The 57,671-nt window shown below is 59.5% G+C and carries 45 protein-coding genes, 2 rRNA genes, 1 other RNA gene and 1 pseudogene (2 of these 49 only partly in view); 19 read left to right on the top strand and 30 right to left on the bottom strand.

Features of this window, described 5'->3' with window-relative positions:
• The 3 genes from ACZ899_RS22535 to ACZ899_RS22545 form a co-directional block, all read left to right on the top strand.
• Positions 1–451, top strand: a 23S ribosomal RNA gene (locus ACZ899_RS22535) (it extends 2,443 nt beyond the left edge of the window).
• Between the two features lie 136 nt (positions 452–587).
• Positions 588–703, top strand: a 5S ribosomal RNA gene (gene rrf, locus ACZ899_RS22540).
• Positions 704–993: 290 nt separating this feature from the next.
• Positions 994–1,743: a class I SAM-dependent methyltransferase gene (locus ACZ899_RS22545; protein ID WP_234562654.1), complete on the top strand. Its 750-nt coding sequence runs from the start codon at positions 994–996 to the stop codon at positions 1,741–1,743.
• Between the two features lie 29 nt (positions 1,744–1,772).
• Here ACZ899_RS22545 and ACZ899_RS22550 read toward each other — a convergent pair whose 3' ends face one another.
• Positions 1,773–2,369, bottom strand: a complete 597-nt coding sequence (locus ACZ899_RS22550; protein ID WP_234562655.1) for an NADPH-dependent FMN reductase — start codon at positions 2,367–2,369, stop codon at positions 1,773–1,775.
• Positions 2,366–3,217 carry a sterol desaturase family protein gene (locus ACZ899_RS22555; protein WP_234562656.1) on the bottom strand — a complete coding sequence of 284 codons (852 nt, stop codon included), beginning with the start codon at positions 3,215–3,217 and terminating at the stop codon, positions 2,366–2,368. Before ACZ899_RS22555 ends, ACZ899_RS22550 begins: the two co-directional genes overlap by 4 nt.
• A 68-nt stretch (positions 3,218–3,285) precedes the next feature.
• Between ACZ899_RS22555 and ACZ899_RS22560 the strand changes: the two genes are divergently transcribed.
• On the top strand, positions 3,286–4,245 hold the full coding sequence (locus ACZ899_RS22560) for an AraC family transcriptional regulator ligand-binding domain-containing protein (RefSeq protein ID WP_234562657.1): 960 nt from the start codon (positions 3,286–3,288) through the stop codon (positions 4,243–4,245).
• Between the two features lie 247 nt (positions 4,246–4,492).
• Here the strand turns inward: ACZ899_RS22560 and ACZ899_RS22565 are convergent, their stop codons facing one another.
• Positions 4,493–5,974, bottom strand: coding sequence for a DUF726 domain-containing protein (locus ACZ899_RS22565; RefSeq protein WP_234562658.1), 1,482 nt, complete (start codon positions 5,972–5,974; stop codon positions 4,493–4,495).
• A gap of 152 nt (positions 5,975–6,126) precedes the next feature.
• On the opposite strand from ACZ899_RS22565, the gene ACZ899_RS22570 reads away from it, so the two are divergent.
• Together ACZ899_RS22570 and ACZ899_RS22575 are read left to right on the top strand one after the other, a co-directional pair.
• Positions 6,127–6,519, top strand: coding sequence for a winged helix-turn-helix domain-containing protein (locus ACZ899_RS22570; RefSeq protein WP_485627785.1), 393 nt, complete (start codon positions 6,127–6,129; stop codon positions 6,517–6,519).
• Positions 6,520–6,538: 19 nt separating this feature from the next.
• Positions 6,539–7,039, top strand: a complete 501-nt coding sequence (locus ACZ899_RS22575; RefSeq protein ID WP_485627787.1) for a restriction endonuclease — start codon at positions 6,539–6,541, stop codon at positions 7,037–7,039.
• Positions 7,040–7,618: 579 nt separating this feature from the next.
• Here the strand turns inward: ACZ899_RS22575 and ACZ899_RS22580 are convergent.
• From ACZ899_RS22580 to ACZ899_RS22590, 3 genes are read right to left on the bottom strand one after another with little or no spacing between them, the layout of a single operon-like run.
• Positions 7,619–8,422, bottom strand: a complete 804-nt coding sequence (locus ACZ899_RS22580; protein WP_234562660.1) for a restriction endonuclease — start codon at positions 8,420–8,422, stop codon at positions 7,619–7,621.
• The gene (locus tag ACZ899_RS22585) at positions 8,419–9,483 is read right to left on the bottom strand and encodes an O-methyltransferase (protein WP_326491860.1); all 1,065 of its coding nucleotides are present in this window, start codon (positions 9,481–9,483) and stop codon (positions 8,419–8,421) included. The genes ACZ899_RS22580 and ACZ899_RS22585 overlap by 4 nt, the downstream gene beginning before the upstream one ends.
• Positions 9,377–10,666: an ATP-binding protein gene (locus tag ACZ899_RS22590; protein WP_234562662.1), complete on the bottom strand. Its 1,290-nt coding sequence runs from the start codon at positions 10,664–10,666 to the stop codon at positions 9,377–9,379. Before ACZ899_RS22590 ends, ACZ899_RS22585 begins: the two co-directional genes overlap by 107 nt.
• Positions 10,667–11,700: 1,034 nt before the next feature.
• On the opposite strand from ACZ899_RS22590, the gene ACZ899_RS22595 reads away from it, so the two are divergent.
• Genes ACZ899_RS22595 through ACZ899_RS22605 form a run of 3 tightly spaced genes read left to right on the top strand, consistent with a single transcriptional unit; the run spans position 11,701 to position 14,425 of the window.
• Positions 11,701–13,464: a ParB N-terminal domain-containing protein gene (locus ACZ899_RS22595; protein ID WP_234562663.1), complete on the top strand. Its 1,764-nt coding sequence runs from the start codon at positions 11,701–11,703 to the stop codon at positions 13,462–13,464.
• A 3-nt stretch (positions 13,465–13,467) separates the two neighbouring features.
• On the top strand, positions 13,468–14,028 hold the full coding sequence (locus ACZ899_RS22600; RefSeq protein ID WP_485627788.1) for a hypothetical protein: 561 nt from the start codon (positions 13,468–13,470) through the stop codon (positions 14,026–14,028).
• A 4-nt stretch (positions 14,029–14,032) separates the two neighbouring features.
• The gene (locus tag ACZ899_RS22605) at positions 14,033–14,425 is read left to right on the top strand and encodes a hypothetical protein (RefSeq protein ID WP_485627789.1); all 393 of its coding nucleotides are present in this window, start codon (positions 14,033–14,035) and stop codon (positions 14,423–14,425) included.
• Here the strand turns inward: ACZ899_RS22605 and dndE are convergent.
• The 17 genes from dndE to ACZ899_RS22690 form a co-directional block, all read right to left on the bottom strand.
• Positions 14,414–14,770 carry a DNA sulfur modification protein DndE gene (dndE, locus tag ACZ899_RS22610; protein WP_234562665.1) on the bottom strand — a complete coding sequence of 119 codons (357 nt, stop codon included), beginning with the start codon at positions 14,768–14,770 and terminating at the stop codon, positions 14,414–14,416. The two genes, ACZ899_RS22605 and dndE, sit on opposite strands and share 12 nt — an antisense overlap.
• Positions 14,771–16,753: a DNA sulfur modification protein DndD gene (dndD, locus tag ACZ899_RS22615; protein ID WP_234562666.1), complete on the bottom strand. Its 1,983-nt coding sequence runs from the start codon at positions 16,751–16,753 to the stop codon at positions 14,771–14,773.
• Between the two features lies 1 nt (position 16,754).
• Positions 16,755–18,242 (bottom strand): DNA phosphorothioation system sulfurtransferase DndC, encoded by a 1,488-nt coding sequence (gene dndC / locus ACZ899_RS22620; protein ID WP_234562667.1) that lies wholly within the window; start codon positions 18,240–18,242, stop codon positions 16,755–16,757.
• 27 nt (positions 18,243–18,269) lie between these two features.
• Complete coding sequence (gene dndB, locus ACZ899_RS22625) at positions 18,270–19,370, bottom strand: DNA sulfur modification protein DndB (protein ID WP_234562668.1); 1,101 nt, start codon at positions 19,368–19,370, stop codon at positions 18,270–18,272.
• Between the two features lie 333 nt (positions 19,371–19,703).
• Entirely contained in the window at positions 19,704–19,973 is a 270-nt protein-coding gene (locus ACZ899_RS22630) for a hypothetical protein (RefSeq protein WP_234562669.1), read from the bottom strand.
• The gene (locus tag ACZ899_RS22635; protein ID WP_234562670.1) at positions 19,970–20,950 is read right to left on the bottom strand and encodes an integrase domain-containing protein; all 981 of its coding nucleotides are present in this window, start codon (positions 20,948–20,950) and stop codon (positions 19,970–19,972) included. The genes ACZ899_RS22630 and ACZ899_RS22635 overlap by 4 nt, the downstream gene beginning before the upstream one ends.
• Positions 20,928–21,287 carry a hypothetical protein gene (locus tag ACZ899_RS22640; protein ID WP_234562671.1) on the bottom strand — a complete coding sequence of 120 codons (360 nt, stop codon included), beginning with the start codon at positions 21,285–21,287 and terminating at the stop codon, positions 20,928–20,930. The genes ACZ899_RS22635 and ACZ899_RS22640 overlap by 23 nt, the downstream gene beginning before the upstream one ends.
• Positions 21,271–22,668: a YfjI family protein gene (locus ACZ899_RS22645; RefSeq protein WP_234562672.1), complete on the bottom strand. Its 1,398-nt coding sequence runs from the start codon at positions 22,666–22,668 to the stop codon at positions 21,271–21,273. Before ACZ899_RS22645 ends, ACZ899_RS22640 begins: the two co-directional genes overlap by 17 nt.
• Positions 22,669–23,659: 991 nt before the next feature.
• Complete coding sequence (locus ACZ899_RS22650; RefSeq protein ID WP_234562673.1) at positions 23,660–24,916, bottom strand: integrase domain-containing protein; 1,257 nt, start codon at positions 24,914–24,916, stop codon at positions 23,660–23,662.
• 187 nt (positions 24,917–25,103) lie between these two features.
• Positions 25,104–25,498, bottom strand: a transfer-messenger RNA (tmRNA) gene (gene ssrA / locus ACZ899_RS22655).
• A 105-nt stretch (positions 25,499–25,603) separates the two neighbouring features.
• Complete coding sequence (locus ACZ899_RS22660) at positions 25,604–25,897, bottom strand: hypothetical protein (RefSeq protein WP_023631557.1); 294 nt, start codon at positions 25,895–25,897, stop codon at positions 25,604–25,606.
• A gap of 379 nt (positions 25,898–26,276) precedes the next feature.
• Entirely contained in the window at positions 26,277–27,632 is a 1,356-nt protein-coding gene (gene accC / locus ACZ899_RS22665) for an acetyl-CoA carboxylase biotin carboxylase subunit (RefSeq protein ID WP_046854114.1), read from the bottom strand.
• Between the two features lie 17 nt (positions 27,633–27,649).
• Positions 27,650–28,117, bottom strand: a complete 468-nt coding sequence (gene accB, locus ACZ899_RS22670) for an acetyl-CoA carboxylase biotin carboxyl carrier protein (RefSeq protein ID WP_203650309.1) — start codon at positions 28,115–28,117, stop codon at positions 27,650–27,652.
• Between the two features lie 101 nt (positions 28,118–28,218).
• Entirely contained in the window at positions 28,219–28,671 is a 453-nt protein-coding gene (aroQ, locus tag ACZ899_RS22675; RefSeq protein ID WP_011535870.1) for a type II 3-dehydroquinate dehydratase, read from the bottom strand.
• 177 nt (positions 28,672–28,848) lie between these two features.
• Entirely contained in the window at positions 28,849–30,606 is a 1,758-nt protein-coding gene (locus tag ACZ899_RS22680) for a protein-disulfide reductase DsbD (RefSeq protein WP_234562674.1), read from the bottom strand.
• A 337-nt stretch (positions 30,607–30,943) separates the two neighbouring features.
• Positions 30,944–32,905, bottom strand: a complete 1,962-nt coding sequence (locus tag ACZ899_RS22685) for a methyl-accepting chemotaxis protein (protein ID WP_234562273.1) — start codon at positions 32,903–32,905, stop codon at positions 30,944–30,946.
• Positions 32,906–33,216: 311 nt separating this feature from the next.
• Positions 33,217–34,833 (bottom strand): diguanylate cyclase, encoded by a 1,617-nt coding sequence (locus tag ACZ899_RS22690; protein ID WP_203650321.1) that lies wholly within the window; start codon positions 34,831–34,833, stop codon positions 33,217–33,219.
• Between the two features lie 249 nt (positions 34,834–35,082).
• On the opposite strand from ACZ899_RS22690, the gene ACZ899_RS22695 reads away from it, so the two are divergent.
• Together ACZ899_RS22695 and ACZ899_RS22700 are read left to right on the top strand one after the other, a co-directional pair.
• Positions 35,083–36,150 (top strand): DUF2333 family protein, encoded by a 1,068-nt coding sequence (locus ACZ899_RS22695; RefSeq protein WP_203650323.1) that lies wholly within the window; start codon positions 35,083–35,085, stop codon positions 36,148–36,150.
• Position 36,151: 1 nt separating this feature from the next.
• Entirely contained in the window at positions 36,152–36,688 is a 537-nt protein-coding gene (locus tag ACZ899_RS22700) for an NUDIX hydrolase (protein ID WP_203650325.1), read from the top strand.
• Between the two features lie 125 nt (positions 36,689–36,813).
• Here the strand turns inward: ACZ899_RS22700 and ACZ899_RS22705 are convergent, their stop codons facing one another.
• Positions 36,814–37,425, bottom strand: a complete 612-nt coding sequence (locus tag ACZ899_RS22705) for a DapH/DapD/GlmU-related protein (RefSeq protein WP_234562274.1) — start codon at positions 37,423–37,425, stop codon at positions 36,814–36,816.
• A 342-nt stretch (positions 37,426–37,767) separates the two neighbouring features.
• Here ACZ899_RS22705 and ACZ899_RS22710 point away from each other — a divergent pair, with 342 nt between their 5' ends.
• Entirely contained in the window at positions 37,768–38,139 is a 372-nt protein-coding gene (locus ACZ899_RS22710) for a translation initiation factor Sui1 (protein WP_203650329.1), read from the top strand.
• A gap of 152 nt (positions 38,140–38,291) precedes the next feature.
• Positions 38,292–40,205, top strand: coding sequence for an arginine decarboxylase (speA, locus tag ACZ899_RS22715; RefSeq protein WP_186714976.1), 1,914 nt, complete (start codon positions 38,292–38,294; stop codon positions 40,203–40,205).
• 145 nt (positions 40,206–40,350) lie between these two features.
• On the opposite strand, the gene ACZ899_RS22720 is transcribed toward speA, so the two are convergent.
• On the bottom strand, positions 40,351–41,688 hold the full coding sequence (locus tag ACZ899_RS22720; RefSeq protein ID WP_234562275.1) for an MATE family efflux transporter: 1,338 nt from the start codon (positions 41,686–41,688) through the stop codon (positions 40,351–40,353).
• A 232-nt stretch (positions 41,689–41,920) separates the two neighbouring features.
• Between ACZ899_RS22720 and ACZ899_RS22725 the strand changes: the two are divergent.
• Positions 41,921–46,826, top strand: a pseudogene (locus ACZ899_RS22725) (alpha-2-macroglobulin family protein).
• Between the two features lie 149 nt (positions 46,827–46,975).
• Here the strand turns inward: ACZ899_RS22725 and ACZ899_RS22730 are convergent.
• Positions 46,976–47,269 (bottom strand): hypothetical protein, encoded by a 294-nt coding sequence (locus tag ACZ899_RS22730; RefSeq protein ID WP_110735938.1) that lies wholly within the window; start codon positions 47,267–47,269, stop codon positions 46,976–46,978.
• Positions 47,270–47,337: 68 nt separating this feature from the next.
• Between ACZ899_RS22730 and pbpC the strand changes: the two genes are divergently transcribed.
• Complete coding sequence (pbpC, locus tag ACZ899_RS22735; RefSeq protein WP_234562277.1) at positions 47,338–49,686, top strand: peptidoglycan glycosyltransferase PbpC; 2,349 nt, start codon at positions 47,338–47,340, stop codon at positions 49,684–49,686.
• A gap of 111 nt (positions 49,687–49,797) precedes the next feature.
• On the opposite strand, the gene ACZ899_RS22740 is transcribed toward pbpC, so the two are convergent.
• On the bottom strand, positions 49,798–50,796 hold the full coding sequence (locus ACZ899_RS22740) for an RHS repeat-associated core domain-containing protein (RefSeq protein ID WP_234562278.1): 999 nt from the start codon (positions 50,794–50,796) through the stop codon (positions 49,798–49,800).
• Between the two features lie 405 nt (positions 50,797–51,201).
• The gene (locus ACZ899_RS22745) at positions 51,202–51,444 is read right to left on the bottom strand and encodes a hypothetical protein (protein ID WP_234562279.1); all 243 of its coding nucleotides are present in this window, start codon (positions 51,442–51,444) and stop codon (positions 51,202–51,204) included.
• A gap of 643 nt (positions 51,445–52,087) precedes the next feature.
• On the opposite strand from ACZ899_RS22745, the gene ACZ899_RS22750 reads away from it, so the two are divergent.
• Both ACZ899_RS22750 and ACZ899_RS22755 read left to right on the top strand, forming a co-directional pair.
• A complete protein-coding gene (locus tag ACZ899_RS22750) occupies positions 52,088–53,635 on the top strand; it encodes a collagen-like triple helix repeat-containing protein (RefSeq protein WP_234562280.1) in 1,548 nt (515 codons plus the stop codon).
• Between the two features lie 91 nt (positions 53,636–53,726).
• Positions 53,727–55,397 carry a ShlB/FhaC/HecB family hemolysin secretion/activation protein gene (locus ACZ899_RS22755; protein ID WP_234562281.1) on the top strand — a complete coding sequence of 557 codons (1,671 nt, stop codon included), beginning with the start codon at positions 53,727–53,729 and terminating at the stop codon, positions 55,395–55,397.
• Positions 55,398–55,563: 166 nt separating this feature from the next.
• On the opposite strand, the gene ACZ899_RS22760 is transcribed toward ACZ899_RS22755, so the two are convergent.
• Both ACZ899_RS22760 and ACZ899_RS22765 read right to left on the bottom strand, forming a co-directional pair.
• Complete coding sequence (locus ACZ899_RS22760; protein ID WP_050703614.1) at positions 55,564–55,971, bottom strand: response regulator; 408 nt, start codon at positions 55,969–55,971, stop codon at positions 55,564–55,566.
• A gap of 47 nt (positions 55,972–56,018) precedes the next feature.
• Positions 56,019–56,201 (bottom strand): Flp family type IVb pilin, encoded by a 183-nt coding sequence (locus ACZ899_RS22765; RefSeq protein WP_203650353.1) that lies wholly within the window; start codon positions 56,199–56,201, stop codon positions 56,019–56,021.
• A 289-nt stretch (positions 56,202–56,490) separates the two neighbouring features.
• Here ACZ899_RS22765 and cpaB point away from each other — a divergent pair, with 289 nt between their 5' ends.
• Positions 56,491–57,438 (top strand): Flp pilus assembly protein CpaB, encoded by a 948-nt coding sequence (gene cpaB, locus ACZ899_RS22770; protein ID WP_234562282.1) that lies wholly within the window; start codon positions 56,491–56,493, stop codon positions 57,436–57,438.
• Between the two features lie 19 nt (positions 57,439–57,457).
• Positions 57,458–57,671: the beginning of a type II and III secretion system protein family protein gene (locus ACZ899_RS22775; RefSeq protein ID WP_234562283.1), read on the top strand. It continues 1,076 nt past the right edge of the window; the window shows 214 of its 1,290 coding nt (coding positions 1–214); it begins with the start codon at positions 57,458–57,460; the stop codon falls past the right edge of the window.

Here is a 57,671-nt window from a genome sequence, read left to right on the forward strand (position 1 = left end):
GGCTGATACCGCCCAAGAGTTCATATCGACGGCGGTGTTTGGCACCTCGATGTCGGCTCATCACATCCTGGGGCTGAAGCCGGTCCCAAGGGTATGGCTGTTCGCCATTTAAAGTGGTACGCGAGCTGGGTTTAGAACGTCGTGAGACAGTTCGGTCCCTATCTGCCGTGGACGTTTGAGATTTGAGAGGGGCTGCTCCTAGTACGAGAGGACCGGAGTGGACGAACCTCTGGTGTTCCGGTTGTCACGCCAGTGGCATTGCCGGGTAGCTATGTTCGGAAGAGATAACCGCTGAAAGCATCTAAGCGGGAAACTTGCCTCAAGATGAGATCTCACTGGAGCCTTGAGCTCCCTGAAGGGCCGTCGAAGACTACGACGTTGATAGGTTGGGTGTGTAAGTGCTGTGAGGCGTTGAGCTAACCAATACTAATTGCCCGTGAGGCTTGACCATATAACACCCAAGCAATTTGCGCCGAGGCCAAATTGTGGTGGTGAAGACGAAAGAACCGAAAGTTCGCGACGAACCACAAAGATCACATATCCGAATTGGCTAGAGTATCCATCTGGATGTTCTGGCAACAGAATTTCTTGACGACCATAGAGCATTGGAACCACCTGATCCCATCCCGAACTCAGCAGTGAAACGATGCATCGCCGATGGTAGTGTGGGGTTTCCCCATGTGAGAGTAGGTCATCGTCAAGATTCATTTCGCAAAACCCCTATCTGCACGAGCAGGTAGGGGTTTTGTCTTTTCTGTCCTGGCAAAGAAATCTGGCGTGGGAGCGGGCTTGCCCCGCGATTAGGCCAGCCCAGGCAACATCACGGTCTGATCCGGCCAAATCGCGGGGCAAGCCCGCTCCCACGGTGGTCCTCTACAGAGACCGCGCACCAACACTGAAACCCCGGGGCCGCTACGCGCCCCTTTCGCGGCACAAGGCCGCTCCTACCCGACTTATACTGGCCCGACCACAAGCATTAACCTGGACCACCGAATGAAACCCTTCGACGACCTGATAGCCGAAGCCAACGCAGCCGATGTGACCGGCTGGGGCTTCGACTGGCTGGCAGGACGCGCCTCCGAGCAGCGCCCACCGTGGGCCTATGCCCAGCTCCTTGCGCAGCGCCTGGATGCCGTCAGCGCAGCGCTGGACCTCGACACCGGCGGCGGAGAGGTACTGGATGAGGCACCGCACTTTCCACCCCTCATGTGCGCAACTGAAGCCTGGCCCCCCAACGCCCGCAAGGCGCACGAGCGCCTGAAACCGCGCGGCGTTGAAGTCGTGCAGGTCGCACCCGGTGCCGCGCTCCCATTCGCCGACGCCTCATTCGAGCTAGTTACCTCACGCCACCCTGTGCAACCGGACTGGCCCGAGATTCATCGCGTCCTCCGACCTGGTGGACACTACTTCGCCCAACACGTAGGGCCAGCCTCGGCCTTCGAGTTGATCGAGCATTTCCTGGGGCCATTGCCACGTGAGCGGCAACTGCGCGATCCGCAGGACGAAGTGGCAGCAGCGCAGGCAGCCGGGCTGACGGTGACTGACCTGCGCACAGCCCGTTGCCGCATGCTGTTCCATGACGTAGGCGCAGTCGTGTGGATTCTTCGCAAATGCGTATGGTGGGTGCCGGACTTCTCTGTGGATAAGTACCGCGCTGAACTGCTGGCCCTGGATAGCCAGATGCGCCAGGGCCAGCCTTTTGTCGCGCATTCGACCCGTCATCTCATTGAAGCGAGGCGTTAAGCGGGCGCAGGCCGAGGCAGCCGCTACCCTCACATCCCGTTGGCGAATTCCGGTTCCTCCATTTCGACGCGCGCATTCATCCCCCTGAGCGCCCTGGCATATTCGCCCAGTACCTGAAGCGCCCAGTCGGCCCGGCGACGAATGCGCAGGTCTTGCGAACTGGCACTTTCCGGCCCATTCATCACGTCCTCCACCTGGCGCACGATCAACTGTTCGGGCAGGTAGCAGATGCGGCAATTCTTGTAGCTGGACGCACGCAATTCAGACAGCGGGTAGGCGCCGCCCTGGCCAGAAGAGACCCCGACCAGCAGTGCCGGCTTGTGCCCCAACTCGCGGTAGCCGGCGTAAACGAACAGGTTCTTCAGCGCCGGGCAGGCCATGCCGTGCCATTCCGGGGTCAGCACCACCAGGGCATCGGCTTCACGCAGCAGGGCTGCATACTCGGCCCAGAGTCCGTGTTCATCCTTGGCTGGCCATAACGGCAGCGGCGCACGTCCCAGATCGATCACCCTTGGCAGCTTGCTTAGTTGCAAAGCCTGCAGGCGTTGGGCGAGAAAGCCGGCCACCTTCGCCGACTGGCTGTCCGGCTGGCTGGAGCCGGCCACGAGTACGATATTCAGGCTCATTTGGCTAGCTCCTGGTCCGATTCCGTCGGCAGGCTGGTCGACTTGCCGCGTACCAGCGGCCAGAACAGCTCCTCCTGCCAGCTGACCGGGCGCATGCCTTCGATACCGTAATGCGTCGGGCGGCGGCGGGTGATCTTTGCCGTGCCGAACAGCACGTCCCAGAAGAACAGCAGGTTGCCGAAGTTGCCCTTGTAATGCGTCACCCCGTCATCGGCGCTCAGGCCGTGATGCGCCGAGTGGGTCGCGGGGGTGGAAATCGTCCGTTCTAGCAGCCACATCACGGGCCGCAGTGCGCGTATGCGGTAAAGCTTGTCATCCCAGGGCACGCTGCTGTGGGCGCCGAAGATGACCAGCATTTTGACGATCAGGTAGCCGAAGTACACAGGCGCCAACCCCAGGTAGATTAAGGCCCCGCTGAACCACAGCCCGGGCATCAGCAGGTAATAGAAGCTGTTGTTGCGATAAACGATACGGATGCTCATGTAGGGCGCTGAATGGTGTGCGCGGTGCAGCGAGTAGAGCAGGGGCACCTTGTGGCTGAGGCGATGCCACCAGTACTGGGTCATGTCGTCCAGCACCAGGAACAGGACGAGCCCAAGCACCCAGTGCAGGCCGGCGAGGCTGCCCTTCAGTTGCGGCGCGAAGTGTTCCAGCAGGCTGTTGCTGAGGAACGTGACCAACGGCAGGGTGACCACCATCAGCAAGGCGCTGCCGACGATCTCGATGATCGCGTCCCGGCGTTTGCCGCGGGGCTGACGGAAGCAGGCGCAGGTGATTTCAAGGAGGATGAAGCCGATCAGGATGGCGAGAATAATCGGTATCGGGCTGTTTGTTATTGTTGTGCTCATGGCATTCTCCGGTGGGTGCCGATCAAGGCGGTGCCCACCCATAAGAATTCACGAAGCCGTCAGACGATATGCGCGAAACGGACAGAATCACCCGAGAACCGGCCAACCCATCGCCCGAGCGATTCCACCGCGGCCCGCTCGGCCGGGTGCTGGAGCGCTACCTTCAGACGCATTCGCTGAAGGCGCGCAGCAACTACAGCATGCTTGCGCTGGAGCAGCTTTGGGCCAAGGCGGCCAGCCATGATCCGGCGATCGGCTTGCACCTGTTCTCGCACTTCAGCCGCCAGGACTGGCATGTGCTGGCCCAGGGCTGCCTGTACAGCGCCACGCTGGCCGAGGCCATCCGCTTCTGGGCGCGCTATGCACGGCTGGCATCGGACATGGATACCCTGGCGCTGGTCGAAGAGGGTGATTGCCTCGGGGTGGAGTTGCGTATCGATGCGCCAGCCAGCCTGGTGCGCTATATGGTCGAGCACTACAGCGTGATGTCCCTCAGCGTGATGGGCGTGGGGATGGGCGCGGCGGTCGTGCCGCAGCGGGCTTGCTTCGCTCACCGTCGGCCAGCGTACTACCCGGAGTACCGCGAGTGGTTTGGTGAGGATATCCAGTTCGACTGCGGGTACAACCGCTTGTACTTCAATCGAGCCCAGCTGGAGATGCCATTGCTGACCCAGCATGCCGGGATGATGGAGGTGGTGAGTCAGGAGCTGGAGCGCCGGTTGGCGCAGCAGTCCCAGCTCAGTGGCTGGTCGGCCCGGGTAGCCCAGGGTATTCGCCAGGGCCTGATCACGGGTCGATCGCTTACCCTGGAGGCTCAGGCGCAGGAGCTTCACCAGAGTGCACGTACCTTGCGTCGGCGGCTGGAGGATGAGGGAACCAGTTTTCGTGTGTTGCTCGATCGGGTGCGTGCGGAGCTTGAGCAGTACCTGGAAATGCAGGGGGATAGCCGAGCGCAGATTGCTGCACAGCTTGGCTACAGTGACCTGGCGGCTTATGTCCATGCGCGCAAGCGCTGGCGGTCGCTCTAGCCACCTTCATGGAACAAACCGTAACTTATTGGTTTATCTAGGCCCTGTGGGAGCGGCCTTGCGTCGCGAAAGGGGCGCGTAGCGGCCCCAGATTCCGAGCCACCATCGAAACTTCTGGGGGCTGCTGTGCAGCCCTTTCGCGCCGCAAGTCCGCTCCCACAGAGATAACAGTTCCCTGCGCGACAGCGCAGCCCGACGGGCTGGGCGATCTCCTACAGAGATATTTGGACCAGGCTGTCCAGTGGTATCAGAGCAGACCTTCGTTGTTCAGCTTCAGACGTGCGTAGAACAGGATCGCGACGGCGGGGATCAGCGCCGAATAGCCCGGTTTGATCGCGCTCTTCAGATTGGTCACCGCAGCCTTGATACGTTCGGTCGGGACCAGGCCGCTCAGCGATGACAGCGCGGAGGTCGAGGCGAGCGCGATTTCCGTGCTGCCGCTCGGCAAGGTCGAATCGCTTTTGCGATACGCCGGTGCGGGTGCCTTGGGTGTCGAGAAGTAGGAAGTTACGGTAAGGCTCGCGGCCAGCGCGTCGACCTGTTCGAAATAGCCTTGCTCGGTCATCGCGTCCAGGTGCTGGACGATATCCTGCCGCGAGGCAAGCACATGCTTTTCGCCAAATGCAGAGTGGAAGCATTTGCTGATCAGCAGCGCCTCCATTTCCACCACCTGGGCACAGTCGTGCAGCTCGTTCACCAGGCCATAGTGCTGTGCCAGCATGAGCAGGATCTGCACGTACTTGAGGCCCCGGCCTCGTGCCAGGTTGACCAGGCAGTGCCCGCCCAGCAGTTGGAGTTCCTGGGTCAACGGGTATTGATCAGGTTTAGCTTCCAGCGTCGTCCAACTGCTACTGCGCAGGTGCTTGGCGACTTGACCGCGTATGGCGGGACTGGTCAGTTCGAGGAGATCGTGGAGCAGGTAGTCGGTCTGGACGGGGTCTGGGGCCTCGTCGACCGGCTCAGGTTGATTCGAACGTGGCAGGCCGCCTGTGTAGCCATGGAAGCGTGACGCACGCAGTACCTCTTCCAGGCGTGGCCAATAGTCGGTATGACCGAACTGAGCCATGGACACATCGTGAATATGTTCATGCTTGCACGGAGTTATTGGCCGGCGGCCAATGCTGCTTTCCCCAAAGTTGAAACGCAGGACGAGATCATCCTCGGAGTAGGCGTTGTACAGCTTGCACTTGGTGCGTTGCTGGATGGCTTGCGCCTGTTCTGCAGACAGCTCGGCCGCCGCCGCCATCAACAGCACCTCGCCCACTTCGAGGCCTTCATGAGCGGGTTTATCCAGCAAGTCGAGCAAGGCACTGACCACGACCCTACCGCCAAGCGAATGCCCGACCAGATTGACCTTCGACACGTACGGGTGATGCTTGAGCAGGTAACGCTCCAGTTGCCCGAGTAGCTGTTTGCCCATCTCGGTAGCGCGGTTGCGGCTCGAGTTGAAGTGCATGGCGCGATCGACCGCCGCGGCCCCCGCGCCGGCCAGCGCGTTGATCCGGGCGAGCGCTGCCACGCCACCGCTGGAGGCACTGTCGAACTGCGCCCAGTGGCCAGAGGGCCAGAAGGCGAAGATATTGATGCAGTTGTGCAGGGACGTTGGAATGTACTTGCGCAGTTTGCAGCGGTCTTCCATGTCATGGCCGGCCGAGTAGCCGTGGATGAAGACGTTCGCAACCTCGCCGGAGCGGTGGGGGAGGGTGAGGAATTTGAAGTTGTGGTCCACGCGGTTGGCTTGCCTGAGGTGGAGGGGGGAGGGATGATGGCATTTGGCCCTATTGCTGTAAACGGCTGTACTTAGCGTGTTTTTGATAGGTCCGTTTGCCTTGGTGGAAATTGAGGTTCACCCTGCACGGTGAACGCGAACAAGGAGTCAATGTGTCGATCCCGGATTTTCAAAGTGTGATGCGCCCAGTGCTGTCTGCCGTCGAGGACGGTACGCCGCTGGCGCTCAGTGAGCTGCGCGAGTGCATTGCAGAGCAGTTCCAGCTGACAGAGGAAGAGCGCAAGGAGCGCCTGCCATCAGGCAACCAAACGGTGATCAACAACCGGGTGGGTTGGGCGCGCACCTACTTGAACAAGGCAGGGCTGTTGACCATCCCGGCCAAGGGCATGGTTCAGATCACCGCTCGTGGCCGTGAGGCCTTGATCAGTGGCCCGGCGCGCATCACTGTGCGCTGGCTGAAACAGTTTCCCGAATTTGCCGATTTCCACACCGCCAGACCGCAAGTGGCGAGTGCCCCCGCCAATCCCGAACCTGGACGAGGGTGACACGACACCGGACGAGCAATTGAACATTGCCCATCAGGCGCTGCTGCAATCGCTCGAGGAAGAGTTGTTGACGCAGGTGAGGGCGGCAAGCCCAGGCTTTTTCGAGCAACTGGTGGTCGACCTGATGTTGGCCATGGGATATGGCGGCTCGCGCAAGGAGGCTGGCAAAGCCACCCAGGCCACCAATGATGATGGGATCGACGGCATCATTAAGGAGGACAAGCTCGGCCTGGATGTGATCTACCTGCAAGCCAAGCGTTGGACTAATACGGTGCACCGGCCGGAGATCGACAAGTTCATCGGTGCCTTGACCCGGCAGCGGGCGCGCAAGGGGGTGTTCATCACCACTTCGGAGTTTTCGGCGGGGGCGCGGGAGGCGGCGTTGGGGCTGGATATCAAGGTGGTGCTGATCGATGGGGGCGAGCTGGCCAGGTTGATGGTTGAGAATAATCTGGGGGTGAGTGTTAAGCAGGTTTATGAGGTGAAGCAGGTGGATAGTGATTATTTTGCGGGAGAGTGAGCCGGGGTAGTATGAATTGAATGGCTATTTCTTTGATATATATATGAAAAATTTGTTTTAAGTTTGTTATGGGATACCACCTGGAATACCTGATTTTTAACTCTGGATGTCGCAGGGCCAAGATACTCTACAGCTTGGCTTGAGCGAATTGATCAGCTTGTTCTTGGGCTCAGCACTTAATGCTTTGTTCCGAATGGATGGCCGGATGATATCAATATCCGCACAAGCATAATTGATCGACCACACAAACGATACAATGGTTGCTGACCGGAAAAGGCTACGATGCAAGGTATTCATCAGTGCTGCGACCAGCCTCCCACAACGCGCGATGAGTGCAAACTCAAGCCCGGCTTACCGAGGCAGTTTGATCTGCTCGGGCATCGATAATGCAATGGCATTGAGTGCATTTTTGGCTGGCCCAAATAGAACCGTCGCATTTTTCACGTGCTTCGAAAGGCTTGTAAAAAGCTACGGCCCGATTTTCTCGCGGGCCTGAGCAAAATTATTGGCAGCTTTGTATAAAATAGGGCTTATCCGGACTGTGAGGACTTTGGTTTTCAATGAATGTCGGCGGGTAATTTAAAGCTCGTAAAAGTAGTCTGGATCAAGTTTGTACGTAGAGTACTGTTTTGTTTCGATGATCCCGAGCCCATGTTCGATCATAAGTTGTGCAAGTTTGTCGCCATCTATTAGCGCCAAGTTCTTTTGCTGTTGCTCCTTGTCTGCAAAGTTCATTGCTGGCTTTGAAAACTTTGATGTAGTTATAAATGCCCCCTTTACGCCATTTTTCATGGCGCCGATGAAATCCCTTATTTGAGACGCCTCGACCGTGCGATTTAGCGCATATCGCTTGACTTGGACATAAATTCGATCAAATCCTAGTCTATCTAAATGTATTTCACCATCGATCCCTCCATCCGCGCCTGGAAGGCTATGTTTAATAGACCCGTTAATGCCATATCCCATTTTAAGCAGTAGGTCTAATACAAGAGCCTCAAAAAATCTTGGTGGTAAAGTTATAAGTCTGTCTAGGAGCTCTTGCTTAGTTTCGGAAATGTGTTTTTCATGGGCCTGCTGAATATACTCCTCAGGAATTTTGTCTTTGCTTACAGGAACTGGTGTTGCTGATGCGTTGGACTTTTTAATTAGTCCGTATTTCCCGCTGGCAGTTTGAAAGAAATATTTTCTAGGCATGGCCGAAGGGAACGACAAACCTTCACAATGCCTTCGCACTTGTTGGCGCACGACCCCTACAGGCGACTTGGTGTTAAAGGTATAAAACTTATTGCTTTCGATTATTTCATAAATTTCATGAGCTGAAAGGCACTCGGCACTTTGAGTAAGCGCTTCGGTTATAGCCTCAACTATTGTCCTTTGATTCATGTAGACTCTATCTCAGTAAAGTTTGGGAAATACCTGTAGTTGTCCCATAGCGCATCAATATCTTTATCGGTAAATATTTTTTTCGAAAGTTTTTCCCTATTCGGCATTGTCTCCATTATATGCCTTATTTCCTTAATGGTTAAGTTTGGAGTTTTAATCTCAAAGGCAGAGTCTTCGTTTCTGTGGAAGTAAAGATCATTGAATCTGCACGAATTATGAATGTGCCTATCTTTTTCTGTGAAAAAAGCGAAAGCTACAGTCGCCATTTCACACCCATCGGCATATCGAAAAAATAATATTTGCTCAATATTAATTTTTTCGGGCTCAGGAAGCGCTGTGTTTCTAATGGAAATTATCTTCTGTATCTCTTTTTTTAAGCATTCTTTCAAAAATATTGCTAGTTTTTTACTTTGCTTCCAGCCCCTTGCATCAATTCCAGGTTGTACATAAGCTTTCCCAACCAAGTTTATAAGCCTAGCCTCCACATCGTCAGATAAGTCTGTGTGGGACGTACCGCCTAATAAAGGTGAACAATTGAAACTTGCAGTGTAAATGCTTCCGCTCTCAATTGTGCCCGCGATTATTGCGGCATCGTCAAGCATGTATGGAGAGAAGACTCCATCATAATCTAGCCAGTAAATTTTCTTTCCAGGCTGAGAGGCCAGTTGTGGTAAAACCTCTGTGGACTTACCAAACTTCATTTGGATTGATGAGTACGGTTTGTTGAATTCGTATCTCTCAGTATTAGTAGAGTCAGATTCTATGCTGAGTAACTTTTCTATTCCCAGGTGGCGATGAAATAGGGAGAAGTCGACAAAGTATTTTGAACCAAAACCTATGTATTGGTAGTCTTTAAGCGGAGCATGATGGCGGAGGCAGCTGAAGATATCTCTCATCATCTTCCGCTCAATGCTTTTCGCTGGTCTAATAGAATAGTTTATTTTCCTCCCGCTATTACTCATCTTCGCACTCGTACTGATAATAGTAATCAAAAGTAAGCTTGCCGACTTGGGTCGCAGTTTTAACGTCAAGCGATTCTTTGGCTCTCTCGAGTTTTTCATTCGAGATTGTGTAGGTAATTGAAGTGTGATTTTTATCTGGTTTCGGAGGGACTATTTTCTCAGGACGTATAAATTTTTCAGACAACGGGGCTTCGAGTATTTTAATGGCATCAGCCGCGGCTATACTATTTGCGAGGGGAGTTGAGGTTATCAAGCCTTGATCACAATGACTGTTCTCCTCTGTGCGCTCTCGTAGGAATTTCAATATGGGTTCCATGCACTGCCCCATATGAAGTAAGGCATATTTATAGACTTTACTGTCTACATCTACACCAGTCTTTGTAGTAGTCCAAGGTAGTTTTGCGGCGTCTTCACAAGAGAACTCAACTAACCCCCTAAAGTACGCGAAGTCAGTATGAAATTTAACTGAACCATTTTTTCCCCATCCTGTCTTTTCTGTTTGGTCAGCTTCGGCTACTAGTCGCCCATTACATACGATGTACCATCCACTATCTTCTTTGTCTCGATCTGAAAGTCCGCATGTTATGGTTATTTCGACATTTTCATATTTGAATTTCTTCTTAGCAAAGCCTAACTCTTTTGAGCTCTTTATTGTGATGTTTTTGCTTTTTATTGGTGTCTTATTAAATGTGATTTTAAATCCGTTGTTTATTTGTTTGAAATAAGCAGAGGAGATTTCCCTCATTAAGTTGTTGACATAAGGATCCTCTGAGAAGCTCTCAACTGTTTCATCTTTCAGTTTAGTGACCGTTATTTTTGTTTCTCCATTTTTTAAGCTGGATATTTTTAATGGCTTGAAATAAAAGTGCCACTCATCTAGGTTTACCCACTTATCAACATCAACGCTTACGCGATAAGCTGTGTTATTGTGATTGGATTCAACATCAAATTTCGTACCTAACTTAAATAATGTCCGCTTCATACCTACTCCGAATTGACCTACAGAGTTTGGAGTGGGCGGTGCATCCTTAGGGCGACCAAAGCGAAATGCATAGTTTTTTGCCTTTTCTAAATCGAGGCCGCCGCAATTATCTTTGATCTCAAAAAGATCTCTGGTGGCAGTAATTATGATTTCAGGATTTTGCAGATTGTTTTGAATTGCTGCATCAATGCTGTTGTCGATTAAATCTAAAATCGCACGATCCGTTGCGATGTCTCGCGTGAGCATGTTTATAAAAAATTCTTTTGTAGGGTTGGCTCTTATGATATTTTTACTTGTCATGATTGAAGTGCTTTGGGTTGTTGGTTAATGGGGAGATTATTGTACGTAAAGGGAATTAAAGCTACCAGCATTTGCCAAATGCCATTTCTGGCTTTAGTCGTGTAAGTAATATTTTTGAGGCTCTTATCAAACTTTCGGAGATTTTGTCTACACGGGAAATAAGGCTTGTATGGAGCTCCCGCCAACGTATCCTAACTCTTACGGCGATGCAGTGAACGGTTCGGATTATCGATGTCTGGTGCATAGCAGTCCATTGATTTGTTAAGGGACCAAGCTCTCGAGTACGGCACCCAGCGTAAGACGCTTTAACAATCCGATTGCAGTTGTGGGGATGTTCTTTGATGTTTTGAGTAAAGTCCATTTTTGTCATCCATGAATCGTTAGCCTACAGAATATCATCGAAAACCTAATGATGGCACAAAAGCTATCATTCAGGTGTTGCACCGTGCGTGTATCGCCTATGCAGGTTCCTCTCGTGCCGTAGCGGAAGATCGCAACAGCTCTGCGATAGGGCTATTGTACCGGTCCTGCTAGCGGCTTGTTGGCTGGATGCCTTTCTCAGCGCAGTCTTGTGGCCATCCCTGCATACCTCTGAACTAGGTCTTATCATTATTTTAAGTAAATTTGGTTGATTGCCGAAAAGTCGCATAAAGTTAACCCTGCTGCTTCATGAGCATCGGATGCGATGGGGGCTGTCACTTAAATTAGGGTATAAACAAGTTTGCTGAATGATTAAAAATTTGATTCCAGTAAGCTAAGTGAAAATCATCTATTGACATGTTCGTGTGTTTTTTATTCTGTTGGTGCGGGTAAATAGTTTGTATACTTATTAATACGTAATTTATGAAAATTTTCTTGTGGTGATATTCGCTAGATTGGGGCGTTTTGTTGCGAGGAGCGCCTGAGTTTATTGCAGTGAATGTGAATGAGAGTGTAAATATAAAGCTCAACATATTGGAGTATACTAAATGACGATTGAAACCTGCTGAAAATAACTCTATTATACCGGGTCACTTTGCAGCAAGGAGCTGAGGATGCCTCAAAATAACAGTAAGCTTGAGTACAATGCGGTTTGCGAATTTGATGGGAAGTCGAGTGAGCGTCGCGCAATGTTTTTCGCTTCGGCCATCGATATCTCATTGTGGAGCGGAATCCCACAAAAGATGATGTTGGATGGTGGTGACAGTGCTGAAACTATAGGTTTTCAGCGCATAGAAAATACTAATCGAATCGAGCAGATAAAAAGTTTTTATAGTGAACCAAAAAACATAAGTTACAATCCGATACTTTGTGCTGTCAGATCACCGGCGGATAACCTCGTAAAGTTTGAATCTGATGGTGCGGGTGAGGTTAAAAACTCTAGTTTGGGTAAAATAGAGGTTACAATCAGTCCACTGCATGATAAAAGTTTCGCTGAACTTTTTGGGATGCTGCGTTCATCACTTGATGAGCGACTCGGTAGCGATTTGGATAATGCTCAGCCAAGCGAGCAGTATATTGCGAATTTAAAGCGTTCGCTTTTTGACGATGAAAACGGAGATGAAGAAGTCATAAGCGATATTGGTGATGAGCTTGAGTCTGGCTCCGATACCGATGGCGTTCCTGCTGTAGAATCACATCTCATTGAGTTCCGCCGGGCTATCGCTGCTCGGGAAAGACTTTGTATCGAAGGAGCCGCTGGTTCAAGGTCCGAGTTTGCAGGATTTACTAAAGACCGTTTAATTTCATTTTTGCTTCCAGTGGTTTTAGTTGATGGTCAACATAGGCTTCGCGGTGCAATTGCCGCAGCTAATGACGCTCTCGCTTCAGATGCTATGCAACAAAGGCAGTTGGAAACTTATGAAGAACTAAAAAAAGACTATGCAGGGGCTGAGCTTCAGAAAAAAATAGACGAAGCTAAACTCCAGCTTTTGAGAGAAGTATCCCCTGTTCTTGCAGTGTCACTTCTGCTAGATGCGGAACCTGCAGAGCAAGTATTTCAGTTTGTTGTGGTTAATCAGAAGTCCGTTCCTGTCGGTAAAGCCCTCTTGGGAACTATTGTTTCTACTACTTTGACCGAGGCTGAGCTTGAGAAAGTTAGGGCTAGGCTTGTTAATGCTGGTATTCCCTTAGAAAATTCAAGAGCGATGACAAAGCTTGTAATAGATCCTGAAAGTCCTTTCCACAATAAAGTTGATCGCGGATTAAAAAAAGAATCTTCGGCTGAGCTATTACAGTGGACGGTTTTCTCAGGTCTTGTACAAATCGTTCGAACTTTACAAGGTGCTAAGCTGTATCATGAGGATAGAGGTTTAGATTACGCGAGCTTTTGGCGTGAGGCATTTTTAGTGCAAAGTCCTGTAGTCGCAGACTATCTCGACCAAGGTTATTCGACGGCAATTGAATTTTGGGCTAGTGAAAATGGGCCTTGGGAGGATTTTTTCATTAAGTTTTTCAGCTCCGTTAGAGATAATCTCGCTAACATTAACTCTGAGGAGGCGCATAACTATTGGGGCAAACCCAAAAGCTCAAACATTTTTAATAAAGTATACTTGAATATCTTGCTCGCAGATTTCTTTGAATACTTATATTCTAAAGAAGTAATATTGCCTAGCACTGACGAAGTTCCTAATCTCGTCAATTTGTGGTTGGCGGGTGCTACAGATGATTTCTTCTCCAGGAGTTGGAATCTTCGAAATATTAAGAAGGATGCCACAGCTACTAAGAAGACGTGGTCTTCTCTGTGGTATAACTATCGTCGCGCACCGAGTGCGCTGAAAAAACTTCCGATGGTTAAAGCTTTCTCGGACGGGAGATAAGGATTGTTACCTCAATTCTATCTGTCGGCATACGCATTCGATCAAAGCGTGTGGGATCTTGATGCTAGCCAGGAGTTGGCCGGTTTGCAGATAGATCCCAAAATACACCGATATAGGGATTATTACCTCGAGTCGGATATTAGAAGATTGTGGGCGCAATGGTTCATTGAAGGCGTAGTAGATCCTCATGTTTTGATTGAGAAGTACAAGACTCCATTGATTATTGATATTATCCATGAGGTGAGTAACGCTTTAGAGTCTACCTTTAATATCCCTAAAAATATTCATTGGCCTGATATTCGAAAGCGCATTAGCGAGGCGCTATTGAAGCGTGTTGAACAGATCTCTCTGATGGAGAAGCGGAAAAACTTTACCAAACGAGATCGTCAGCTTTTACTGGCTCAAGCAGGCGGTAAGCCTAGGTGCTGGATATGTGGTGACGAGTTTGAAAAAGAGGCAGTTGAGCTTTTTGAAGGTAATTCTGCCGTAATTAAGATGCCGAAGTACGTTGATATTTTCAGACCCAAAGGTTCTCGTCGAGCGCCATCTGAAGATAGAAATTGATCATATGTTTCCTCTTGCAAGGGGAGGGGAGCATGATATTACTAACTTTAGGCTATGCTGTGGCTGGTGTAATATCCACAAGAAGGATAGAACATCCTTATATGATGTTGATGGCTCACCAATTAGATTGAAGCTAGGAGGCATTACAAAGAATACGCCGATACGTACAATTCCAGTTTATTTTTGGACTGTACGTGCTATGGGGCTGCTAAAGCGCTGTGAACATGAAGATTGCAATGCAACCTCTTTGAATTCATCGCTGCGTATTGCTCTGATTGATTCGACAGGAGCGGCAACCCCTAGCAACTTAAAAGTCATCTGCAAAGATCACGATGACTTTAATTTGTCTAGACTTCAGCTGGTTAGTGATGTTAGACATGCCTTATCAGGCCGGTAGAGCCTCAGAAAGCTCGTTGTCCGGTCTGCTGAAGATAAAAGACAGTCCGCGATGGATATGGCTGGTTATTATATCTTTGAGTTGATCGTCATTGATGACTGTCTCTGGCAAAGATGAGCGAACTATATTTATATATAGTTCGCCATAACCGCTAGTCAAAATGCTCCAGTCAATTTCTAAGCCGTCTGAAAAGTTTAGCTTTTCAATAACGAGCTCTGAAGTGGCGGCCAGAGATATGCATAACGCATGTCGGCATATGGAGTTGTAATGATTGATTCCTGTCCTGCGCTTTATTGTAATTAGTTGATTTTTCGCTGCCGCTGTCAGCTTAATTCGATCAATCACTTAAAGAACTCCCAAGCTCATCTGTGCTGGATTGGCTTTCACTATGCTCCTGCGTTCTTCATCGTTGAACAGAAGTGCATACTCGCGACTCAAGTGTGGCTCAAGGGCTTTATATACTGGGCCTTCAACTTCTTCGTCCGTGGACAAAACCATAACTTGATGTGAAATTTGAGCAAAGAAATTGTGAATTAAAGTTTCACGATGCGTGCGGTCCAGGCGGGCCAGTGGGGTGTCCACCACTACAGGGAAACGTCCTTTACGTTCCTTGATTAGCGCACTCAGTACAGCGATAGCAAGAATTTGCCGCTCTCCAGCGGAAAGGCGCTCCATAGGCAAGACATGGCCATTTATATCGACAATGGAAACCTCATAGCTTTGAGGCTCAATAACAACATTGGAAATAAAATTCTTTTTTCTTAAAAGATTTCTAAATTCTGACGTAATCATTTCTGAAAGCCACTTGGCTTTAGATGCTAAGAGCCGGTCACGGAAGATGTCCAAGGTTGATCTAGCTCGATCGCCTGCTTCAAGCGACTTTACCTGGAAAGCATGCTCTTTGAGTTCGTTCCTAGATCTAGCTAAGGCCGAGTTGTAACGAGACTCAAAGTGCGCAAATTTGCTACGAGCATCTTCAATTTCTTTCTCTAATTCTTTTGTTTTTAGTTGCTTTGATGCTACATTCTGAGTGTGCTTCTGCATCTTAACAAAAACATCATTGAGCTGCTCCATGGCCGGAATTTGGTCAATAGAGTGTTGAGAGATTTCTAAGAGTTCTCTATTCTCCTTGAGCTCCTCACGAGCGTCCCTCAGTTTCAGTTTAGCCTCTGAAAGTTGGCGCTCAATCTTAGATGGGTCTCCCCCCTGCAAGAATCCCTTGTTGCCTTTTTCGTTGTGCTTAAGAGTATTCAGATCTTCTTTAAGTATCTGATCAAGCTCATTTCTAAAGTCGATGCCTTTACCATTGAGTGCCTTTAAAATTCGCTCATCGCGCTTAGCGAATTCCTTAGTCAGCAACTCGTAGTGCTTTGAGTCTTGCTCATCTTGCCACTGAGTTTTGTAATTACCCCACAGTGGTCCTAACCACGCGATAGGTAGTAACGGATCTTCCAAGGCAGAAACAAGAGAGTTTTCAGCCTGGCGGTATTTTTCATGACACATTTCAGCGCGTGCTTTCAAGTCGGCAGCCTGTTGATAGGCGTTCAAACCGTTTTTCTGGGCATCAAGCGTAAAAATATCCAACGCTTGCTGGGCATTGTCCAAATCAATCTGAGACTGGGCCATGCGCTGAACTAGAATTTCAATTTTCTGTTGTAGTCCGCTGAGTTGAACCTCATATTCTTCAGCAAGTTTTTGATCTTCATTCGCTGCTTCTGATATCGGCCGTTTCACCGCCCGGCGTTCCACCGCCTTCAAGTCACTTACAAGAGCATCGATTCCCCCTAGGCCGAGGAAGACCTCTGTAGCACGACGCAAAAGAGCAGGTAACCGTTCAGGGTTCGCTAGAGCTTCAATTTTCTCGCCGTCAAATAGAAATAGATTGACTAGCTCGACAGGAAGGATTCCATTTATGAAGTCATCCCAGTTATCGGCAAGTACTAGATCCTCAGCTCCCTCTGCAAACACTCGGAATGTTTCTCGAAAGCCCTTATCTTTTTTGAACCATTCACGACGAATAGTTAGATGTTGTCTAAAATCCCCGACCTGAATAGTCAAATGCATTTCGATGCGAGAGTGCCCATTCGCATCTTTTCTTTGTAGGCCGGCAATTAGCTGCTCATACTCACTGCGGCGCAAAGCATTGACAGCTTTGTAACCATATAGGCCGACTTGCAGGGCCGTCAGAAGTGTAGTCTTACCACTTCCATTTAAAGCCTTAACTAAAATCACGGGGCGTGACGGTTGTACGCTTAAATCAAAAGTTTGATACTCTCGTATCGGGCCGAGATTCTCAATTGAAATTTGTTCGATCGTAAGTTTGGCCATATTAGTTATCACCTGCTTCAATGGCTGTTGCAGGAATTAAATCTGGCTCTTCACCGCTTGATTCATCCTGAGTTTCGTCTATATTGTTTCTGGCGAAGATGAGTGCTTCTTGCTCAGTTCTGAACGCATTTGCTCTAAGTACTTCTTCTAAGCTGTTAAGGTGCTGAGAGCGTTTTTGTGTTTGCATGGATTGGAATTGAACAGCTAGCAAATTTCTAGTTAACTGATAAAGTTGACTGCTAGCATCGGGATCCAGTTCATTCGCAACTTCCTTTAGAAGCTCCAAATCTGCAGAGTCTAAAGGATGCGACTCCACGGCTTTCCCTGGGTAAGGCGTACCGTAAACGTTTTTGTAGATATGTGGTACCAGATCCTCGATCTCGCCCTTCTCTTCAATCCAAATTCTACGGATTGAATCGAGTTCTTCTAGAGTTATCAGTTCAATGCTATTGTGGCCTGGAATGTTAGCATTTTGTATTGTGAGCTGGGTCTTTAGTAGCTCTTCAAGTAGCTTTGCTCTGTAAGTTTGGAGATACGGCCCATGAATTAGTTCAGAGGTTTCGCCTTTGCCCATAAGCTTTACGCGGCCATTCATTCGTTTGAAGTCGCGGAAATCCCAGTCGTTTGTGCTCAGATAGTTGTTTCGGAAGTTTAATATTGGTTGCATCCAGGATTTTTGATCATCGTTCTGGATCATGGCATGCATTGATTTATCTTGGGAAACCATAGTGCAAACGTAGCAACCGAAACGGCTGTCACCGCAGCTCGGTGTAGATTTATCGACCACTACAGGGCATTCAGCATCGGGAGTTGCCCCTTTGTAAATGCTAAAGAGCTCTTGGTTATCAAGGTTCCAAGGGTTGTCGTGCGTTAGAACATACATCCAAACGTCATCGCTAGTCCAAGTCTCAATCGGCAGGTATACCCAAACCCGAGAAAGCTTGGGGTCGCGATTTCGGCTTAGACGCTCTCTTGTACTACCGCTATAATGATCCATGACCTTGTCCCGCGCTTGACTTTCGCCTCGACGCTGGCCCAAAACCAAAATGGCTTCATTATTAGCTTCTGATAATTCTTGAATGAATTGAGTGGACGCACTAATCTTTAAGCGATCAGTGCACCAGCGAAACCTATTTCGCGGAGCTGGATATCCTTTGCCAATCAAGTTAACCCAGAATCTATTTTCGATACTCGGTGTGAGACGATGAGGATGTATTGGCAAATTCTGGATTTCGGCTTCAATCTTCATACGCTGCAGCGATGAATCTACCCAGGCTGCGATGACCGGGTTTTCAACTAATGTATCTGTGCTTATTACATGAATATCTTTCGATCGTTTCTCAACTGGTAAGCCTGCGATTGCAGTCCAAATCAACTGTAGAGACGCGGTAGAATCTTTGCCGCCGCTGTAGCCGACAATCCATGGCAATTCATCAGAGCAGTAGAGCTTCTGAATCTCTTCAACTATTGCCTCGGGAGAAGTGCTCATAATTATTTCCGATTTGTTTCTTTAAGGTTACTGCCGGGCAGCGGTAAAAGCACTTTCTATAGCTTGCTCTTCAGGCGTCAAGGCAAGGCCAATTGAGCGCTTAATTTCGTTGCAAGTTAAAGTGATATTTTGGCTGTTCTTAGCCATTCGACCACCGATCATCGCGCGCCCCTCCCATGTAGCCGCATTGGCGCGAGACCAGTCTATGTCTCTGATCTTTTTTAGAGCTAATCTTAAATCTAAACTTCCAGAGCTGGTTTGATATAATGATTTTCCAACTCGGCCTAATGCTTGTAGGACAATGGCGTGCGAGTGGATAAAGTCTTGTCTGACCTCGCCGGCGGTCATGCGTCCTTCTCGAACGTATATCCATTCAGGAATCTGATCGCCCACTGCTTCCCAGAACTCACTGCACTTTTTTGCTGCAGCCGAGAAATCTTCAAGCTCTTCCTCATTCAACATCTCAAGTATTGCAAAATGAAGGGCGCTCAATGTAAATAATTTTCGCGACCGCTTTGATAGGGAAGATCGTTCGGACTCTATAAGGTTTCTAAACACCGGAGATGTTAGTCCTAGGTGTTTAGTAAGGCTGGCGGCAGCGTTTCGGTGATTGTATAAGATATTCAGTGAAGGAGAAGGCTTGATTGCATGACGATTCAAATCAGCGAACATTTGCTGGCAACGCTCAAGCCCTCGGTCGTGAAAAAACACAACGGCGATTGTTTCATCTCCAAGCTCTGGTCGCTCTTCGATTGCCATTTGAATAGCGGCTCTTCGATGTTGTCCATCATTAACGATGAACTTCGCATCCATATCGACCTGCAATGTTCCCATCCGATAATGATTGGTATCATCTTCACCTACTGCATCGAAGCTGACTTTCCCATCAATCGAGGCTGTAATTGCTGAAAAGGTATAGCTCCCGGAATTTGAGACAATATAGCGCGCAATTTCAGGGATTCGTGAGCGATTTATTGAGCGTTGAGCTCGTAGCTCGGGCATCAGCTCCTCGTTGTCAAACACGAAAAGCTTAGCTAGTAGTCGGAGCGGACACATGGAGACGTAATATTCACGCCCCGCTTGGACGCCGCGAATCGCTGGGAAGGTATAGGAAAATGGACTGGTCATAGGAGCGCAACACTAGCATGTTTGTGTTGAAATAAACAGACAAATGCTAGCCAGAAGGCGTACGCCAGCGGATGGGCGATAGACGGTTCACCCACCGCAGTGCTTGGCTTCTAGCGCTCTCGGCAAATGATTGATGGGGGGCAGAGCGCGGTTAGCTACGGCGCTGTAGCATAGCTAAGAATTTCTGCCGGCAAGCGGGCCTACGCGGCGGGCTAGGCATAGCAGATGCCTGTCCCGTGAGCAGGCAGTGTAGGGAAGCTAGAGGGCTTGGGAATGAAGAACTCTCCTACAAATACGCTGTTCTGGACATCATCAGACTTGGCAGAGTGGCAGTCAGCAGGACACATCACGCCCCATTCGTTTGCTGATCAATAAAACTGTGAGTCGGTAATGATATTTACTCGCATCGGAGTGATATTTAAGGTGTTGCGTAAGGAACCAGCGGAAATGCTTGAGCTTCCATGTCCAGGGATTGGCACGTTGCCAGCGCTGCTGGATAGCGACTTGCATGATTCGGGCTTGGCGCAAATGCCGTTGCTGCGTTGCCCTTGATCCAGTAAGTACGCCACTCAAAAACAGCGCAATGTCGTATGGCTTGGTCATATCCAACCCCCGATATAAGCTGACACTACATCGATTCGGTTATGACCCAGTTCAAGGCTGATCTGTCTGCGCGCTCGTTGATCGAGGCTGCGGCCAGTCCGATCACATTGACCACCATTGACTGGCGCCTTCTGACCAGTGAGTTGCTGATAACGTTCGCAGGCGAAAGCTGCTCGCAGTTCATGGAAACCCTTTATTCCGTGTGCGTGCAGCGTTTCGCGGGCGAGGAGTACGGTCTTTTGTAGGAATGCAGCGTAGCTTTCGTCGGAGGCAAGCAAGTTTCGGCTGCCGGCCGGCGATGCTTCACGCGCCAGCTGTACCGCTGCTTGCACCTGATCATTTGCGATGATCCAGCGCGCCGCTGAAGCTCCTGAGCGGCCCCCTTTAGTGCCGTCCTGGATATTGATGCGACCTAGGTGCTCGGCTTCGCGGTGCAGTCGAGGCAAGTCAGCCAGGATCGCCTCACGGAGGCGCATACCCGTAGTTCGGGCCAATATGACAATCGCTGCCACCCGATTGTGTTGCTTTTCAGCCAGCGCCCGCAAAACTCGCTGCACCTGTTGATGGTCTTGGCCATCCGGTGCACGCGTGCGTAATGTGGAACGCTGCCGCCCCAACGCCTGACTCGGACTGATGATTCTCACGTTCTGATCACCGCGCAGCGCTGCGAGGGTGCGGTTAACGCTGCTCAGGCGGTTTTGCGCGGTGGCGATGCACAGTTCACCTTGCTGGATCTGCTGACCCAGGTATGCGACGTAGTCCTGCAACGTCTGTCGATCAATCTGGCGTGCATCGTTGTAACCGGGGCCTTCCTCCGATCGGCACCATCGTACGAAGGCTTGCCAGCGATCGCTGTGTGCTTTGACGGTGGCGAAGTGGCCGCCGGCAAACAGATCGTCCAATGCCTGCCGACCGGCGTAGCTCAGTTGGCGACCGTAGCCAAAGTTGCGACCGTCACGCCGACCTACCAGCGCCATTGTCTCCACCTTGATCGTTGGTTTGTAGGAGCAGCAGCAGGGCTTTCCAGTGGGGCTCGATGGTGTCCAACTGTCCCCAATTTGCTGGGCGGATGAGAAGGGCGTTTTCGCTGTGTTGCAGCAACGCCCCTTCTTTTTGCAACTGCTCGATGAGCCGAGCGAGGTCGATTGACTCGGATGTTGGAGTGGCGACAGTGGCGACACTGGCGACAACCCCCGCCGTATCTGGATTGGCACGTGGCGACAAAGTGGTGACGGTGGCGGCGACACACCGTAACTCGGTCAGCAAGTTATGTTGCGCCCGATAGCGGCGTACGGCCTCAGTGAGGCGAAACATGGCGCACCTCGAATGTCTTTCCGTCGGTGTTCAGCCACCGATGATCAATCAATACCACCAGCAACGCGGCAGTGTGTGGGGTGCTTTTACGGGCAAAGCGAGGGCCTTTGCGCGTGAGGTCACGGATGTTGAAAGGAGGCCAATTCTTCTGCACCAACCAGCGCAGCAGGCAATCGGCCTCTGCGCGAAGCTTATTTAGTGGTTCCTGTTCAGTCAGTCGTTGGTTCTCGGCCAGGTAGTAATCCATCAGAGTAGAGGCGCGCTGAATGTGCACTTCTTCCAATACAGTCGATTCTTCAACCACCGCCATCACACCAGCCATACGCAAAACGTTCGCGGCAGCTTTGCCCGCAGCCGCTTGTACATTGACCAGTTCGCCGAACTCCCCGGATTCGCATTCAATGGTGTCGTGAATGGCAATCCAGGCCTCACGGGCGCGGGGACTCAACTCTAGGGTGAAAGGGTTGAGTCCACCGTCTTTATGGCGTGACCAAGGCTTCTGCATCAGCGCGGCAATGCGCTGCTGGTACAGGTGCACCTTTGCATCTCGGGTCAGGTCGATGGCTTTGTACAGCCGTTGTCCAACCAGACGCTCCGGCCAACTGATCAGACAGCGTCCCAGGATGCCCTGGTCTTTGATATCAGCGTCCTGCAGCAAGCGGTCTGCCAGGCGGGGTTGAAGCATCAAGTGCATGCTGAGGCGGCGATCATAGGCACGCAGACTTTCTCCAGTCATCGCGCGCGACCGATCAATCGGGCTACCGTCCCATAGCGTCGACAAGTGAGTGACCGCCTTGATCATGTTGTCCTTGCTCATGGTGCTGCCGCCCAAAAACTGCCCGCCCTCATCGCTGAACAGCCCCATGCTGGGCAAGCCGTGGCACAGGCTTTTGACCAGGCCCTCAATGGTCGGCTCAGCAGTTAGCAGTCTCGGTTGGACGGGTTCAGGTTGGGCGTCCAGCGCTAGCTGTGCTGACTTTTTCGAGGTCGGTGACTTCGCGGTGAGGCTCATTGCAGCTCGGTGCGCTTTGAGCTGTTCGCCATAGGCGATCCACTGCTGTCTTTCCCAGTCGCGTACGGTCTGAAGTGCAATATGGTCCACCGCGCTTTTGCGATCACCCGAGCAAGCCACCGTCAGCAAGTACAGCGACAACGGATAAATTCGGCCGTCGAGGTGAACATTGGCGTGCGCCTGGCTCGCCAACGCTGCCGTGGCTAGAACAGATTGCGCGGCCATGGCGCAGGGCACGCCGATCACATCGGCCATGCGCTCCACGGCAGGACCCAATAAATCGCCCAGCGCCTCGACCGGGTAGGGTAGGGGCCTAATCTGCTGTTCCAACAAGGGGCGTGGTGGCCCTTGTACTTCGCGCAGTTGCATAGCCGTCCTCCATTAATTACCGATCTCTCCCTCACGTCATCCCGCCAAGAATGCTGAGTGTTATCAGGGATCAAGGCCCCTGCGACCTGTGAGGATGTCCACTGACGCGGGACTGGCGGCTCCTTACGACCGGGAGCAAGGGCATCTCATGATCTGGCCTCCTGAACACCGTTACCGGTGGGCGGGTGGAGGCAGCACTGGCTGACGAGACCAGTACCTGAAGATCCTGAGCCATGTGCAAGCAGCAATGCGATGACCGGGGCATGCCTGACTGTCAGTCAGGTGCAGTCCATTCCTTGGTCTGCGGCACCATCATCTACAGCGCTGTTGCTGGTGACATCGGCGTTTGTCACGCCGATTGTCACGAGGGGGATTGCCGCAAAGCCTTGTGCGATCAGGGCTGCAGCAGTGTCAGGAGCGCCCGTCTCTTTTCTGGAAAAAGAGACGGGCGCAAGTTGGCGCAAGAATCGGCCAAGCGATTAGATTGCTGCAGGACAGCGCAGTACGGTGTAGCTGGCGCACGAGGGCCATGAGGTTAAAGAGCACCCATCACCGGGAAGGTGACCGGGCGAGCTGCCGGATGCTAATCGCCCTTGGGAGAACCACCGCATGAAGCGGCGTGACCTTGAAGGTTCGGGCCACCTGGGTGCTGCCAACGGCAGCGCTTCGAGGCTTCTTTCTAGCGCCGGTGGTATGGCTGGGTCAATCAAGTTAGGCACCGCTCATTGCGCCAAAATTCGATAGCGGAAAGTGGTAGCCGTGAGTGGTGGTGAGTGGACGACGGGCCGTTTGTCGCCTTGTTGATGCGAGCCCCTGAGCATGGGAATGCGGAGCCTTCCCATGCTCAGGGGCTTTGCCTGAAAAGCGCAGAGCAAACGGAGAATTGGCGACGGTCGCTATACCAGTCGCCATTCTGTACCCCACGTGTTTCAACGTGTAGCGCCGTTGTCGCCGCTGTCGCCAAAACAGTCAGCTTGCGCTTGTAGCCGGGTCAGCGGATCGGCACTACGTTCTTGTCTCTGACTTGGCCATATGCTGAGGCGAGCAGGTTGCCGGTCGCGGCTTTCAGGATGTACTCACTCCACCAAGCCATCATCGGACGCCGGCGCTCGATGTAGTCGGCTCGGTTGTAAGCACTGCGCACCTCATCCTTGTCTACGTGAGCTAGTGCGACTTCGATGAGCTCCGGATCCCACCCATGCTCATTCAAAATGGTGCTGGCCATCGAGCGCAGGCCGTGGCTGACCAAGCGATCCTGGAACCCCATGCGTTTCAACGCCATGTTGGCAGTCTGGCTGTTGGCGTGGGTACGCGGATTTCTGTCTGACGGGAAGACGTATTCGCGATGGCCGCTGTGAGTTTTTAGTGATTGCAGCAGCGCGACTGCTTGATCACTCAACGGGATGCTGTGTGGGCGGCGCTTTTTCATTCGCTCCGGAGGGATGGTCCAGACACGCCTTTCAAAATCAATATCTGCCCAGCGAGTAGTCGCCGCCTCGGCGGGGCGAGTCATCGTGTGCAACTGCCATTCGATCAGGCATCGGGTGGTGCGTTTGATACTGGCGTTCGCGATTTCCAGCATGAGCTCGGGGAGCTCATCTGGTGGAAGAGCAGCCATGTTTTCTTTCTTCGGCTTCCTAAATACAGCACGAATTCCATTGAGCGGATTCGCGTGTATCAGGCCGGCGTTCACCCCATAGGTCATGATCTCGTTGAGTCGTTGGCTCAACCGCTTCACAGTCTCCAGGCTTCCTTTCGCCTCGATTGGGCGGAGGATTTTGATGACCATCGGGGCGCTGATTTCGGAAAGCGGCGTTGTCTTCAAATCGGGGAGCACGTGCAGCGTGAGCGATCGCCAAATGTCCTCAGCGTAGGCGGGGGTTACCGAGTCTTTCTTCAGCTCGAACCAGGCGGTGGCCACCTTCTCGAAGGTGTGCTCGGTCTCAGCAAGCTTGGCTTGCCTTACCTCATCACGTTGGACCTTGGGATCAATACCCAGGGCAAGCAGCTCGCGCGCCTCGACAGCTTTTTTCCGAGCATTGGCTAGTGAGAGGTCGGGGTAAGGACCGAGTGCCATATTGATACGGCTTCTGGTCAATGGCTCGCGGTAATTGAAGTTCCACATCATCGAGCCGCTGGCTCTGACGCGAAGCTGTAGGCCGTCACCATCGCTGAGGACGAAATCTTTACCAGTTGCCTTGACCGCCTTCAGCTGGCGGTCGGAGAGACGGGTTGCTTGAGTAGGCATGAGAGCTACCTCCGGCACCGTTTTGGTATCCTAAAAATAGCACCGGGTAGCCCGGGATACCACCTGGGATACCAAACCGTCTGGAACTCAAAAAACCACTATGGCCCTCAAAAGCGTTGTAAGTCATTGATTTTGGTGAGTTACAGGCACAAAAAAAGACGTCCGTGGACGTCTTTGTTTGATCATTTGGTGGAGCCGGGGGGATTTGAACCCCCGTCCGCCAGTACTCCGCTGTCGGTACTACATGCTTAGCCGTGTCTACTGATTTAATCCGCAGCCGCCCGACGGGCAGGGTGCTTTGGATGAGTTGGGTAAGTTTTAGTCGCTTCGCCCCCAACGTGCTGCACGACGATCCTGTTCTGTATGACAATCATTTCGGGTTTACAGGCATCCCCTGATGATTGCTGGAGCCGAAGCTACCAGAGACTCAGGCTCTTAAGCTGCGAAAGCAGCTTTGAACTCCTGGCCGTAGTTATCGTCATTGGCAACTATAGAAAGTTGCAACAGTGGATTTACGAGTTCTGTTACCAACTCGGCATGCACCTAGAGTTTCGCTACCGGCGTCGAATCCTAATCGGCCCCACACTCAGCTCTAGCTGAACGCGCTTTTCAGCACGCAAGGCCGAGTATACGCGCTTACGCGGGCGGCGTCGACTGATGGTTCCACCGCCCGCATTCGCGCAGGGCTCAGGTCCCGCTGCCGCCGGCCGAGCCACTGCCTTTCTCGGTCTTCTCCAGGCGCTCGAGCACCTTGCTGGTGATGGCGATGCATTCCTTGGTATCGCCTTTTGCCTGGGCGGCCTTGGCCTGGTCCACATGCTCGGTGATGGCCTTGTCCAGGCCTTCGGAGGTGGCGCCGGCGGTGGCCATGCTGTCGTCGATCTTCTGCAGGTTCATGGCGCACAGGTCGTCGGCGGCGAACACAGGCGAGGCCAGCAGGGTGGCGGCCGCGAACAGGGCGGATAGCGCAGTGCCTTTCATGGGAGTCTCCTTGTGAGGCCTCGGGAGGTGGGCCTGATCGGTGGACTGTGCGGGTTTGCGCGGGGTTCCATTGGGTTGCTGGGGCGACCGTATGGCCTGAACCATGCGCAATACCTGTAAGAGATCACCCAGCCCTTGCGGGTTGCGCTGTCGCGCAGGGAACAAAGTTGCCAGCATCACCAGCGTGGGAGCGGGCTTGCCCCGCGAAGCGGTGTATGGCACCGGCTTCGCCGGTGATCGCGGGGCAAGCCCGCTCCCACGCTGCCTTAGTCAAATCAAGGAATTATGTTTTGTTCCATGAAAGCGATCGAACAGGCCTTTTGAAGGGCAATAAAAAACCCCGGCACGGGGCCGGGGCTTTTTCATCACGCTAACGCGATCACTCCTGGTTGGCCAGTTTGTGCTCGAGGTAGTGGATGTTGACGCCGCCTTTGCAGAAACCTTCATCACGCACCAGGTCGCGGTGCAGTGGGATGTTGGTCTTGATGCCGTCGACGACGATCTCGTCCAGGGCATTGCGCATGCGCGCCATGGCTTCGTCGCGGTCCTTGCCGTAGGTGATCAGCTTGCCGATCAACGAATCGTAGTTCGGCGGAACCGAGTAGCCGCTGTACAGGTGCGAATCGACGCGCACGCCGTTGCCGCCCGGGGCGTGGAAGTGCTTCACCTTGCCTGGGCTCGGGATGAACTTCTTCGGGTCTTCGGCGTTGATCCGGCACTCCAGCGAGTGACCGCGGATCACCACGTCTTCCTGGCGGAACGACAGCTTGTTGCCAGCGGCGATGCTCAGCATCTCCTTGACGATGTCGATGCCGGTGACCATTTCCGAAACCGGGTGCTCGACCTGGACGCGGGTGTTCATCTCGATGAAGTAGAAGCGGCCGTTCTCGTACAGGAACTCGAAGGTACCGGCACCGCGGTAGCCGATCTCGATGCACGCGTCGACGCAACGCTTGAAGACTTCCTGACGGGCCTTCTCGTCGATGCCCGGGGCCGGGGCTTCTTCCAGGACCTTCTGGTGACGGCGCTGCAGCGAGCAGTCACGGTCGCCCAGGTGCACGGCGTTGCCCTGGCCGTCGGACAGTACCTGGACTTCCACGTGACGTGGGTTGGTCAGGAACTTCTCCAGGTAGACCATCGGGTTGCCGAACGCGGCACCGGCTTCGGTACGGGTCAGCTTGGCCGATTCGATCAGGTCTTCTTCCTTGTGCACCACACGCATGCCGCGACCACCGCCGCCGCCGGCGGCCTTGATGATCACCGGGTAACCGACCTCGCGGGCGATCGCCAGCGCGGTTTCCGGGTCTTCCGGCAGCGGGCCGTCGGAGCCCGGCACGGTCGGTACGCCCGACTTGATCATCGCGTCCTTGGCCGACACCTTGTCGCCCATCAGGCGAATGGTGTCGGCTTTCGGGCCGATGAAGATGTAGCCGGAATTTTCCACCTGCTCGGCAAAATCGGCGTTTTCCGCGAGGAAGCCGTAGCCTGGGTGGATGGCGGTGGCACCTGTCACTTCGGCGGCGGCGATGATCGCCGGGATGTGCAGGTAGGAGTCCTTGGACGATGCAGGGCCGATGCAGACCGACTCGTCTGCCAGGCCCAGGTGCATCAGTTCACGGTCGGCGGTGGAGTGCACGGCGACGGTCTTGATGCCCAGCTCTTTGCAGGCACGCAGGATCCGCAGGGCAATTTCCCCACGGTTGGCGATCAGGACTTTTTCAAGTTTCCCAGACATCGTTGGTTCTCCGCGAATCAAACGATGGTGAACAGCGGCTGGTCGTACTCAACCGGCTGGCCGTCTTCCACGAGGATGGCGTCGATCACACCGCCGATGTCGGATTCGATGTGGTTCATCATCTTCATGGCTTCGACGATGCACAGGGTGTCGCCTTTCTTCACGGCCTGGCCGACTTCGGCGTAGTTTGGCGAAGTTGGCGAAGGCTTGCGGTAGAAGGTACCGACCATTGGCGAGCGAACCACGGTGCCTTTCAGGGCCGGAGCAGCGGCAGCGGCTTCAGCGGCTGGAGCGGCGGCGGCAACAGGTGCAGCAGCGGCAACCGGAGCGGCCATCGGGGCCGGGGCGGCGAAGTACTGGGCGCCGGCCGGGGTCTTGCTGTGACGGCTGATGCGAACGGACTCTTCGCCTTCCTTGATCTCCAGTTCGTCGATGCCAGACTCTTCCAGCAGTTCGATCAGCTTCTTGACTTTACGGATATCCATTAATCATCAACTCCCAAGGTTCGGTCGGGGACGTATTTTTAAAACGTGTCGAAAACGTTTCTTCATGAGCCTCGGCCCGAAGGGACCAAGGCCTTGTGTCATCAGGGCTGTGCGTTGGCAGCCAGGTGTTCCAGCGCGGACTCCAGGGCCAGCCGGTAACCGGTGGCACCGAGACCGCAGATCACCCCTACGGCAACATCGGAAAAGTAGGAGTGGTGGCGGAACGGTTCACGCTTGTGCACGTTCGAGAGGTGCACTTCGATGAATGGGATGCTCACCGCGAGCAATGCGTCACGTAATGCGACGCTGGTGTGGGTGAAAGCGGCCGGATTGATCAGGATGAAGTCCACGCCTTCGTTACGCGCGGCATGGATGCGGTCGATCAATTCGTATTCGGCATTGCTCTGCAGGTATTGCAGATGGTGGCCGGCGGCGCGGGCGCGCTGCTCCAGGTCCTGATTGATCTGGGCCAGGGTGGCGGCGCCATAGTGGCCCGGTTCGCGGGTCCCGAGCAGGTTCAGGTTGGGGCCGTGCAGCACCAGTAGGGTTGCCATCTGCGATTCCTTGGTTTTGTAGGGCAATTCGACATAGCGCGGCGACTATGCCGCAAGCGGCGCTGAGTGTCCAGTTCCCGGCAATAGCCAGCACGATGTCCGAGATTCGCGCAAAGTATGTGACCAGATGATTAAGTCTGGTCACCGCTGCGGGGTTTTTTCACTGGACGCGGGAAGTTATAGCCCGAGTTGGCCGCGCACGCGCGTCAATACCTGGGCGAAATCGCCGGCGTTTATCTCGCCGATGACCCGATCGGTGGTCATTTCGCTGCCGTTCGCGGCAAAGAACATCAGCGCGGGAGGGCCGAACAGCCGGTAGCGGTCGAGCAGGGCGCGTTGTTCGGCGTTGCTCTCGGTGATATCGAAGCGCAGCAGGCGGAAGGCGCCCAGTTGCGGCTGGACTTGCGGCGCATTGAGCACTTCGTGCTCGATCACCTTGCAGCTGATGCACCAGTCGGCGTACCAGTCGAGCAGCACCGGCTGGCCGGCGGCCTTGGCCTCGGCCAGGGCGGCGTCGAGGGCGGCGGGGGTGGTAAGGGTCTGCCAGGCGTCGGCCTTGGTCGGCGCGACGCCGCTGGCCGCGACTGGTGGCGGCAGCGGGCGCAGCGGGTCGCCCTGGCCGCTCAGGGCGCCATACCAGCAGGCCAGGGCGTACACCAGCAGCGCCAGGCCCAGCAGTTGTGCCAGGCGCTGGCGTGGGGTCTTGACCACGAACTCCAGGGCGCCGAGGAACAGCGCCACGCCGGCGGCCAGCAGGCCGACCAGCAGCAGGGTGGCCGGCCCCGGCAGCACGCGGCTGAGCAGGCCGATGGCCAGGCCCAGCAGCAGCACGCCGATGGCGTTCTTCACCGTGTTCATCCATGGCCCGCTCTTTGGCAGCCAGGCCGCGCCGCCGGTGGCCACCAGCAACAGCGGCGCGCCCATGCCCAGGCCCAGGGCGAACAGTTTCAGCGCGCCGCCCAGGGCGTCACCGCTGGCGCTGATGTACAGCAAGGCGCCGGCCAGCGGCGCCGACACGCAGGGCGAGACCAGCAGGCTGGAGAGCACGCCGAGCACCGCCGCGCCGAGCAGCGAGCCACCTTTGGTGCGGTGGGCGAGGTTGTCCAGGCGGCTGCTCAGGGCCTGTGGGAGCTTGATGTCGAACAGGCCGAACATGGCCAGGGCGAACAGCACGAAGAACGCGGCAAACGGCACCAGCACCCAGGCCGATTGCAGGCGCGCCTGCAGGTTCAGGCCGGCGCCGAACAGGCCCATCAGCGCGCCGAGCACGGCGAAGCTGGCCGCCATCGGCAGCACGTAGGCCAGTGACAGCGACAGCCCGCGCAGGCCGCCGATCTGGCCGCGCAGGACCACGCCGGAAAGGATCGGCAGCATCGGCAGCACGCACGGGGTGAAGGTCAGGCCGACCCCGGCGAGGAAGAACAGCAGCAGCGATTTCCAGGTCCAGCCCTGCTCGGCGGTTGCCGGCAGCGGGGCGCCTTGGCCGTCGATGCTCAGCCGCGCGGTTTCCGGCGGATAGCACAGGCCCTTGTCGGCGCAGCCCTGGTAGCCCACCAGCAGGGTGAAGGTGCGTGGGTCGTTGCGTGGCAGCTCGATGTCGAGCACGCCGTGATAGACCTCGACATCGCCGAAGAACTCGTCGTGCTTGGCCTCGCCCTTGGGGATGTTCGGCGCGCCCAGGCGGATATCCGCGGGCTCGGTACGGAACTGGAAGCGGTGGCGGTAGAGGTAGTAGCCGTCGGTGGCGACGAAGCGCAGCTTGACGGTCTGGGCATCGGCCTGGACCAGGCTGAGCTTGAAGGCTTCGTGCACCGGCAGGAAGTCGGCGCTGTTGGAGGCGGCGCCGAGGGTGGCGCTGGGGCGGTTGTCGAGCAGGCCCGTGGCGAAGACGGGGCTGGCCAGCAGCAGGAACAGCAGGAAAAACAGGCGGCGCATGGCGGACTCGCGAGGTGGAACGTGGCGGCATGATAGCGGAGTTGGTCGAGATTGGGGCCGCTTTGCGGCCCATCGCGGCACAAGGCCGCTCCTACAGAGATGCGCGAACCCTGTAGGAGATCACCCAGCCCTCCGGGCTACGCTGTCGCGCAGGGAACAGAGTTCCAGCGTGGGAGCGGGCTTGCCCCGCGATCACCGGCGTAGCCGGTGCCAAACGCCGCATCGCGGGGCAAGCCCGCTCCCACGCTGCCCCAGTCAGATCAGAGAATTATGTTTTGTTCCATGAGAGCGGCCTTGTGCCGCGATGGGCTGCGAAGCAGCCCCATCAAGCAGATGGCTAGAGCCGGAACGCCCGCACCGCCGTATTCAACTCTCCCCCCAGCTTGAGCAACTGCTCGCCCTGCTCACGCCCTTCGCCAATCCTTTGCAAGTTGTCCTCACCCAGCTCATGAATCCGCTCGCTGTGATCGCGGATCTCGCTCACCGCGCCGGTCTGCTGCGCGGTCACATCGGCGATCCGCACCGCCGTGTCGGCAATGGTGCGGATGGCGCTGACGATCGCGTCCAGCGCGCCATCGGCCGACTGCGCCTGGTTGGCGGTGGCCTCGGCGTGCTCCAGCTGAGTGCGCATGCCGTCCACCGAACTGCGGGCGGCCTGCTGCAGGCGGTCGATCAGTGCCTGGATCTCACCGGTGGCGCCGGTGGTGCGCTGGGCCAGCGAGCGCACTTCATCCGCGACCACGGCGAAGCCACGGCCCATCTCGCCGGCCCGGGCCGCTTCGATGGCGGCGTTGAGGGCCAGCAGGTTGGTCTGCTCGGCAATCGCCCGGATCACCGTGAGCACGCCGCCGATGGTCGCCGACTCTTCCGCCAGTTGCTCGATCATCCGCGCGTTGCCCTGCACCTCGTCGACCAGCGAACGCAGGCCGGACAGGCTCTGGCCGATCACCGTCTGGCCCTGCTCCACGGCCCGACCGGCATCGCGGCTGGCCTCGGCGGCGGCGCTGGCATCGCCGGCCACCTGCTGGATGGTCGCCTCCAGCTCACCCAGGGCGTCGCGGATCTGCGCCGTGTCGCCGGCCTGGCGCTCGGCGCCGTCGTGCAGGGCGCTGCTCATGCCAGCCAGGGCATGGCTGCTGCCGGCCACCTGTTCGGCGTTGTGGCGGATGGTGCCGACCAGCTCCACCAGGTACTGGCGCAGGCGGTTCAGCGATTCCTGGATGTCGTGCAGCTCGCGGTTGGTGCGGCCCAGGGCGATGGCCTGGGCGAAGTCGCCCTCGGCCCAGCGCGACAGTGCTGGCGCCAGGCTGGTCAGGGTGCGTGCCAGGCGGCGCTGCAGGGTGTCGATCAGCAGGGCGATCAGCAGGATCAGGCCGATCATCAGGCCCTGGATCAGGCGCACCTCGCCGGCGATGGTGGCGTGCAGGCCGCGCACCTCGGGCTCGAGGCCAGCGATGGCCTGCTGCACCGCCTCCAGGCGCTCGCCGGTGCTGGCGGCCAGGGCGGCGCGGCGCTCGATCTGCTCGCGGGTGCGTTGCAGTTCGCCGGGGTAGCGGCCGAGCAGGCTGTGCAGCTCGCGCTTGAGGCCCACGGCCACATCCTCCTGCTGGCTGCTGGCCTGGGACTCCAGGCCCATCATCGCGGCGAAGTCGTCGGCGTTGGATTCGGCGGCGCGGGTCACCCCCAGCAGCGGCATGCTGTCGATGGCCTGTGCCTGGGCGGCGATCTGTTGCAGTTCGCGTTCTACCTCGGCGGCCAGTTCGGCGCGGCCGCTGCTGACCAGCTTGTCGCGGGCCAGGGACAACCGGCCCAGGTGCAGCGAGGCCTCCAGCAGCGGCGTCAGGTAGCGGCCGGCGTCGCTGCTGGCGCTGTCGCGGGCGTAGCCGGCCAGTTGCTCGAGGTTCGCCCCCAGCTCCCGCTCGGCCTGCAGCAGCAGGGCCTGGGGATCGCCGGCCAGCTTGCCGGCGGCGAGCAGTTCGTTGGCGGTGAAGCCCTGCAGGCTGTCGAGGCTCGGGCGCAGCTTGGCCGACAGCTCCTGCGGCCATTCGGCCAGGGCGGCCTGCAACTGTTTGTTGGCCTCCATCGCCGCGGCATGGCGCAGGGCGTCGCCGCTGCCCAGGTAGGCCTGGATATTGCGGGCGGCGTCATTCTGGAACTGCTGGGACAGGCCCAGGTAGCGCTCCATCAGTTGGTAGGGACGTTCCAGGGCGCGTTGCGACCACCACAGGGTCGCGCCCAGGGCGATACACACGGTCACCAGCAACAGGGTGTTGAAATTGGTCAGCCACTTCAGGCGCATAGCCGCGAACTTCCTGCGGAGGGGGAGTGGAGAGGTCGGGGCCTGAAGTTATTGCGATTTTGTGACGGGGTGATGACGACGGAGGGTTGGCGCCATAAAAAAGTGGCACAGTGCCGGTATTGTTTGCCGGTTGCTCTCTGTAGGAGCGGCCTTGTGCCGCGAAAGGGCTGCGCAGCAGCCCCGGCAATTTCGAGGGTGGCTCAGAACCTGGGGCCGCTGCGCAACCCTCTCGCGGCGCAAAGGCCGCTCCTACAGAATCGAGTTAAATCAATTGGTTACGAGTTTTCCATGAGAGCGGCCCATGTCAGCGGCTACGGCTCGACCCTGACCACGCAGTTGCGCCCGGCATGCTTGGCCCGGTACAGCGCCTCGTCCGCCGCACTGGCCATGGTCAGCGCATCGAGGCTGTCGTCCAGCTGCACCACCCCGGCGCTGAAGGTGCACTGCAGGTCATGCGGCTGCGCTGGGTAATGGATCTCGGCGAAGCGCCGGCGGATCTCGTCGAGCACCTTGTGCGCCGCCTCCAGCGCGGTGTTGGGCATGACGATGGCGAACTCCTCGCCGCCGTAGCGGCCGATGAAGTCGGTCTTGCGCAGGCGCTGCTTGAGGAACAGCGCCAGGCTCTTGATCACCCGGTCACCCATGGGGTGCCCGTGGCGGTCGTTGATCTTCTTGAAGTGGTCGATGTCGAGCATGGCGAAGCTCAGCGGCTGCGCTTCGCGGCGGGCGCGGAAGCTGCAGTCCTCGAGCAGTTGCAGGATATGGGTGTGGTTGTACAGCCCGGTGAGGCTGTCGCGCACCATCCGCGCCTTGAGGTGGCGGGCGCGGGCGGCGCGGTTGCGCACGGTGGTCACCAGGTGCCGCGAGCGGATCGGCTTGGTGAGGAAGTCGTCGCCGCCTTCGCTCATGGCGTCGAGCTGCTTGTCCAGGTCGTCCTCGGCCGACAGGTAGATGATCGGCACGCTGACGTAGCGGTCGTTGTGGCGGATCACCTTGGCCAGCTCCGGGCCGGTGCACTCGGGCATGTACATATCGAGGATGATCAAGTCGGGCTGGAAGTCGGCCAGCTCGCTCATGGTGCGGATCGGCTCGGTCAGGGTGCGGGTGATGATCCCGGCGCTGTTGAGCAGGCGCTCGGTGTGCAGGGCTTGGGCGCGGGAGTCGTCGATCACCAGCACGCGGAACGGGTCGTACTGGGTGGCGCTGGTCAGCAGCTCGAGCTTCTCCAGCAGGCTGGACGCGTCCAGGGTGCCAGTGAGGAACTCCTGGCCGCCGGCGCGCACGGCGGCCAGGCGGGTCGGGGTGTCGGTCTCGTGCAGGCAGAAGAACAGCAGCGGCACCGGCTGCTCCAGCCCCTGCTGGGCCTGGGCCGCCAGTTGCAGGCCGATGCCGCTGCCGGTGAAGTCCACGTCCATGACAATGGCCGACGGCAGGCGCTCGCTCATCGACGCCTGGAACGCCTCGGCGCTGCACAGCGCCTGCACGGTCAGGCCAAAGAACTCCAGTTGCTGGGCCAGGCGCTCGGCGCGGTCGTGGTCCTGCAGGACGATGTACACCGGTTTGCGCAGCGGCGGCAGTGGCACGTTGTCGAGCTGGTCGCCCTTGCGCAGGCCGGTGCGCGACAGGCGCTGCATCAGGCGGTTGAGTTCGCTGATCAGCTCGGAATTGAGCCGCGCGCTGTTGGCCTCGATGGCGCGCAGGGTCTGGCCGATGGCCGTCGACAGGCTGCCGTGCTCGGGTTGCTCGAAACGTTCGGCGTAGCGCTGCAGGCGCAGGTTGGCCTCGCACAGTTCGCCCAGGTCGCCGCTGGACCACTCGCCACGCTGCAGGCGCTGCCAGATCTCGAGGATCTGCCGGGCCTGGTGGATCACCCGCTGGGCAAAGTGCTGCTTGAGGCGTTCGTGGCTCGGCTCGGCTGGCTGGGTCATGTCCTGACTACTTATGAGTGGGAGGGCGCAGGTTCAATGATGGCTCTATGCTAGCACTGCTTTTCCGACAAGCGAGTGCCTGGGGTCAACAAAGTGTTCAGGGACCGTCATTCAGTTGCCGACCCGATGGTCGCTTATACGAATGGCGGCGTCTGCTTTATAGTGCTGGCATGCGGGCTTGTCGTGGCACCCTGGCCGAGGCCTGTGGTCCAAGCCCTGAACCGTTCGTGACTGATTAAGGACAATGCCATGCTGGATTGGAAAAACCGCGAGGCCAAGGCCGAGCCCCGTGAGCGGGTCGAAACCCGCGGCGCCGCCACCCGTAGCTACCTCGGTGGCCTCTGGAGCCGTGCCCTGGGCACCTTGATCGGCCTCTACCTGCTGGTGTGCATCGGCCTGGGCTGGTACTGGAGCCAGGAGCCCGAGCTGTTCCCGGTGCAGCAGAGTGCCCAGGCCGCCGCCGAGCGCAACGGCCAGCAGATGGTCATCGGCTACACCACCGTCGAGACCCTCAAGACCGTCGCCGGCACCTTGCTCGACAAACCGGGCGGCTACATCTCCAACGACCGCTTCCCGCCAGGGCTGTGGATGGACAACATGCCGAGCTGGGAATACGGCGTGCTGGTCCAGGTACGTGACCTGTCCCGCGCCCTGCGCAAGGACTTCGCCCGCTCTCAGTCGCAATCGACCGAGGACGCCGACCTGGCCAAGGCCGAGCCGCGTTTCAACTTCGATAACAAGAGCTGGATCCTGCCGTCCAGCGAGTCGGAGTTCGAAGAGGGCATCAAGTCGCTGAACCGTTACCAGACTCGTCTGGCCAAGGGTGACCAGGGCGCGATCTTCTACACCCGCGCCGACAACCTGAACAACTGGCTGGGCGACGTGGCCACCCGCCTGGGCTCGCTGTCGCAACGCCTGTCGGCCAGCGTCGGCCGGGTCAAGCTGAACAACACCCTGAAGACCGAGACCGTGGCCCCCGGCCAGGCGCCGCAGGTCGACGAGGAAGTGGTCGAGACCCCATGGCTGCAGATCGACAACGTGTTCTACGAAGCCCGCGGCCAGGCTTGGGCGCTGTCGCACCTGCTGCGCGCCATCGAGGTCGACTTCGCCGACGTGCTGGCGAAGAAGAACGCCACGGTCAGCGTGCGGCAGATCATCCGCGAGCTGGAAGCCTCGCAGGAAGCGCTGTGGAGCCCGATGGTGCTCAACGGTAGCGGCTTCGGCATGTGGGCCAACCACTCGCTGGTGATGGCCAACTACATCTCCCGGGCCAACGCCGCGGTCATCGACCTGCGCCAACTGCTGTCCCAGGGCTGATATGCCGACCAATCCTGCCGAGGTCGCGCACCGCGCGGCCTCCGACGCCGAGCTGGTGGCCTGGGTCGATGAGCATGACCAACTGCTCGGTGCCCTGCCACGGGCCGAGCTGCGCGAGCGCGGCCTGATCGGGCGCTGCACGTTCATTTTGCTGTTCAACGGCGCGGGTGAGCTGTGCGTGCACCGGCGCACCCTGAGCAAGGCGCTGTATCCCGGTTACTGGGATGTGGCGGCCGGCGGCATGGTCGGGGTGCAGGAGTCCTACGCCGAATCGGCGGCGCGGGAGCTTGCCGAGGAGCTAGGGGTGAGCGGCGTCGAGTTGGGTTTTCACGAGACCTTCTACTTCGAGCAGCCGGGCAACCGCTTGTGGTGCGCGGTGTATTCGGCGGTGTGGGACGGGCCGCTGCGCTTGCAGCCCGAGGAGGTCATCGAGGCGCGGTTCATCAGCGTCGAGCAGGCCCAGGCCGAAAGCGCAAAGCTGCCGTACTGCCCCGACTCGTTGGTGGCGTTGCAGCGATACCAGGCTGGCCTGATCTGACCGATCGCGGGGCAAGCCCGCTCCCACGTAATAGCACTTATTTCGTGGGAGCGGGCTTGCCCCGCGATAGAGGTCGCAAATTTTTCGTGAAATGGCGCAAGCCCGGAGCGCTACAAGGCCCGTGTTCAGTTGTAGGCGTACTGGTCGATCAGCCCGAGGCGCGGCACCTGTGTACCCGGTTGCAGGAGTGCGCCAGGCGCGATAACGGCGTTTGCCCCGATCTTGCAGCCGTCGCCGACCAGTGCGCCGAATTTGCTGACCGCTGTCTCCATGACCCCCTCGCCGTGGCGAATCCGGATGGGGGCGCCGTCCAGCTCGTTGCGATAGTTGGCGATGATGGCGCCGGCTTCGACATTGACCGTTGAGCCGATCAACGAGTCGCCGACGAAGTTGAAGTGCGCCAGCTTGCTGCCGTCGAGCATGAAGCTGCTTTTCAGCTCGCAGCTCGGGCCGACGACGCACTGGCTGCCCAGGTAGACCCCGCCCCGCAGGTAGGCCCCGGCGGCCACGAAGCAACCCGCGCCAATGATGATCGGGCCTTTCAGGACTGCGCCCGGTTCGACGGTCGCGGTCTCGTGGACCGCGCAATCGCCCTGGCGCCGGTAGCCTGGCGGCAGCCTGCCCAGCAATGCCAGGACTTGGTTGTGGCTGTCCTGGGTCACCTGCCAGGCCATGGGCGGAGCCAGGCGCAGTTCGTGCCAGCGGGCAATGAATGCGCTGACGGCGGGAATACTCATTGGACGGTCTCCTGCATGAGGGCTGGCGAAGTCCGTACTATGGCGGCTGCTCCTGTCATTGCCATAAACGAATCGTTACCGGGTGTTGGAGCAAGGCGCCCTCGCTGCAGGCTCCAGGTTCGAGCTCGCGGGCAAGGTTGTAGCGCCGCAATGAGCCAGGTCGCAAAACATTCGTAAAATGGCGCAATCCTGTACTTAGCAACAGGCAGAATTATCGTTACACTGCGCGCCCTTTTCGGGCTGTCGCAGGACCTTGCGGCAGTAGCGCCGCCCCTGCCAGAGTGGGGCTTCGCGGTCGACACCCGTCGACCAGTTTTTTGTCCTCGGCACAGAGGAACAAAAGTGGCCAAGAAAGCTTCTTCCTTCGCCGCCCTTGGCGGTCTCGTATATTCCACCGACGCCGGTCGGCACTGTCCCGACTGTGGCCAGACGGTGGACGCCTGCATCTGCAAGCAGCAGGTCATCCCCGAAGGCGATGGCATTGCCCGTGTGCGTCGTGAAAGCAAAGGTCGCGGCGGCAAGACCGTGACCACCATCACCGGCGTGCCGCTGCCCCTCGAACAGCTCAAGGAGCTCGCCAGCACGCTCAAGCGTCGTTGCGGCACCGGCGGCGCGCTCAAGGATGGGGTCATCGAGATTCAGGGCGACCATGTCGAACTGTTGCTCGGCGAGCTGATCAAACAGGGCTTCAAGGCGAAAAAATCCGGCGGCTGAGGCCGTCGCGCGACTTTTCGCCCAGCGCTTTCTAAACTCGATGCCGTGGCCAGGGTCTATCCGGGGGCACGGACGATTCGTCATTTTCAGCTTCTACACTGCGCCCGACACCTGATGGGGCAGTGTCTTGGACTTATCTATAGGGGACTTGAATGTCCGTACGACGCACACGCAAAGACGATGGTAGCCAATGGACCGTGGCCGACAGCCGCAGTGTTTATGGCATCCGCCATTGGGGCGCTGGTTATTTCGCCATCAATGAGGCCGGGCGCGTCGAAGTGCGCCCCAACGGCCCGGACAGCGCGCCGATCGACCTGTTCGAGCAGGTTCAGGAGCTGCGCCAGAGCGGTCTGTCGCTGCCGCTGCTGGTCCGTTTCCCCGATATCCTGCAGGACCGCGTGCGTCAGCTGACCGGCGCCTTCGACGCCAACATCGCGCGCCTGGAATACCAGAGCCAGTACACCGCGCTGTACCCGATCAAGGTCAACCAGCAGGAAGCGGTGGTCGAGAACATCATCGCCACCCAGAACGTCTCCATCGGCCTGGAAGCCGGCTCCAAGCCCGAGCTGCTGGCGGTGCTGGCGCTGGCGCCGAAGGGCGGCACCATCGTCTGCAACGGCTACAAGGACCGCGAGTTCATCCGCCTGGCGCTGATGGGCCAGAAGCTCGGCCACAACGTGTTCATCGTCATCGAGAAGGAATCCGAGGTCGCCCTGGTGATCGAGGAAGCCGCGGAGTTGAAGGTCAAGCCACAGGTCGGCCTGCGTGTGCGCCTGTCGTCGCTGGCCTCGAGCAAGTGGGCCGACACCGGCGGCGAGAAGTCCAAGTTTGGCCTGTCCGCCGCCCAGCTGATCTCGGTGGTGCAGCGTTTCCGTGACGCAGGGCTCGACCAGGGCATCCGCCTGCTGCACTTCCACATGGGTTCGCAGATCGCCAACCTGGCCGACTACCAGCACGGTTTCAAGGAAGCCATCCGCTACTACGGCGAGCTGCGCGCCCTGGGCCTGCCGGTCGATCACATCGACGTCGGCGGCGGCCTGGGCGTGGACTACGACGGTACCCACTCGCGCAACGCCAGCTCGATCAACTACGACATGGATGACTACGCCGGCGTGGTCGTCGGGATGCTCAAGGAGTTCTGCGACGCGCAGGGCCTGCCGCACCCGCACATCTTCTCCGAGAGTGGCCGCTCGCTGACCGCGCACCACGCCATGCTGGTGATCCAGGTGACCGACGTCGAGAGCCACAACGACGAGATGCCGACCATCGAGAACAAGGCGTCGCTGCCCGAGACCGTGCAGTGGCTGGCCGACCTGCTCGGCCCCACCGACATCGAGATGGTCACCGAGACCTACTGGCGCGCCACCCACTACATGGGCGACGTGGCCGCGCAGTACGCCGACGGCAAGCTGACCCTGGCCGAAAAGGCCTTGGCCGAGCAGTGCTACTTCGCCGTGTGCCGCCGCCTGCACAACTCGCTCAAGGCCCGCCAGCGCTCGCACCGCCAGGTGCTGGATGAGCTGAACGACAAGCTGGCCGACAAGTACATCTGCAACTTCTCGGTGTTCCAGAGCCTGCCCGACACCTGGGCCATCGGCCAGGTGCTGCCGATCATCCCGCTGCACCGCCTGGACGAGGAGCCGCTGCGCCGCGCCGTGCTGCAGGATTTGACCTGTGACTCCGACGGCAAGATCAACCAGTACGTCGACGAGCAGAGCATCGAGACCAGCATGCCGGTGCACGCGGTCAAGGAAGGCGAGGACTACTTGCTGGGCGTGTTCCTGGTGGGCGCGTACCAGGAGATCCTCGGCGACATGCACAACCTGTTCGGTGACACCGACTCGGTGAACATCTACCAGAACGCCGACGGCAGCGTGTACCACGCCGGTATCGAGACCCACGACACCATCGAGGACATGCTGCGCTACGTGCACCTGTCGCCGGAGGAGTTGATGACTCACTACCGCGACAAGGTGGCCAGCGCCCGGATTACCGCCCGCGAGCGCACGCAGTTCCTTGATGCGTTGCGGTTGGGGTTGACCCGGTCGTCGTACCTGTCTTCGTAATCGCCGCGGCCGCTTTGCGGCCCTTTCCGACCGGTCCGACGCCTCGGCAAGGCCGCTCCCACAGGTATTGCATATTCCTTGTGGAAATCCCGGTACCTGTGGGAGCGGCCTCGTGTCGCGAAAGGGCCGCAACGCGGCCCCAGCTTCACCGAACCCAACGATCCCGCTGCTGCAACCGCCACCCCACCCACCCCAGCGTCCCCGCCCGCAACGCCATGAACCCCAGAAACGCCAGCCACAACCCATGATTGCCGAATCCACGCATGGCAAACGCCACGGGCAACGCAATCACCACCGACACCAGCATCGCATTGCGCATCTCCCGCGCCCGCGTCGCACCGATGAACAACCCATCGAGCAGGTAACTCCACACCGCCACCAACGGCAGCACCGCCAGATACGGCAGGTACGGATACGCTGCCTCGCGCACGCTGGCGATATCGGTCTGCAGGTCGATGAACAGATGGCCGCCCAGCAGGAACAGCACCGCGAACCCCAGGCTGACGATCAACGACCAACCGCAGGCCACCACCAGCGCCCGTTTCAGGGCGCCGCGATCACGGGCGCCGATGGCATGCCCGCACAGCGCCTCGACCGCATGGGCCAGGCCATCGAGGGCATAGGCGGTGAGCATCAGCCCGTTGAGCAGCAGGGCATTGGCTGCCACCGTCGCTTCGCCCAGCCGGGCGCCCTGCACGGTCAGCAGCAGGAATACCAGCTGCAACGCCAGGCTGCGCAGGAAGATATCGCGGTTCACCGCCAGCAAGGGCCGCCAGGCCTGCCAACGTTTCAGCGCGGCCCAGGCAATGTGCCCGGGGTAGGCGCGCAGCGCCGGGCGGGTGAGGGCAAGGCCGAGCAGGGCGGCGCTCCACTCGGCGATCACCGAGGCCCGTGCCGAGCCGACCACGCCCCAGTCCAGGCCCAGCACGAACCACAGGTTCAGGGCGATGTTCAGCAGGTTGGTGGTCAGCAGGATCGCCAGCGGCGCCCGGGCGTTCTGCGTGCCGAGGAACCAGCCGACCAGGGCGTAGCTGGCCAGCGCCGCCGGCAGGCCGAGCAGGCGGGTGTGGAAGAACGCCTCGGTGGAGGCATGCAGCGCCTCGCTGGGCTGCATCGCGTGCAGCGCCAGCTGGCTGAAGGGCAGGGCGAGCAGGCCGATCAGCAGGGCGAAGGCCAGTGCCAGCAGCAGCCCCTGCACCAGCACCTGGCGCAGCGCGGCGCCGTCGCCGCGGCCGGCGGCCTGGGCGGCGAAACCGGTGGAACCCATGCGCAGGAAGCCCATCAGCCCGACCATGAAGGTGAACAGCGTGGCGCCCACCGCCACCGCGCCCAACTGGTGGGCGTGGGGCAGGTGGCCGATCACCGTGCTGTCGACCAGCGCCACCAGCGGCACCGAGATGTTGGACAGGATCATTGGCGCGGCCAGGGCCCAGACCTTGTGGTGGGTGGGGCGGTCGCGCCAGGCGGTGGACAGTGAAGACATGCGGGCTCCAGCGGGATGCAGTAGGGCCATCGCGGGGCAAGCCCGCTCCCACGCAAGTGCACTTCATCTCGTGGGAGCGGGCTTGCCCCGCGATGGCCGAACGGATTGTACCCGCCAGGCAACCAATCGGCGCGAACAGGGTCTCACTTGCCGCGCATCGCCAGGTAAGCCGTGCACCGTTGCGCTATAGTTGCCCCCCTCACGTACACGCTGCCGAAGAGTCCCCTCTCAAATGCTCAACAAAGGATTGTTGCTGGCCTGCGCGCTGGCCTTGCTCAGTGCCTGTGATTCCTCCACGCCGGACAAGCCATCGGCCCCCGCCGATGCCGCTACCGCCGTTGCGCCCGCCGAAACCAAGGCGACCAAGCGCGAAGACCCGGCGCTGCTTGCCAAACGCTACGCTGGTCGCGAGCTGACCGTGCTGGACGTCTCGGAAGTCCAGCTCGACGGCGCCAGCACCCTGTCGGTCAGCGTCTCCGCGCCGCTGGACGCCAACCAGGACTTCGCCGCCAAGCTGCACCTGGTCGACACCGTCAAGGGCAAGGTCGACGGTGCCTGGGAACTCTCCGACAACCAGATGGAACTGCGCCTGCGCCACCTGGAGCCGCAGCGCAAGATGGTCCTGACCATCGACAAGGGCCTGCTCTCGGTCAACGGCAACCAGCTTGAGGCCGAATCGGTCAGCCGCTTCGAGACCCGCGACATGCAGCCCACCGTGGGCTTCGCCAGCCGCGGTTCGCTGCTGCCCACGCGCCTGGCCGAAGGCCTGCCGGTGATCGCCCTGAACGTCGACAAGGTCGATGTCGAGTTCTTCCGCATCAAGCCGGACATGCTCTCCAGCTTCCTGGTCAACTGGGGCCGCAACTCAAGCCTGTACTACTACCAGTCCAAGGAAACCCTGGAGATGGCCGAGCTGGTCTACAGCGGCCGCTTCGACCTCAACCCCGCGCGCAACACCCGCGAGACCGTGCTGCTGCCGATTGCCGGGATCAAGCCGCTGCAGGAGCCGGGCGTGTACCTGGCGGTGATGCGCGCCTCGGGCACCTATGACTATTCGCAGCCGGCGACCCTGTTCACCCTGAGCGACATCGGCGTTTCCGCGCACCGTTACCGCGACCGCCTGGACGTGTTCAGCCAGGCCCTGGAAGGTGGCAAGGCGCTCAAGGACGTCACCCTCGAGCTGCACGACGACAAGGGCAAGCTGCTGGCCCAGGCCAAGACCGACGGCGACGGCCATGCCCAACTGCCGATCACCGCCAAGGCCGACACCCTGATCGCCACCCAGGGCGTGCACACCACCCTGCTGCGCCTGAACACCGCCGCCCTGGACCTGGCCGAATTCGACATCACCGGCCCCCAGGCCAACCCGCTGCAGTTCTTCATCTTCGGCCCGCGCGACCTCTATCGCCCGGGCGAAACCGTACTGCTCAACGGCCTGTTGCGCGACCAGGACGGCAAGCCGGTCAAGGCCCAGCCGGTGAATGTGGAAGTGCGCCGCCCGGACGAACAGGTCAGCCGCAAGTTCGTCTGGGAGGCCGACAAGAACGGCCTGTTCCAGTACCAGTTGCAACTGGCCAGCGAGGCCCCGACCGGCCGCTGGCAACTGCTGCTGGACATGGGCGGTGGCCGCAAGCAGGTCTACGAATTCCTTGTCGAGGACTTCCTCCCCGAGCGTCTGGCGCTGGAGCTCAAGGGCAGCAGCACGCCGCTGGCGCCGGATGAGACCGCCAGCATCCAGGTCAATGGCCGTTACCTCTACGGCGCGCCGGCTGCTGGCAACCGCCTCAGCGGCCAGGCCTACGTGCGCCCGCTGCGCGAAGCGGTGAAAACGCTGCCGGGCTACCAGTTCGGTGCGGTCACCGAGACCGACCTGAACCAGGACCTGGAGCTGGACGAAGTCACCCTCGACCAGAACGGCAAGGCCCGCATCGATATCGAAAGCCGCTGGGCCGAGGCCCGCTCGCCGCTGCAACTGACCGTGCAGGCCAGCTTGCAGGAGTCCGGCGGCCGGCCGATCACCCGGCGCCTGGAGCAGCCGATCTGGCCCGCTGACCGCCTGCCGGGCCTGCGCGGCCTGTTCGACGGCGAAGAGACCGACGGCGATGGCCCGGTGGAATTCGAGTTCCTGGTGGCCGACCGCAACGGCAAGAAGCTCGCCGCCGACAACCTGAAGGTGCGCCTGATCCGCGAGCGCCGCGACTACTACTGGAACTACTCGCAGAGCGATGGCTGGAGCTACAACTACAACGAGAAATTCCTCACCCAGGCTGAGGAAACCGTCAGCGTGAAGGCCGGCTCCACCGCCAAGCTGAACTTCCAGGTGGAGTGGGGCCCGTACCGCGTCGAGGTCGAAGACCCGCAGACCGGCCTGGTCTCCAGCGCGCGCTTCTGGGCCGGCTACCGTGCCCAGGACAACGCCGAGGGCGGCGCCGTGCGCCCCGACCAGGTCAAGATCGCCCTGGACAAGCCCGCCTACAAGGAAGGCGGCACCGCCAAGGTTACCGTCACTCCGCCGGCCGCCGGCAGCGGCTACCTGATGATCGAGTCCGCCGATGGTCCGCTGTGGTGGCAGGAGATCGACGTACCTGCCGAGGGCAAGACCTTCGACGTCGAGCTGGACAAGAAGTGGGCGCGCCACGACCTGTACATCAGCGCCATGGTGATCCGCCCGGGCGAGCGCAAGGCCAACGCCACGCCGAAACGCGCCGTGGGTGTGCTGCACCTGCCGCTGGACCGCGTCGAGCGCAAGCTGGCCGTGTCGCTGCAGGCGCCGGAGAAAATGCGACCCAAGCAGCCGCTGACCGTGAAGTTCAAGGCGGTCAACGCCGACGGCAGCGTGCCGAAGCAGGTGCATGTGCTGCTGTCCGCCGTGGATGTGGGCATCCTCAACATCACCGATTTCAAGACCCCCGACCCGTTCGCCAGCCTGTTCGGCCGCAAGGCCTATGGCGCCGACCAGCTGGACATCTACGGCCAGCTGATCGAGGCCGGCCAGGGCCGCCTGGCCAGCCTCGCCTTCGGTGGTGACGCTGCCATGGCCAAGGGCGGCAAGCGCCCGAACACCACGGTGACCATCGTCGCCCAGCAGAGCCTGCCGGTGACCCTCGACGAGAAGGGCGAAGGCCAGGCCACTGTCGAAATTCCCGACTTCAACGGTGAACTGCGCCTGATGGCCCAGGCCTGGACCGAGGAACACTTCGGCATGGCCGAAGGCAAGACCGTGGTCGCCGCGCCGCTGATCGCCGAACTGTCCGCGCCGCGCTTCCTCGCCGGCGGTGACCGCACCCGGCTGGCGCTGGACCTGGCCAACCTGTCCGGCCGCGACCAGCAACTGAGCGTGCAGATGATCGCCGAAGGCCAGTTGAGCCTGGTTGGCGGTGCCCAGCAGAACTTCACTCTGGCCGAAGGCCAGCGCACCACCCTGATGATCCCGGTGCAGGCCCAGGGCGGTCTGGGCCAGGGCAAGGTGCGGGTGCAGGTCAATGGTCTGCAACTGCCGGGCGAGCCGGCCAACACCTTCGAACGCGAATGGACCCTCGGTGTGCGCCCGGCCTACCCGGCGATGCTCAAGCACTATCGCGTGGCCCTGAAGGACCAACCCTGGAGCCTGCCGGACAGCGACCTGGCCGAGTTCGAGCCAGCGGGCCTGGAAGCGAGCCTGGCGTTGTCGAGCCGCCCACCGCTGAACCTGGCCGAGCAGATCCGCGCCCTGGAAGCCTACCCCTACGGCTGCCTGGAGCAGACCACCAGTGGCCTGTACCCGTCGCTGTACGCCGATGCCGACAGCCTCAAGCGCCTGGGCATCACAGGGCGAGCCGACCGATGTGCGCAAGCGCAAGATCGAGATGGGCATCGAGCACCTGCTGGGCATGCAGCGTTACAACGGCAGCTTCGGCCTGTGGAGCTCGGACAGCGAGGAAGAGTACTGGCTGACCGCCTACGTCACCGACTTCCTGCTGCGCGCCCGCGAGCAAGGCTACGGCGTGCCGGCCGAAGTACTGAAGAAGGCCAGCGAGCGCCTGCTGCGTTATGTGCAGGAGCGCAACCTGATCGAAGTCGACTACAGCCAGAACGCCGACCACACCCGCTTCGCCGTGCAGGCCTACGCCGGCCTGGTGCTGGCGCGCAGCCAACAGGCGCCGCTGGGTGCCCTGCGCAGCCTGTTCGAGCGCCGCTCTGACGCACGCTCCGGCTTGCCGCTGGTGCAACTGGCGGTGGCGCTGGACAAGATGGGCGACAAGCAGCGTTCGCAGCAGGCATTGCAGGCAGGCCTGGCCGTGACACGCGGCAAAGGCTGGATGGCCGACTACGGCAGCGCCCTGCGTGACCAGGCGCTGATCCTCGCCCTGCTGCAGGAGAACAACCTTGCCGGCAACCAGGTCGACCAACGCCTGTTCGGCCTGTCCGACGAGCTGGCCGCCAACCGCTGGCTGTCAACCCAGGAGCGCAACGCGCTGTTCCTCGCCGGCCGTGGCCTGCTGGGCAAGCCGGAAGGCAACTGGAAAGCTCGCCTGGACAGCGCCGGTGAAGTGCGCGAGTTCGACAACAACGACTCGGGCATGAAGCTTGAAGGCCCGCTGTTGGCCTCGCCGTTGACCGTGCAGAACCAGGGTGGCGACACCCTGTACCAGCAGTTGACCCTGTCCGGCTACCCGCGCCAGGCCCCGGCCGCCAGCGGCAACGGCATGGAGATCCGCCGCGAGTACCTGGGCATGAACGGCCAGGCACTGGATGTGCGCAACCTGCGCAGCGGCGACCTGGTGCTGGTGCACCTGGCGCTCAAGGCCCAGGACCAGGTGCCGGATGCCCTGGTGGTCGACCTGCTGCCGGCGGGCCTGGAGCTGGAAAACCAGAACCTGGCGCAGAGCGCCGCCAGCCTGGACAACGCCAGCAGCGCGGTGAAGCAGTGGCGCGAGTCGATGCAGAACGCCAGCGTGGTGCACCAGGAGTACCGTGACGACCGCTACGTGGCCGCGCTCAAGCTCGACAGCTATGGCACCACCCACCTGCTGTACCTGGCCCGCGCGGTGACCCCGGGCAGCTACCGCATCCCGCCGCCGCAGGTGGAGTCGATGTACCGGCCGAACCTGCAGGCGATCGGCGACAGCCAGGGCGAGATGGTGGTGCGCGCCCGCTGAGTTCACGCGCCCCCTGTAGGAGCGGCCTTGTGTCGCGAAAGGGCCGCGTAGCGGCCCCCCGATCTCGACGTCAACGCGAGAATCGCCGGGGCTGCTACGCAGCCCTTTCGCGACACAAGGCCGCTCCTACACTGGGCTGCGCAGGGCGTTCAATGGACGACCCAACTCAACACCCACAACCCCAGCAACGCCCAGATGATCCCGAGAATGATCGATGCCCGCATGAACGCGCGCACCGCCGAATACAGCAGCATCAGGCCAACGATCAGCGCCAGGATGCTGACCAGCGAGGTGTCCATACCCAGCGTGCGCGCCAGGCCGTCGATGAAATTGCCACCGGCGTTGGCCAGCAGGTTGAACAACCCGCTCAGGCCGTCGACGATGAAACGGATCACCGAACCCAGAACCTGGCCCAGCCACTCGAAAAAACCTTCTACATGCATAGTCGCTTCCTGATCAACGAATCGGCGATTCCCAGCCTTTGGCCATCATCTGGCCCGGTCGGTTCCCGATGCCAAGCTTAGCGCGCCCGCGTCTGCTCAAGCTGCTGCGGCGTGGCGCCGTCACCCTGCTGGCGGCCATCGCCCTGCTGTGGCTGGCCGACCGCATCTGGCCGTTGCCCATGCCGGGCGACGACCTGGCGCGGGTGGTGCTGGCCGAGGACGGCACGCCGCTGTGGCGCTTCGCCGACGCCGACGGCGTGTGGCGCTACCCGGTCGGCCCGGACGAGGTCTCGCCGCTGTACCTTGAAGCCTTGCTGGCCTACGAGGACCGCTGGTTCTACCACCACCCGGGGGTCAACCCCATGGCCCTGGCCCGGGCGGCCTGGCTCAACCTGCGCGGCGGGCGGGTGGTGTCCGGCGGCAGCACCCTGTCGATGCAGGTGGCGCGCCTGCTTGATCCGCACGACCGTACCCTGGCCGGCAAGCTGCGCCAGCTGTGGCGCACGGCGCAGCTGGAGTGGCACCTGTCCAAGGCCGAGATCTTGCAGTTGTACCTCAACCGGGCGCCGTTCGGCGGTACCTTGCAGGGTGTTGCCGCAGCCAGCTGGGCCTACCTGGGCAAGTCGCCGAAGCACCTGACCCCCGCCGAGGCCGCGCTGCTTGCCGTGCTGCCCCAGGCGCCGAGCCGCCTGCGTCCGGACCGGCATCCCGAGCGTGCCCAGCGCGCCCGGGACAAGGTGCTGCAGCGCCTGGCCGAGTACCAGGTGTGGCCGGCCCAGCGCATCGACGAGGCCCGCGAAGAGCCGCTGTTGCTGGCGCCCCGCCAGGAGCCGGCACTGGCGCCCTTGCTGGCCCGACGCCTGAACACCCCGGACAGCCCGCCGCTGATCCGCACCACCCTCGACGCCGCCCTGCAACGGCGCCTCGAAGACCTGCTGATGGGCTGGCGCGCGCGCCTGCCCGAGCGCACCTCGGCGGCGTTGCTGGTGGTGGAGACCCAGAGCATGGCGGTGCGCGCCTATCTCGGCTCCATCGACCTGAGTGACGAGCGCCGCTTCGGCCACGTGGACATGATCCACGCCCTGCGCTCGCCCGGCTCGACCCTCAAACCATTCCTCTATGCCATGGCCATGGACGACGGCCTGATCCATTCCGAATCGCTGCTGCAGGATGTGCCCCGGCGCTATGGCGACTACCGCCCCGGCAACTTCTCCATGGGCTTCAGCGGCCCGGTGTCGGCCAGCTCGGCGCTGGCGCTGTCGCTCAACCTGCCGGCGGTGCAGTTGCTCGAGGCCTATGGCCCGAAACGCTTCGCCGCGCAGATGCGCATGGGCGGCATGCCGCTGGTGCTGCCGCCGCTGGCCGAGCCGAACCTGTCGCTGATCCTCGGTGGCGCGGGCAGCCGCCTGGAAGACCTGGTCGGTGGCTATGCCGCGTTCGGCCGAGGCGGCAACAGCGCGAAGATTCGCCTGCAACCCCAGGACCCGCTGGTGGAGCGCCGCCTGCTGTCACCGGGCTCGGCCTGGATCACCCGGCGCATCCTCAGCGGCCTGGCCCGGCCGGACCGCGACCTCCATGCCGAACTGGTGCAGCGCCCGCAACTGGCCTGGAAGACCGGCACCAGCTACGGCTTTCGCGACGCCTGGTCGGTGGGCATAGGCCCGCGTTACCTGATCGGTGTGTGGATCGGCCGCCCCGACGGCACCCCGGTGCCGGGCCAGTTCGGCCTGGCCTCGGCGGCGCCGTTGATGCTGCAGGTGCACGACCTGCTGAGCAATCGCGACAGCCAGCGCGGCATCGAGGTGCCGGTCGAGCCGGTGCCGGCGTCGGTGGGCGTGGCGGCGATTTGTTGGCCCCTGGGCCAGCCGATGAACCGCCAGGACCCCAACTGCCGCCGCCAGCGTTTCGCCTGGACCCTGGACGGCACCACCCCACCAACCTTGCTGGCGGCAGACCAGCCCCTGGGGCTGGGCTTGCGCGAAACGGTGTGGCTCAACGACCAGGGGCTGCGCGTCGATGCCGGGTGCCTCGGGGCCAAGGCCCACGACGTTGCCTTGTGGCCGGCCCCGCTGGAGCCCTGGTTGCCCCGGGCCGAGCGCCGTGCCGCGCGGCTGCCCAGCGTGGACCCGGCCTGCCCGCCACAGCAGGTGGCCAGCGCGCCGCCGCTGTCGATCGTCGGCGTGCGCGCCGGCGACAACCTGCGCCGCCCGGCCACCAGTCACGAGCCGTTGCAGTTGCGGGTGTCGGCCCTGGGCGGCGCGGGGCGGCGCTGGTGGTTCCTGAATGGGCAGCCGTTGGGCGAGACCCAAGGGCAGGACAGTCTGCCGGTGCGATTCGAACAGGTCGGCAGCATTGAGTTGAGTGCGTTGGATGAAAGCGGCGAGACGGCGCGGGTGGCGTTTCAGGTTAGTGAGTGAGGCTGACTTACACCCTCCTGTAGGAACGGTAATTTTCAATGCCTCAGGCCGAGGTCGGCATCGTCCATCATTCTGACCCTGGATAATTATGTGGCTATAGGGACGTGAACTTCAGAAGTTGGCTATCAGATTTCTGAGGTTGGCCATTTGTTGGCTTGGCTGGCGATAAGCAAGGTAATCATGAAAGAATGCAGACGATATATTTTCAAGTTGCTTCATGCCTGCTTTTATATCGTGCCTGGAAGTCAAGAGATTTTCTATCATGCCTTTCCTCCAACTCGGCGTGGAGGGATCATGAAGTGTCGCGATAAGAGAGGTATGTGGTCTGAGGAGGTTGAATACTAATTGTTCTTCTGTTTTGTACATGCCTAAAGCTTTTATTCCAAAAAGATCTCCGCCATTTTCTGATGAGGCTTTCATATAAAAGGGCGGCGCCCTAGTGACTGTAGTCAGTGTGAACAGCAATTGAGCGGCATTGCTGAAGGATATAGCGTTGGAAAGGCCGTTGTCTGATTCGCTTGTCGACCAATGTCTGGCAAAATCCTCTGTGGGCATTGATGTGGTCCGATTCAGGGCGGTGCTGAAGATTCCTAACTTGTTTTTCTTAGCGATAGGTCCGCCGTATGTATTTTCAAGAATACTGTTGACGGCTTTCAGTTTGTCTTTAGGGTAAGGTAAGGTAGAATTAATTAGTGGGTCGAAACTAAATATAGCGGTCTGTGCCATGCCCGTAAGTGAAGGTATTCTATCTCTAGCTCTACCTGTTCTGTCGACAAAACTTGCTGGGTTTCCTGAACAGTATGCATAGGTGTTTATTCCACCTGCACCAAAAGGACTCAACACATCCGGCGACCTGAAGCGCATTAGCGTTTGAGCATAAGCGCGTACTCCATTTCCCAACAAGTAATGCCCGCCCAAGGCATCCAGCAGCTCACCATCGAAGCCGGTCTTGCAGGCTTCTGGAGTCACGGAAGGCTTGTCACCATAAACCGTATAGCTGCGGCTATTACGCTGATGGACGTTTTGAGTCGTCAGGGCACTACCTGCTCTGTCCACACTTAGCAGAGTTGTGGAGTGTTGATTCTGTCTGGCTTCTTTCACGGGTGCCATGACGTTTCCTCAGACATTTACCGTGATTTTGGTTTCAAGGCTAAGGGGGGGCGGTTTATTAGGAAACTGGCAAAATTGATAGGCGCTATAGATGAGCCGCTTGAGCTTCAGGCCATCAGTTCAAGCGGCGGGGCGGTTATGGCGGGACAGGTAGCGTCTGCAGGTTGGCAGTTCTGAACTGCGGGTCGGTCATGCCTTCGCCTTGGTAGAACTTGGTTTTGCCGACGGTGGTATTGATGTCTTCTGTAGTCATTATTCTCTCCCTGAAATGGTCGGTGCCTGTGCGGGCCTCTTCGCGGGTAAACCCGCTCCCACAGGGACAGCGCTGGCCCCAAGGCACAGGTGGACCTGTGGGAGCGGGTTTACCCGCGAAAGGGCCCGACCAGGCAGCACATGCCTTGCGGCCTAGTGCAACGTCGGCGCCTGCGCCGGCATCTGTACCTGGATCAACGCCGCTTCGAGCAACACACGCAGCGACTCCATTTCATGCATCGACTCCATCATCAACACGGCAGCCGGCGACCTGGGTTTGAGCTGCACGGCATGATGGGCCACGGTCAAGGCGCACAGGGTGTATTCGGTGGCCTGTATGAGGGTGTCTTCGAGGGAGTGGGGGTTGTGGGGTGGATCGGGGACAATCTTTAGCATGATGAATCCTCAATTTGAGATGGAACCATCACCGTTCGCTGTCAAACAAAGGGTGGCAGCTGTACGTGGGTTGACAGACCGGTCAAATAGAGGAAACCCGGCGCACCCGAAGATGCCCCACGCACAGCCGCCATAGCGGCATAGACATGCGTTCGTATTTGAGTCGGCCTGTCAAAGCCGGTCGCTGATTGTGCAGCGACTGCCCGAGACTAGAGGCCAACCCAGACCACCGCAATGGCTTGAAAGGGCTTGGGAGTATGTTTGGGAAATGGACTACAGGGAATGGGGAAAGTCTGATGAATCGGCGATTTTTCCGAGGTCGCTGGGGCTGCTTTGCAGCCCTTTCGCGACACAAGGCCGCTCCTACAGACGATCGCGTTCCCCTGTAGGAGCGGCCTTGTGTCGCGAAAGGGGCGCGCAGCGGCCCCAGCACTCTCTCAGTCACCGGTAATAATGATTTATGCCTAATCCTTTCGACACAATGCGCAATCCACCCAGCGAAACAATCAGAAATTCATAGCCTTACCCTCCATCCCCGGCCCTCTCCCACAGGTACTAACACCAAGTTGTAATCTACCCCTCTCACCCCCCTCGGCTTTCACTGCTGGTAGCAAGCACAACAACCAGCAGCGGGAGTCTTCCCATGAACACTCAAGCGTGGATCAAGGCCGCAACGGCGCTGACGATGGTCATGTCCCTGGGCCTTACCGGTTGCAGCAGTGGCGGTGGCGGGCATCACAGCGAGGTCGACGGCTCCTCGGCCGACGGCGGCACGGGCGCAGGTGCGGGAGCTGGAGGTTCGGGCGGCGGGGCCGGTGACGGTGGCGCAGGCACTGGTGGTGGTGGCAGCACCCCGGGCGATGGCAGCGCAGGCACGGGTGGGGGCAGCGGCGGCTCCGGCGGCGGCACCACGCCTGGCGGCGGCGATGGCGGCACCGGCGGTGGCACCACGCCCACCGCCCTGGTCACCGGCCAGGTGGTCGATCAGCTGGGCAACACCGTCTCCGGCGTTGGTGACGGCGTGAGTAATCTCGGCCAGGTAATCGGCTCGCTGCCCATCGCCGGCGACACCTCGCTGACCGGCGGCGTGGGCACGCTGGTGTCGTCCACCGGCAACGCGGTGAACAGTGTCGGCAGTGGCCTGAGCGACGGCCTGGGGCAACTGGGCACCGGCAACAATGCCGTGGGTACAACCGTCGGCGTGGTCGGCGCGGCCACCGCCGAGCTGGGCACCGGCGTCTCAGGGCTTGGCCAGGGCGTGACCGGGCTGGCCAGCAACGGGCCGGTCGAGCAGGTACCGGTGGTCAACCAGCTGGTCGTCGGGGCCGGGCAGGGCGTCGACCGGGTTGGCCAGGCGGTGACCATGCTTGGCAACACCCTCTCGCCGGTTGGCACGAGCGGCCCGCTGGCCGGGGTGACCCAAGGCGCGAGCGATGCCCTGGTGCCGGTGGTCTCGCTGGTGGAAAACACCACGGCCAACGTCACCCGGCAGACCGGGCTCGCCGGGCCGCTCAACCAGACGTTGAACCAAACCGGCACTGTCCTGAACCAGGCCGGCCAGCAACTGGCTGGCACGGGTAATCCACTGGGCACCACGCTCGGGCAGGCGGTCGCCAATACTGGCACCACTGTGAGCACCGCCAGCGGGCTGGCGCCCGTCACCGGCGGCCCGCGCAGCGGACTGCTGGAAACCGCTGGCGGCGTGGTGGCCGGTGCCGGCAGTGGCTTGGCCGCGAGTATTGGCAGCCCGACGGTCAGCGGTATCGGCGGCAGCCTGGTGCAGGCAGGCAACAGCGTCGCCAGCCTGGGCCCGGTGCTCGGCGGCAACGGCGTGACCAACACGGCGGCGGGCACCCCTGCCGCGGCACTGACCCAGCAAGTGGGCAGCGGGCTCAATCCGGTGGTCGCCGGTGTGTCCAGCGTGACCCAGCAGGTCGGCGCCAGCACGGGCGCGGGGGCGCCGGTGGCCGGGTTGCTGAACCAGGTCGGTGGCGCGGTGGGCAGCGTCGGCACGCAATTGACCGGCGCCACGGCCAACCCGACGGTCAGCCAGTTGGGCGCGACGGTAACGGCGGTGGGCGCAACGGTCGGCCAGGCCGGCACCTTGGTCAACGCCAACGGCACGCAGGGCGGTGGCCTTGGCGGTGCGTTGAGCGGCGTGACAGGCGCCCTGGCAGGCGGGCAGCGCTGACGCGACGGGCTACGCTCAAGGTGAGTGAGGCTGACCGGCGCGCCATGCGCCGGTCGGTCACCCTGCCACCCGTGGATCATGGAGTGTCCGAATGCGCCGACTGCTGGTGACGATGCTGGCGCTGTCCGTGGCCAGCCTGGCGCGGGCCGAGCCCCTGCCGAGTTTCCTCAACAGCAACGAGACCGAGCGCCGCCTGCCCATGCCGAACCTGCCGGTGGACGCCTATCGACCCGGCCCCGCCGGCCTGCGCGTACCCAGCGTGGACAGCGCACGCCAATCGCCGCTGCTGATGAGCACGCGGGTGGCGGTGCGCAAGGTGCGCTTCGAGGGCGGCACCGTCTACCCCCTGAGCGACCTGCGCGAGCACTACCAGCCGCTGATCGGCCGCGAGGTGACCCTCGCCGAGCTGATCGAGGTCACCCGCCGCCTCACCCAGCGCTACCAGCAGGATGGCTACCTGCTGTCGTACGCCTACCTGCCGCCCCAGGACTTCGTCGATGGTCGGGTGCGGGTGGTGCTGGTGGAAGGCTATATCCACGACTATCAGGTCGAGGGCGATATCGGCGCGGCGCGAGCTTACCTGGACCAGTTGATGGAGCGCCTCAAGGCCGAGCGTCCGCTGACCCGCGAGAGCTTCGAGCGCTATACCAGCCTGGCCGGGCGCATCCCCGGGGTGACCTTCCAGGCCCAGGTGCCGCCCCCGGCCACCACCGATGGCGCGACCCGGCTGCTGGCCCAGGTCTCGCGCAAACCGTTTACCACCACCCTGAGCCTCAATGACGGCAGCCGCGACGACCTGCAGGCGCTGTTCGGCGCCAGCAGCAACGCGCAGACCCGTTTTGCCGAGCAACTGAGCGCCAGCGTGCTGGTGCCGCCCGGCGAGGACAAGGAGCATTACTACCGCCTCGACTACAGCCAGTTCCTCGACGCCGAGGGCTCGCGGCTGTTGTTTTCGGCCTCGCGCTATCGCAGCGACCCCAAGGCGCGCATCCGCCTGGACAACGGTATCGACCTGACCCAGCACCGCGAGAACGAACGCTACTCGGTGGGTATCAGCCAGTCGTTGATCGCCTCGCCCAGCGAATGGCTGGAGGTGGTCGGGCGCTTCTACGTGGTCAACGACCGCATCGACTACCAGGTGGTGGGCTTTCCGTTGCGGCTGGACAGCGAGACCGACATTCGCGCGCTGTCCTTCGAAGGCGACTGGCGCAAGGCCGAGGCGCGGCGCCTGCGCATCCTCAGTGCCGGGGTCTACCAGGGGCTCGACCGGCTGGGGGCGAACACCAATGCCGACTACGACCTGGACTTTTTGCGCCTGCGGGTCTCGGGCGTGCAGAGCGACAACTTCACCGACAACTGGCAGGGCGTGGCCTCGGCGGCGGCCTACTGGAGCAACGACAGCTTGCCCGACAGCGAGCGGGCGGTGTTCGGCGGGCAGAACTTCGGGCGCGGTTATCCCAGCGACCAGGGCTCGGGCGACAAGGGCTGGGGGCTGGCCTACGAACTCAACTACAGCTTCCACCGCGACGGCGCCTGGCTCAAGGTCGTGCAGCCGTACGTGGCGCTCGACACGGCGCGGGCCTGGTTCAACGAGCTGGACGTGAGGGACACGAAGATGTCATCGGCGGCACTGGGGCTGCGGTTTGGCGATATGCGCTACTACAACATCGCGGTCGAGGTGGCCAAGCCGATGTCGGACATCGCCCTGGACAGCTTCAACCGGCGGCCACGGCTGAACCTGAGTTTCAGTTATCAGTTGTAGCAGGCTACGCACTTCTTTGTAGGAGCGGCCTTGTGTCGCGAAAGGGCTGCGTAGCAGCCCCAGCTATTGTCGCGGCGCTGCTGAAATCGAGGGGCCGCTTTGCGGCCCTTTCGCGACACAAGGCCGCTCCTACAGGGGTTGCGCAAGGCTTGAGGTTATTCGCCAGCTATTTAACGGCCTGCATCAACGGCTTGGGAAACAGGTTCTCCAGCGTCTCGAGCAGGCGCGCGTGATAGATCGGTTTGCGGAACAGATCGAGCACCTGCAAGCGCAGCAAGTCGCTGACATCGTCCATGTCGGCATGCCCGGACATGACGATCACCGGCAGGTGTTGGCGCGCGGTGTGGTCGCGCAGGCGCTGCACCAGGCCCAGGCCGCTCTCCTCGGGCATGCGCAGGTCGGTGATCACCAGGGCGACGTCGGGGTGGCGGGTCAGTTGCTGCAGGGCGCCGCGCACCGAGGTGGCGGTGTGGCAACAGAAACCCTCGTTCTCCAGCAGCTCGGCCAGCTCCAGCAGGGCCTCTTCCTCGTCGTCCACCAGCAGGATCTGTTGACGCAAGGAAGAGGTCGGCATGGTCGGCTCCTGGCAGTGGGACTACGCGTCATGCAGGTGCTGCGCGATCACTGGGTGATCGCGGTCTTGATGGTGGTCATGATCGCCGACACCTCGGTCGAGATCGGCGTGACGAAGCCGGCCAGCACCACCGCCACCATGGCCGCGATCACCGCGTATTCGATACCGGAGGCGCCGTCCTTGCGCTGGAGGAAAGTCTTCACATGGATGAGGATCTGTTGCAGCAGCATGGCACTACTCCTTGCGCTCGATGGGCGCCGGTCGGCGGGGCTTGATAAGTGATACCCCTTTGCCATCAGAGCATCGCCAAGCCGTGGCGACCTGCAAATGTAAGAAAGCATTAATCCAAAAGTATTGGTTGTAATTGGCGGTGCTAAGTTTTTGTTTTGCCGACGCGTCAATTTCATGGCTCTAAAAATGCGATGCAGGTAATGGCGAAAGATAGCGGCTCAGCTACCGTCCAATAGCGAAATAGTTACCTTTTGCCATCATTGGTCCCGGGCGTAGGGGAGAGCGCAGATGAGCAGTCGCCTGACCATGATCCTCGCCGGCCTGTTCCTGATCGCGGCCTTGCTTGCCGGATACTGGGGCCTGCGTCTGAGCCGTCCGGCCGAGCCCGCGCCGGCGCCATTGGCGCCTCCCAGTGCAGCGGTGATCCCCACCGCGCCCGTTCCCGTAGCCGCGCCCGAGCCGCCGCGTTCGCCCATCGTGGTGCTGCGCAGGGCGGTGCCGGCCAACACCCCCTTGAGCGAAGACGATGTGCTGGTCGAGCGCCTGCAGGTGGTGCCGGCCGGCGCCTTCCAGCAACTCGACCAGGTGCTCGGGCGCCGCAGCTCCCGGCCGCTGGCGGCGGGCAGTTGGCTGGACGAGTCGAGCTTCCAGACCGGTGGCCCGCTGGCGCGCATGATCCGCCCGCATGAGCGCGCCGTGGCGGTGGCCATCGACGATGTGAGCGGTGCCGCCGGGCAATTGCGCCCTGGCGATTTTGTCGATGTGCTGCTGTTCCTGCGCGAAGAGAACAACAACCCGCAGTCCTCCGCCCAGGTGGTGCTGCCGGCCTTGCGCGTGCTCAGCGTCGACCAGCAGACCGGGTTGGCCAACGACGGACGCCCGGCGCAAACGGCCGAAGAACAGAAGGCCCGCCGCGACCAGCAATCGCTGAACAGCAACACCACCCGCACCGTGGGTCTGGCCGTGCCCGAGGCCCTGGCCAGCCGGCTGATGCTGGCGGCCCAGGCCGGGACCTTGCGCCTGGCGGTGCGCAGCGCCGATGAACAATTGCTGGCGGCCTACTGGTCCGGCCAGGCCGCCAGTGCGCAACTGGAGAGCGCCAACCGCGATCTCTATCGCTTCAGCCAGTTGTCCCAGGTGCCGCTGGCCAGCCAGGCTGCCTCCGCAGTGGCCGGCGCGCCGACCATGCAGATCATCCGTGGTGCGCAGAACGGCGACAACAACAAGACTCCCTGAACCGGCAAGGATGCGATCCATGCGTAGTTCTTTGCGTGTTACTCCACGAGGCGAATGGCTGGCCCCGGCGCTGCTGGCCCTGGTCCTGCTGGCGCCGTCGGCGCAGGCGGCCAAGGGTTGCGCCGCGTTCGGCCAGTTGCCGTCGGTGATCGAGATGGACCAGGGCCTGCAGCAGGAACTGCGCCTGCCGGTGGCCATCACCCGGGCGGCGGTGGGCGAGCCCAAGGTGGCCG

Source organism: Pseudomonas sp. TE31087 (assembly GCF_057284075.1).

Coding starts and splice junctions, on each gene's coding strand:
- ACZ899_RS22730 (WP_110735938.1), bottom strand. CDS start 47,269: ATGCATGTAGAAGGTTTTTTCGAGTGGCTGGGCCAGGTTCTGGGTTCG.
- accB (WP_203650309.1), bottom strand. CDS start 28,117: ATGGATATCCGTAAAGTCAAGAAGCTGATCGAACTGCTGGAAGAGTCT.
- ACZ899_RS22645 (WP_234562672.1), bottom strand. CDS start 22,668: ATGCAACTGCGCGAAGTACAAGGGCCACCACGCCCCTTGTTGGAACAG.
- aroQ (WP_011535870.1), bottom strand. CDS start 28,671: ATGGCAACCCTACTGGTGCTGCACGGCCCCAACCTGAACCTGCTCGGG.
- ACZ899_RS22755 (WP_234562281.1), top strand. CDS start 53,727: ATGCGCCGACTGCTGGTGACGATGCTGGCGCTGTCCGTGGCCAGCCTG.
- ACZ899_RS22630 (WP_234562669.1), bottom strand. CDS start 19,973: ATGACCAAGCCATACGACATTGCGCTGTTTTTGAGTGGCGTACTTACT.
- ACZ899_RS22740 (WP_234562278.1), bottom strand. CDS start 50,796: ATGGCACCCGTGAAAGAAGCCAGACAGAATCAACACTCCACAACTCTG.
- ACZ899_RS22690 (WP_203650321.1), bottom strand. CDS start 34,833: ATGACCCAGCCAGCCGAGCCGAGCCACGAACGCCTCAAGCAGCACTTT.
- dndD (WP_234562666.1), bottom strand. CDS start 16,753: ATGGCCAAACTTACGATCGAACAAATTTCAATTGAGAATCTCGGCCCG.
- ACZ899_RS22680 (WP_234562674.1), bottom strand. CDS start 30,606: ATGCGCCGCCTGTTTTTCCTGCTGTTCCTGCTGCTGGCCAGCCCCGTC.
- ACZ899_RS22695 (WP_203650323.1), top strand. CDS start 35,083: ATGCTGGATTGGAAAAACCGCGAGGCCAAGGCCGAGCCCCGTGAGCGG.
- ACZ899_RS22590 (WP_234562662.1), bottom strand. CDS start 10,666: ATGACAAGTAAAAATATCATAAGAGCCAACCCTACAAAAGAATTTTTT.
- ACZ899_RS22760 (WP_050703614.1), bottom strand. CDS start 55,971: ATGCCGACCTCTTCCTTGCGTCAACAGATCCTGCTGGTGGACGACGAG.
- ACZ899_RS22765 (WP_203650353.1), bottom strand. CDS start 56,201: ATGCTGCTGCAACAGATCCTCATCCATGTGAAGACTTTCCTCCAGCGC.
- ACZ899_RS22750 (WP_234562280.1), top strand. CDS start 52,088: ATGAACACTCAAGCGTGGATCAAGGCCGCAACGGCGCTGACGATGGTC.
- dndC (WP_234562667.1), bottom strand. CDS start 18,242: ATGAGCACTTCTCCCGAGGCAATAGTTGAAGAGATTCAGAAGCTCTAC.
- ACZ899_RS22650 (WP_234562673.1), bottom strand. CDS start 24,916: ATGCCTACTCAAGCAACCCGTCTCTCCGACCGCCAGCTGAAGGCGGTC.
- ACZ899_RS22685 (WP_234562273.1), bottom strand. CDS start 32,905: ATGCGCCTGAAGTGGCTGACCAATTTCAACACCCTGTTGCTGGTGACC.
- speA (WP_186714976.1), top strand. CDS start 38,292: ATGTCCGTACGACGCACACGCAAAGACGATGGTAGCCAATGGACCGTG.
- dndB (WP_234562668.1), bottom strand. CDS start 19,370: ATGACCAGTCCATTTTCCTATACCTTCCCAGCGATTCGCGGCGTCCAA.
- ACZ899_RS22555 (WP_234562656.1), bottom strand. CDS start 3,217: ATGAGCACAACAATAACAAACAGCCCGATACCGATTATTCTCGCCATC.
- ACZ899_RS22745 (WP_234562279.1), bottom strand. CDS start 51,444: ATGCTAAAGATTGTCCCCGATCCACCCCACAACCCCCACTCCCTCGAA.
- ACZ899_RS22545 (WP_234562654.1), top strand. CDS start 994: ATGAAACCCTTCGACGACCTGATAGCCGAAGCCAACGCAGCCGATGTG.
- ACZ899_RS22720 (WP_234562275.1), bottom strand. CDS start 41,688: ATGTCTTCACTGTCCACCGCCTGGCGCGACCGCCCCACCCACCACAAG.
- ACZ899_RS22550 (WP_234562655.1), bottom strand. CDS start 2,369: ATGAGCCTGAATATCGTACTCGTGGCCGGCTCCAGCCAGCCGGACAGC.
- accC (WP_046854114.1), bottom strand. CDS start 27,632: ATGTCTGGGAAACTTGAAAAAGTCCTGATCGCCAACCGTGGGGAAATT.
- ACZ899_RS22585 (WP_326491860.1), bottom strand. CDS start 9,483: ATGAAAAACTCGAGAGAGCCAAAGAATCGCTTGACGTTAAAACTGCGA.
- ACZ899_RS22660 (WP_023631557.1), bottom strand. CDS start 25,897: ATGAAAGGCACTGCGCTATCCGCCCTGTTCGCGGCCGCCACCCTGCTG.
- ACZ899_RS22640 (WP_234562671.1), bottom strand. CDS start 21,287: ATGTTTCGCCTCACTGAGGCCGTACGCCGCTATCGGGCGCAACATAAC.
- ACZ899_RS22595 (WP_234562663.1), top strand. CDS start 11,701: ATGCCTCAAAATAACAGTAAGCTTGAGTACAATGCGGTTTGCGAATTT.
- ACZ899_RS22700 (WP_203650325.1), top strand. CDS start 36,152: ATGCCGACCAATCCTGCCGAGGTCGCGCACCGCGCGGCCTCCGACGCC.
- ACZ899_RS22580 (WP_234562660.1), bottom strand. CDS start 8,422: ATGAATCAAAGGACAATAGTTGAGGCTATAACCGAAGCGCTTACTCAA.
- pbpC (WP_234562277.1), top strand. CDS start 47,338: ATGCCAAGCTTAGCGCGCCCGCGTCTGCTCAAGCTGCTGCGGCGTGGC.
- ACZ899_RS22635 (WP_234562670.1), bottom strand. CDS start 20,950: ATGGCGCTGGTAGGTCGGCGTGACGGTCGCAACTTTGGCTACGGTCGC.
- ACZ899_RS22605 (WP_485627789.1), top strand. CDS start 14,033: ATGTTTCCTCTTGCAAGGGGAGGGGAGCATGATATTACTAACTTTAGG.
- ACZ899_RS22705 (WP_234562274.1), bottom strand. CDS start 37,425: ATGAGTATTCCCGCCGTCAGCGCATTCATTGCCCGCTGGCACGAACTG.
- cpaB (WP_234562282.1), top strand. CDS start 56,491: ATGAGCAGTCGCCTGACCATGATCCTCGCCGGCCTGTTCCTGATCGCG.
- ACZ899_RS22560 (WP_234562657.1), top strand. CDS start 3,286: ATGCGCGAAACGGACAGAATCACCCGAGAACCGGCCAACCCATCGCCC.